Source organism: Azomonas agilis (assembly GCF_007830255.1).
In the GTDB taxonomy this organism is placed as follows: Bacteria; Pseudomonadota; Gammaproteobacteria; order Pseudomonadales; family Pseudomonadaceae; genus Azomonas; species Azomonas agilis.
The window spans coordinates 114,822-172,492 of sequence record NZ_VLKG01000007.1 but is presented as its reverse complement, the minus strand read 5'-3'; the positions used below and the strand labels follow the sequence as shown (position 1 = coordinate 172,492).

54 protein-coding genes and 1 pseudogene (2 of these 55 cut by a window edge) are annotated in these 57,671 nt (G+C 55.5%); 14 read left to right on the top strand and 41 right to left on the bottom strand.

Annotated elements, in window-relative coordinates:
- The 4 genes in view from LX59_RS10810 to LX59_RS10795 are tightly spaced (at most 19 nt apart) and all read left to right on the top strand, a layout consistent with a single transcriptional unit that may run on beyond the window.
- Positions 1-1,099, top strand: the 3' portion of a protein-coding gene (locus tag LX59_RS10810) for an LLM class flavin-dependent oxidoreductase (protein WP_144571875.1). Its footprint begins 308 nt before the window's first position; the window shows 1,099 of its 1,407 coding nt (coding positions 309-1,407); its start codon lies beyond the left edge, outside the window; the stop codon is at positions 1,097-1,099.
- Between the two features lie 19 nt (positions 1,100-1,118).
- Positions 1,119-1,946: a MetQ/NlpA family ABC transporter substrate-binding protein gene (locus LX59_RS10805; protein ID WP_144571874.1), complete on the top strand. Its 828-nt coding sequence runs from the start codon at positions 1,119-1,121 to the stop codon at positions 1,944-1,946.
- Between the two features lie 5 nt (positions 1,947-1,951).
- Positions 1,952-3,112 carry a methionine ABC transporter ATP-binding protein gene (locus LX59_RS10800; RefSeq protein ID WP_144571873.1) on the top strand — a complete coding sequence of 387 codons (1,161 nt, stop codon included), beginning with the start codon at positions 1,952-1,954 and terminating at the stop codon, positions 3,110-3,112.
- Entirely contained in the window at positions 3,096-3,746 is a 651-nt protein-coding gene (locus LX59_RS10795; protein ID WP_144571872.1) for a methionine ABC transporter permease, read from the top strand. The genes LX59_RS10800 and LX59_RS10795 overlap by 17 nt, the downstream gene beginning before the upstream one ends.
- 42 nt (positions 3,747-3,788) lie before the next feature.
- Here the strand turns inward: LX59_RS10795 and LX59_RS10790 are convergent, their stop codons facing one another.
- The 13 genes from LX59_RS10790 to LX59_RS10730 form a co-directional block, all read right to left on the bottom strand.
- Positions 3,789-4,739, bottom strand: coding sequence for a ketopantoate reductase family protein (locus tag LX59_RS10790; RefSeq protein ID WP_144571871.1), 951 nt, complete (start codon positions 4,737-4,739; stop codon positions 3,789-3,791).
- A 47-nt stretch (positions 4,740-4,786) separates the two neighbouring features.
- A complete protein-coding gene (locus LX59_RS10785) occupies positions 4,787-5,779 on the bottom strand; it encodes a Bug family tripartite tricarboxylate transporter substrate binding protein (protein WP_144571870.1) in 993 nt (330 codons plus the stop codon).
- 16 nt (positions 5,780-5,795) lie between these two features.
- On the bottom strand, positions 5,796-6,938 hold the full coding sequence (locus LX59_RS10780) for an LLM class flavin-dependent oxidoreductase (protein ID WP_144571869.1): 1,143 nt from the start codon (positions 6,936-6,938) through the stop codon (positions 5,796-5,798).
- A 23-nt stretch (positions 6,939-6,961) separates the two neighbouring features.
- On the bottom strand, positions 6,962-7,936 hold the full coding sequence (locus LX59_RS10775) for a Bug family tripartite tricarboxylate transporter substrate binding protein (RefSeq protein WP_144571868.1): 975 nt from the start codon (positions 7,934-7,936) through the stop codon (positions 6,962-6,964).
- A gap of 9 nt (positions 7,937-7,945) precedes the next feature.
- Positions 7,946-8,686, bottom strand: coding sequence for an enoyl-CoA hydratase/isomerase family protein (locus tag LX59_RS10770; protein WP_144571867.1), 741 nt, complete (start codon positions 8,684-8,686; stop codon positions 7,946-7,948).
- 14 nt (positions 8,687-8,700) lie between these two features.
- Complete coding sequence (locus tag LX59_RS10765) at positions 8,701-9,639, bottom strand: glycine/sarcosine/betaine reductase selenoprotein B family protein (protein WP_144571866.1); 939 nt, start codon at positions 9,637-9,639, stop codon at positions 8,701-8,703.
- On the bottom strand, positions 9,639-11,009 hold the full coding sequence (locus LX59_RS10760; RefSeq protein WP_144571865.1) for a phenylacetate--CoA ligase family protein: 1,371 nt from the start codon (positions 11,007-11,009) through the stop codon (positions 9,639-9,641). Before LX59_RS10760 ends, LX59_RS10765 begins: the two co-directional genes overlap by 1 nt.
- 58 nt (positions 11,010-11,067) lie before the next feature.
- Complete coding sequence (locus LX59_RS10755; protein ID WP_144571864.1) at positions 11,068-12,027, bottom strand: Bug family tripartite tricarboxylate transporter substrate binding protein; 960 nt, start codon at positions 12,025-12,027, stop codon at positions 11,068-11,070.
- Positions 12,028-12,052: 25 nt separating this feature from the next.
- Positions 12,053-12,205, bottom strand: a complete 153-nt coding sequence (locus LX59_RS10750) for a lyase family protein (protein WP_144571863.1) — start codon at positions 12,203-12,205, stop codon at positions 12,053-12,055.
- 17 nt (positions 12,206-12,222) lie between these two features.
- Complete coding sequence (locus LX59_RS10745; protein ID WP_144571862.1) at positions 12,223-13,728, bottom strand: tripartite tricarboxylate transporter permease; 1,506 nt, start codon at positions 13,726-13,728, stop codon at positions 12,223-12,225.
- A gap of 14 nt (positions 13,729-13,742) precedes the next feature.
- Positions 13,743-14,207, bottom strand: a complete 465-nt coding sequence (locus LX59_RS10740) for a tripartite tricarboxylate transporter TctB family protein (RefSeq protein ID WP_144571861.1) — start codon at positions 14,205-14,207, stop codon at positions 13,743-13,745.
- Positions 14,208-14,343: 136 nt separating this feature from the next.
- Positions 14,344-14,637, bottom strand: coding sequence for a DUF2790 domain-containing protein (locus LX59_RS10735; RefSeq protein WP_246118737.1), 294 nt, complete (start codon positions 14,635-14,637; stop codon positions 14,344-14,346).
- A gap of 389 nt (positions 14,638-15,026) precedes the next feature.
- Positions 15,027-15,590, bottom strand: coding sequence for a hypothetical protein (locus tag LX59_RS10730; protein WP_144571860.1), 564 nt, complete (start codon positions 15,588-15,590; stop codon positions 15,027-15,029).
- Between the two features lie 139 nt (positions 15,591-15,729).
- On the opposite strand from LX59_RS10730, the pseudogene LX59_RS15955 reads away from it, so the two are divergent.
- Positions 15,730-15,999 (top strand): annotated as a pseudogene (locus LX59_RS15955) (phage integrase N-terminal SAM-like domain-containing protein); the annotation flags it as partial.
- Positions 16,000-16,185: 186 nt separating this feature from the next.
- Here LX59_RS15955 and LX59_RS10720 read toward each other — a convergent pair.
- The 6 genes from LX59_RS10720 to LX59_RS10695 form a co-directional block, all read right to left on the bottom strand.
- The gene (locus tag LX59_RS10720; protein WP_144571859.1) at positions 16,186-17,202 is read right to left on the bottom strand and encodes an ABC transporter substrate-binding protein; all 1,017 of its coding nucleotides are present in this window, start codon (positions 17,200-17,202) and stop codon (positions 16,186-16,188) included.
- A gap of 122 nt (positions 17,203-17,324) precedes the next feature.
- Positions 17,325-18,191 (bottom strand): ABC transporter permease, encoded by an 867-nt coding sequence (locus LX59_RS10715; RefSeq protein ID WP_144571858.1) that lies wholly within the window; start codon positions 18,189-18,191, stop codon positions 17,325-17,327.
- Between the two features lie 11 nt (positions 18,192-18,202).
- Complete coding sequence (locus tag LX59_RS10710) at positions 18,203-19,051, bottom strand: ABC transporter ATP-binding protein (RefSeq protein ID WP_246118736.1); 849 nt, start codon at positions 19,049-19,051, stop codon at positions 18,203-18,205.
- A gap of 2 nt (positions 19,052-19,053) precedes the next feature.
- Positions 19,054-20,088, bottom strand: coding sequence for an ABC transporter substrate-binding protein (locus LX59_RS10705; RefSeq protein ID WP_144571856.1), 1,035 nt, complete (start codon positions 20,086-20,088; stop codon positions 19,054-19,056).
- 75 nt (positions 20,089-20,163) lie between these two features.
- Entirely contained in the window at positions 20,164-21,066 is a 903-nt protein-coding gene (locus LX59_RS10700; protein ID WP_144571855.1) for a TauD/TfdA dioxygenase family protein, read from the bottom strand.
- 438 nt (positions 21,067-21,504) lie between these two features.
- Positions 21,505-21,927, bottom strand: a complete 423-nt coding sequence (locus LX59_RS10695) for a hypothetical protein (protein WP_144571854.1) — start codon at positions 21,925-21,927, stop codon at positions 21,505-21,507.
- Between the two features lie 270 nt (positions 21,928-22,197).
- Between LX59_RS10695 and LX59_RS10690 the strand changes: the two genes are divergently transcribed.
- From LX59_RS10690 to LX59_RS10650, 9 genes are all read left to right on the top strand, one after another.
- A complete protein-coding gene (locus LX59_RS10690; RefSeq protein ID WP_144571853.1) occupies positions 22,198-22,938 on the top strand; it encodes a FadR/GntR family transcriptional regulator in 741 nt (246 codons plus the stop codon).
- 156 nt (positions 22,939-23,094) lie between these two features.
- On the top strand, positions 23,095-24,006 hold the full coding sequence (kdgD, locus tag LX59_RS10685; RefSeq protein WP_144571852.1) for a 5-dehydro-4-deoxyglucarate dehydratase: 912 nt from the start codon (positions 23,095-23,097) through the stop codon (positions 24,004-24,006).
- Positions 24,007-24,153: 147 nt separating this feature from the next.
- Positions 24,154-25,536: an MFS transporter gene (locus LX59_RS10680; protein WP_144571851.1), complete on the top strand. Its 1,383-nt coding sequence runs from the start codon at positions 24,154-24,156 to the stop codon at positions 25,534-25,536.
- 320 nt (positions 25,537-25,856) lie between these two features.
- The gene (garD, locus tag LX59_RS10675) at positions 25,857-27,413 is read left to right on the top strand and encodes a galactarate dehydratase (RefSeq protein ID WP_144571850.1); all 1,557 of its coding nucleotides are present in this window, start codon (positions 25,857-25,859) and stop codon (positions 27,411-27,413) included.
- Positions 27,414-27,514: 101 nt separating this feature from the next.
- A complete protein-coding gene (locus LX59_RS10670) occupies positions 27,515-28,852 on the top strand; it encodes an OprD family porin (protein ID WP_144571849.1) in 1,338 nt (445 codons plus the stop codon).
- A 97-nt stretch (positions 28,853-28,949) separates the two neighbouring features.
- Positions 28,950-30,545, top strand: a complete 1,596-nt coding sequence (locus LX59_RS10665; protein WP_144571848.1) for an aldehyde dehydrogenase (NADP(+)) — start codon at positions 28,950-28,952, stop codon at positions 30,543-30,545.
- Positions 30,546-30,831: 286 nt separating this feature from the next.
- Positions 30,832-31,353 carry a tripartite tricarboxylate transporter TctB family protein gene (locus LX59_RS10660; protein ID WP_144571847.1) on the top strand — a complete coding sequence of 174 codons (522 nt, stop codon included), beginning with the start codon at positions 30,832-30,834 and terminating at the stop codon, positions 31,351-31,353.
- A gap of 14 nt (positions 31,354-31,367) precedes the next feature.
- Positions 31,368-32,879 carry a tripartite tricarboxylate transporter permease gene (locus LX59_RS10655; RefSeq protein ID WP_144571846.1) on the top strand — a complete coding sequence of 504 codons (1,512 nt, stop codon included), beginning with the start codon at positions 31,368-31,370 and terminating at the stop codon, positions 32,877-32,879.
- Positions 32,880-32,948: 69 nt separating this feature from the next.
- Positions 32,949-33,914: a tripartite tricarboxylate transporter substrate binding protein gene (locus LX59_RS10650; protein ID WP_144571845.1), complete on the top strand. Its 966-nt coding sequence runs from the start codon at positions 32,949-32,951 to the stop codon at positions 33,912-33,914.
- A 61-nt stretch (positions 33,915-33,975) separates the two neighbouring features.
- Here the strand turns inward: LX59_RS10650 and LX59_RS10645 are convergent, their stop codons facing one another.
- The 22 genes from LX59_RS10645 to LX59_RS10540 all read right to left on the bottom strand — a co-directional run.
- The gene (locus LX59_RS10645; protein ID WP_144571844.1) at positions 33,976-35,274 is read right to left on the bottom strand and encodes an MFS transporter; all 1,299 of its coding nucleotides are present in this window, start codon (positions 35,272-35,274) and stop codon (positions 33,976-33,978) included.
- A 131-nt stretch (positions 35,275-35,405) separates the two neighbouring features.
- Positions 35,406-36,989, bottom strand: a complete 1,584-nt coding sequence (locus tag LX59_RS10640) for a rhodanese-related sulfurtransferase (RefSeq protein WP_144571843.1) — start codon at positions 36,987-36,989, stop codon at positions 35,406-35,408.
- Positions 36,986-37,588, bottom strand: coding sequence for a cysteine dioxygenase family protein (locus LX59_RS10635; protein ID WP_170234363.1), 603 nt, complete (start codon positions 37,586-37,588; stop codon positions 36,986-36,988). The genes LX59_RS10640 and LX59_RS10635 overlap by 4 nt, the downstream gene beginning before the upstream one ends.
- 26 nt (positions 37,589-37,614) lie before the next feature.
- Positions 37,615-38,460 carry an amidohydrolase family protein gene (locus LX59_RS10630; protein ID WP_144571841.1) on the bottom strand — a complete coding sequence of 282 codons (846 nt, stop codon included), beginning with the start codon at positions 38,458-38,460 and terminating at the stop codon, positions 37,615-37,617.
- A complete protein-coding gene (ssuD, locus tag LX59_RS10625; protein ID WP_144571840.1) occupies positions 38,457-39,608 on the bottom strand; it encodes an FMNH2-dependent alkanesulfonate monooxygenase in 1,152 nt (383 codons plus the stop codon). The genes LX59_RS10630 and ssuD overlap by 4 nt, the downstream gene beginning before the upstream one ends.
- 46 nt (positions 39,609-39,654) lie before the next feature.
- Positions 39,655-40,620, bottom strand: a complete 966-nt coding sequence (locus LX59_RS10620; protein WP_144571839.1) for an aliphatic sulfonate ABC transporter substrate-binding protein — start codon at positions 40,618-40,620, stop codon at positions 39,655-39,657.
- 177 nt (positions 40,621-40,797) lie between these two features.
- Entirely contained in the window at positions 40,798-42,141 is a 1,344-nt protein-coding gene (locus tag LX59_RS10615) for a di-heme oxidoreductase family protein (RefSeq protein ID WP_144571838.1), read from the bottom strand.
- On the bottom strand, positions 42,138-43,439 hold the full coding sequence (locus tag LX59_RS10610; protein ID WP_144571837.1) for an ABC transporter substrate-binding protein: 1,302 nt from the start codon (positions 43,437-43,439) through the stop codon (positions 42,138-42,140). Before LX59_RS10610 ends, LX59_RS10615 begins: the two co-directional genes overlap by 4 nt.
- An 11-nt stretch (positions 43,440-43,450) precedes the next feature.
- Positions 43,451-45,451, bottom strand: a complete 2,001-nt coding sequence (locus LX59_RS10605; protein WP_144571836.1) for a TonB-dependent receptor plug domain-containing protein — start codon at positions 45,449-45,451, stop codon at positions 43,451-43,453.
- 210 nt (positions 45,452-45,661) lie between these two features.
- Complete coding sequence (locus tag LX59_RS10600) at positions 45,662-46,855, bottom strand: acyl-CoA dehydrogenase family protein (RefSeq protein ID WP_144571835.1); 1,194 nt, start codon at positions 46,853-46,855, stop codon at positions 45,662-45,664.
- A 127-nt stretch (positions 46,856-46,982) separates the two neighbouring features.
- The gene (locus LX59_RS10595; protein WP_144571834.1) at positions 46,983-47,846 is read right to left on the bottom strand and encodes a TauD/TfdA dioxygenase family protein; all 864 of its coding nucleotides are present in this window, start codon (positions 47,844-47,846) and stop codon (positions 46,983-46,985) included.
- A 17-nt stretch (positions 47,847-47,863) separates the two neighbouring features.
- Positions 47,864-48,874, bottom strand: coding sequence for a Bug family tripartite tricarboxylate transporter substrate binding protein (locus tag LX59_RS10590; protein ID WP_144571833.1), 1,011 nt, complete (start codon positions 48,872-48,874; stop codon positions 47,864-47,866).
- 12 nt (positions 48,875-48,886) lie between these two features.
- On the bottom strand, positions 48,887-49,888 hold the full coding sequence (locus LX59_RS10585) for a Bug family tripartite tricarboxylate transporter substrate binding protein (RefSeq protein ID WP_144571832.1): 1,002 nt from the start codon (positions 49,886-49,888) through the stop codon (positions 48,887-48,889).
- 105 nt (positions 49,889-49,993) lie between these two features.
- Positions 49,994-50,485: a thioredoxin family protein gene (locus tag LX59_RS10580; protein ID WP_144571831.1), complete on the bottom strand. Its 492-nt coding sequence runs from the start codon at positions 50,483-50,485 to the stop codon at positions 49,994-49,996.
- The gene (locus tag LX59_RS10575; protein ID WP_144571830.1) at positions 50,485-51,288 is read right to left on the bottom strand and encodes an ABC transporter permease; all 804 of its coding nucleotides are present in this window, start codon (positions 51,286-51,288) and stop codon (positions 50,485-50,487) included. Before LX59_RS10575 ends, LX59_RS10580 begins: the two co-directional genes overlap by 1 nt.
- Entirely contained in the window at positions 51,285-52,088 is an 804-nt protein-coding gene (locus LX59_RS10570; protein ID WP_144571829.1) for an ABC transporter ATP-binding protein, read from the bottom strand. The genes LX59_RS10575 and LX59_RS10570 overlap by 4 nt, the downstream gene beginning before the upstream one ends.
- Positions 52,085-53,098, bottom strand: a complete 1,014-nt coding sequence (locus LX59_RS10565) for an ABC transporter substrate-binding protein (RefSeq protein WP_144571828.1) — start codon at positions 53,096-53,098, stop codon at positions 52,085-52,087. The genes LX59_RS10570 and LX59_RS10565 overlap by 4 nt, the downstream gene beginning before the upstream one ends.
- A 12-nt stretch (positions 53,099-53,110) precedes the next feature.
- Positions 53,111-54,058 (bottom strand): ABC transporter substrate-binding protein, encoded by a 948-nt coding sequence (locus LX59_RS10560; RefSeq protein ID WP_144571827.1) that lies wholly within the window; start codon positions 54,056-54,058, stop codon positions 53,111-53,113.
- A gap of 33 nt (positions 54,059-54,091) precedes the next feature.
- On the bottom strand, positions 54,092-55,039 hold the full coding sequence (locus LX59_RS10555) for an ABC transporter substrate-binding protein (protein WP_144571826.1): 948 nt from the start codon (positions 55,037-55,039) through the stop codon (positions 54,092-54,094).
- 12 nt (positions 55,040-55,051) lie between these two features.
- Positions 55,052-55,825 (bottom strand): class II aldolase/adducin family protein, encoded by a 774-nt coding sequence (locus tag LX59_RS10550; protein ID WP_144571825.1) that lies wholly within the window; start codon positions 55,823-55,825, stop codon positions 55,052-55,054.
- 17 nt (positions 55,826-55,842) lie between these two features.
- Positions 55,843-56,805, bottom strand: a complete 963-nt coding sequence (locus LX59_RS10545; RefSeq protein WP_144571824.1) for an ABC transporter substrate-binding protein — start codon at positions 56,803-56,805, stop codon at positions 55,843-55,845.
- A gap of 173 nt (positions 56,806-56,978) precedes the next feature.
- Positions 56,979-57,671, bottom strand: the 3' portion of a protein-coding gene (locus LX59_RS10540) for an LLM class flavin-dependent oxidoreductase (protein WP_144571823.1). Its footprint extends 402 nt past the window's final position; the window shows 693 of its 1,095 coding nt (coding positions 403-1,095); its start codon lies off the right edge, out of view — the gene reads right to left on this strand; the stop codon is at positions 56,979-56,981.

Sequence of the window (57,671 nt, the reverse complement as noted above, 5' to 3'; positions counted from 1 at the left end):
TGGCCTGACCGCCAACCTCACCGAGCCGCCCTATGTGTTTGCGCGCCGCTTTTCCACCTTGGATCATCTGACTAAGGGCCGCGTGGGTTGGAATATCGTCACCGGCTACTTGGACAGCGCCGCCAAAGCCATCGGCCTTGAGCAGCAGATTGAGCACGACCGCCGCTACGACCAAGCCGAAGAATACCTCGAAGTGCTGTACAAACTCTGGGAAGGCAGTTGGGAAGAGGATGCGGTGCTGGCCGATCGGCAACGGCGCATCTATGCCCAACCAGAGAAGGTACATAAGGTTCAGCATCAGGGTGCGTTTTACACCGTAGAGGGCTATCACCTAACCACGCCCTCGCCGCAGCGCACGCCCTTGCTGTTCCAAGCCGGTAGCTCAGAACGCGGCCTAGGCTTTGCCGGGCGGCACGCCGAAGGGGTGTTTGTCGGCGGCCAAAGCCAACCCATTATCCGTGATCAGGTCAGCCGTTTGCGGCAACAGGCCATCGCCGCCGGTCGCCCTGCCGATGCAGTGAAAGTCTTTATGGGCCTTAGCGTAGTGGTCGCACCCACCGAAGCGGAAGCCCGCGATAAGCTGGCCGAATACCTGCGCTACGCTAATCCCGAAGCCGGACTGGCCCACTTTTCCAGTACCACCGGCATCGACTTTGCCCAGTACGGCTTGGACGATCCGATCCGCTACCAAAAAACCAATGCCATCGAGTCGGTGGTCAAGAGTTTCACCGCCAAAGACAGCGGCTGGACCAAACGCAAGCTGCTGGAACAACACGCCCTCGGCGGCCGCTACCCGCTGCTGGTCGGTACGCCAGTGCAAATCGCCGATGCGCTGGAACACTGGATCAGCGAAACCGACCTCGACGGCTTCAATCTTACCCGCACCGTGACCCCAGAAAGCTATGCCGACTTTATTGATCTGGTGATTCCCGAACTGCAAAACCGTGGCCGCTACAAAACCGCCTATGAAGAAGGCAGCCTGCGCCACAAAGTATTTGGCCAAGGCGCACGCCTACCGGCTCAGCATCCCGGTAGCCGCTGGCGCAACCTGAATCAGCCAGATGCACAACAAGGTTGGACTTTCCCAGCCTACCCCTAATCCCATCGAGGAAACTGCCATGCACAAATCCCCCAATGGCCCCTTAAGTGGGTGGCTGAAAACCTTAACCCTAACCGGCTTGCTGGCCTGCACCCTGAACGCACAAGCCGCCGACGACAGCAAACCCCTGAAGGTAGGCACCACCGCCGCCTTTGCGCCGCCGCTGGAAGTAGCCGTCACTGAGGCCGCCAAACAGGGGTTAAAGGTGGAGTTAATCGAATTCAGCGACTGGATTGCCCCCAATGCCACCCTCGCCCACGGCGACATTGATGCCAATTACTTCCAGCACATTCCCTTTTTGGAAAATGCCAATAAAACCGCTGGTTACGAGCTGATCCCCTTTGCCCCCGGTATTATCAACAACGTGGGTCTGTACTCGAAAAAATATAAAGAGATCAAAGACCTGCCCAAGGGAGCCAAGGTCGCCATCGCCAGCGACCCCATCAACGGCGGACGCGGCCTGCAACTGCTGGAAAAAGCCGGTCTGATCACGCTAAAACCCGGTGTCGGCTACAAGGCAACCCAAGCGGACATTTTGACCAATCCCAAAAACATCAAAATCATCGAGCTGGAAGCCGTGCAACTGGTGCGCGCGCTGGACGATGTGGACTTGGCCCAAGGCTATCCCCATTACATCCGTTTAGCCGGCACCCTCGACCCCCAATCCGCGCTGCTGTTTGATGGCTTGGATCACCCTGAATACGTGATTCAGTTTGTAACCCGTCCCGACCACAAGGACGACCCACGCCTGAAGCAGTTTGTGGAGATTTACCAAAAATCCCCCGTAGTACGCGCCGCGCTGGATAAGGCTCACGGCACCCTGTATCAACCGGGTTGGGGAGGTTAAGCATCATGTCCAAAGCGGCGGCACAGATCTTCAAGGATGAACCTCTAGCCTCTACGCCCTTTGCGTTGGGCCATGCAGAGGCTAATACCTGCACAACTCAACGCCCCGATCCGGCCTTAGCCCGAATCCATCTACAGTTTGAAGGCTTAGGCAAAACCTACCGCACCGAACAAGGCCCGGTACACGCGCTGCACGACATCAATCTGGACATTCGGCACGGGGAAATCTTCGGCATTATTGGCCACAGTGGAGCCGGTAAATCCTCCTTACTGCGCACCATCAATCGACTGGAACAGGCCACCGAGGGCCAACTCTTGATTGAGGGACAAAACATTGCTGAGTTGGATGAGCAGCAACTGGTCAAACTGCGCCGCCGCACGGGGATGATCTTCCAACACTTCAACCTGCTCTCCGCCAAAACGGTGCGCGAAAACATCGAACTGCCGCTCAAGGTGGCAGGCATCCCGCGTGGAGTACGCCGCCGCAAAGTGGATGCACTGCTGGCTTTGGTGGGGCTATACGGCAAATCAGAGACTTATCCGGCCCAATTATCCGGCGGCCAAAAACAGCGCGTGGGCATCGCTCGTGCCCTCGTCCACGATCCCGAAATCCTACTCTGCGACGAGGCCACCAGCGCCCTTGACCCGGAAACCACCCAATCCATTCTGCGTTTGTTGCAGGAAATCAATCAGCATCTGGGGCTAACCATCGTGCTGATTACCCACGAAATGAGCGTGATTCGGGATATTTGCGACCGCGTGGTGGTGCTGGATAAAGGCCGCATTGTGGAGCAAGGCCATGTGTGGGAGGTATTTGGCCGCCCCAAGCACAACACTACCCAAACCCTGCTAGCGCCCCTGCAACATAATCTGCCCGCCGATTTAGCCAAGCGCCTGACTCCACAAGCGACTTGGCCGGACGATGCCAAGGTGTTAGCCCTGTATTTTTCCGGCCAACAACGCGAGCCGGATTTAGCCGCGTTGAGCAACAGCCTAAACGGTCGAGTGCGCTTACTGGATGGTGGGATTGAGCGCATCCAAGGCCATGCGGTGGGACGCTTAGTCGTTGCAGTTGAGGCCTCGCCCTTTACCGCATCGGAACTGGTGCAACGGGTACAGGCTTGGGTCGATCGCGCTGAGGTGTTGGGTTATGTCGCTGTTGTTTGAACGCCTGTGGCAAGGGCTGTTGGATACCCTACTGATGGTGGGACTGTCCTCTGGCATCGCTTTGTTAGCCGGAATTCCCTTGGCGGTTTTTCTGGTCACCAGTGGCCGGGGCGGGCTGTTTGCAGCGCCTCGGCTCAACCAACTGGTCGGCAGCGTGGTGAATGTCTTTCGCTCCATTCCCTTTCTGATTTTGATGGTGGCCCTGATTCCCTTTACTCGGCTGATTGTGGGCACCAGCTACGGCGTTTGGGCGGCGGTCGTGCCTTTGAGCATTGCCGCCACGCCCTTCTTTGCCCGCATTGCGGAAGTCAGCCTGCGTGAAGTGGATCAAGGATTGATTGAGGCGGCTCAGGCAATGGGCTGTCAACGGCGACACATCATCTGGCATGTGCTGCTGCAGGAAGCGCTGCCCGGCATTATTGGCGGCTTTACTATTACCGTAGTCAGCATGATCAATGCCTCAGCCATGGCAGGAGCCATTGGTGCGGGCGGCTTGGGTGATTTAGCCTACCGCTACGGCTATCAGCGCTTTGACACCGAGGTGATGCTGGCCGTGATTGTGGTGCTGATCGCGCTGGTGACTCTGGTGCAATTCAGTGGCGATTGGTTGGCTAAAAGGCTGAATCATCGCTAGAACCCATTAGGGGATGCTCCCTCATCCCCTGACTGCTGCGGATTACCGCCCCGACACAAAAGGATCGCCGGGCTGCACCAGCGACAGACTACCCAGCAGGGTTCTCAACACTGGCACCGCTTCGCCATGACGCTCAGCCAAGGCAATGGGTGTGGCCAGCAGCGCATCCAGCTCTAAGCGTCGACCGGCTAAACGATCTTGCAACATTGAAGTTCGGGTATTGCCCACATCCTCCGCACGCTTGACCCGTGCTTCTGGCGTGACCTTGACCTGTACCCCCTCCTTAGCAGCAATGCGACTGATCTCCTCCATACCCGCCAGCAATACGCGGCGCACCTGCGGGTTGAACACCATATCGCTCATCCCTGCTCCAGTAATGGCACTCATGGGGTTGAAGGTGGCATTGCCCATGAGTTTGCTCCACACCTCGGCGCGAATATCCGGCGCATAGTGGGTTGGAATGCCCGCTTGCTGCCATTGCGCAACCAATGCCTCCAAAGCCGCATCTGTGCTGCCATCGGTGCGGGCCAATAAATAACGGTCACCGGGCACCCGCCGTACCTTAAGCCGCCCCACGGCTGTGCGCTCAGAAGCGTGGTACACCACCACGGCTACAATTTGCTCTTTGGGCGGAACCCCGGCGATCTGTCCCTCCTGATACGACCACCACCAGGGCACACCGTTTTGCAGGAATAGGTACTGGGTTTTGGCGTTCCCTAAAGTACCTAACTGCGGCAGGATTTCGGGCAAATCGTGGGATTTTACTGCGACGATCACCTGATCGAAGGGGCCATTGAGGGTTTCCAAGGTGGCATAACCTACCTTGGAGGCCTGCCACTGCTCGTCCCCTTCCGCTAGGATACCGCCCTCAGGAATGGCCGTGCTGCTGCGCTGAGCCACAGTGACGGCGTGACCAGCCAAGCTCAGGTGTCCGGCCACGAACAGGCCCAGACTCCCGCCGCCAATCACGGCAATGCGTTGTGGATATGACATGGGACAATCCTTCCTTAATTGATCGTATTGGCTAATACAGCGTGGCTTTATTCAATCTTGGCACCGGATTCGCGCACGACTTTGCCCCACTTGGCGCTGTCGTCGCGGATCAGTTGGGCAAAGGCTTCTGGCGTGGTGCTTTCTACGTCCAAACCTTGCTCGGCCAGCTTGGTACGGGTTTCTGGACGTTTAGCGATCTCCGCCAAAGCAGCATTCAGGCGCTGAATAATGGGCTTAGGCGTGGCTGCGGGCACCACGATGCCAAACCAAGAGCTGACCTCGAAGCCCTTCAAACCAGCCTCCTCCGCAGTAGGCACATCAGGCAGTGCCGGTGAACGGGTTTTACTGGTGATGGCCAAGCCCTTGACTTTGCCGCCTTTCACTTGAGGGGCGAGGATGGTCAGGGTATCGAAGGCTGCATTCACTTCGCCGCCCAACAAGGCGGTAATGGCCGGAGCACTGCCTTTGTAGGGCACATGCAGCAGCTCGGTTTTGGTCAGGCTGCGGTACAGCTCACCGGCCAAGTGGCAGAGAGTTCCGTTGCCGCAGGAGGAATAGCTGACCTTGCCGGGGTTGGCTTTAGCGTAGCTGGCCAAATCTGCCAAGGTTTTCACCGGCAGCGTATCGTTAACCGCCACCACATAGGGCACTGAAGCCACTACAGAAACGGGCGCAAAATCCTTAAAGGGATCGTAGCGCAGCTCTTTGCTCAAGTGCGGCAGGATGGTGAGCTGACCCGCCGGCGCTAAAGACAGGGTATAACCATCGGGATCAGCCTTAGCGGCGGCTTCGGCGGCAATGGCGGTTCCGGCACCGGGTTTGTTCTCCACTACCACCGGCTGACCTAAGGCGCTGGAAAGCTGCTCGGCGTAGAAACGGCCCACAATGTCGGAAGCCCCACCGGGTGGAAAGGCAACAATCAATTTAATGGGTTTGCTGGGGTAGTTGTCGGCCGCCTGAACAGCGGCCCAAGGCAACAGGGAAAACACACCGGCCAGCGCCAATAAACGCGCCCAGCGAGGGGAAAGACGAGGCAACATCGGTCACTCCTTAAGATTAAAGCGGCGCAAAGGCCGTCACAGGTAATTCAGCCGGTACGCGGGCACGGATACGGGGCAGCAGTTCGCGGCCATAGGCCACGGCATCTTCCAAGGGATCAAAACCGCGTAATAAGAAGGTGCTGATGCCGATGCGGTGGTAGGCCAACAGCGCATCCGCTACCTGATCGGGCGTGCCCACCAAGGCGGTGGTGTTACCGCCTACGCCGGTAGTCGCCGCTGTTCCTGCCACTGCGCCGGTCAAGCGGGCGATGCCTGTCCATAGGCAGCTGTCCAGCACTTCCCCTTGCGCGGCAAAGTCCAGCAGCCGGCGCGAACCTACATTTTGCGGCACTCCGCCCTGTACCAAGGTCAGAGGCGTGCGGCTCAGGCGTTTGGCGGCAGCTTCACGGATGCGCTCGGCACGGGCCCAGGCTTCGGCTTCGGTAGCGCCTAAAATGGGCCGAATGGACAGGCTAAAACGCAGCGCCTCAGCCCGACCCTGTACGGCGGCAGCGGCGCGCACATTGGCGATTTGCTCGGCGATGCCTGCCAGCGGTTCACCCCACATCATGAACACATCCGCATGTTTCGCCGCTACTTGTACCGCTGCCACTGAGGAACCACTGAAGAAGATGGGAAGGTGCGGCTTTTGCAGCGGTTGCACGTTGGGACGGTAGTCCCGTACCTGATAAAAACGCCCGTTAAAATCAAAGGGTGTTTTGGCCGTCCAGGCCTGTTTCATCAGGGTTAGGTATTCGTCGGTGCGGGCGTAACGCTCGTCGTGACTGAGAAAATCCCCATCCCGCTGCTGCTCGGCATCGTTGCCGCCAGTGATGATGTTCACCGCCGCCCGTCCGCCACTGAAGTGATCCAGCGTCGCCAATTGCCGCGCTGCCACTGTGGGTGCTACCACCCCCGGACGGTGGGCCACCAGCACGCCCAAACGCCGCGTTTGCTGCGTTGCATAGGCCGCGATCTGCAAACCATCGGGCGCGCCGCTGTGGTAGGCGATCAGGGCGCGATCAAAACCGGCGTGTTCCTGTGTCTGCGCAAAGGCCCCCACAAAGGCCGGATCAACCAAGGGGCCAACTGGGGATTGGCTTTCGCTGGCGGCTTGGTGGGCTAAAAAGCCAATAAACTCTAGGGGATGGGAAGACATGCTCAGCCTCCTGGCTCAATCACTCAATCGAAAGTAGTGCCAGATTCCCGCACCACTTGGCCGTATTTGTCGTAGTCGGCGCGGATTTGCTGGGTGAACTGTTCTGGCGTGCTCGGCCAAGCATCCAAGCCTTGGGCGGCCAGCTTGTCTTTCACGCTTTGGGAGGCAGCGGCCTTGGCGATTTCGGCGTTCAGGCGCTGCACGATGTCTTTCGGTGTATTAGCCACCACCACCAGACCGAACCACGAGCGCACTTCAAAGCCGGGATAGCCCAACTCAGCCACCGTGGGCACGTCCGGCAATACTGGCGAGCGCTGGGCCGAGGCAATGGCCAAGCCTTTAAGTTTTCCGCCCTTAATCTGCGGAGCCAGCACAGTCAGGGTATCGACGGCCAGATTCACGTCACCGCCCAAAACAGCAGTCACGGCGGGCGCACTGCCTTTAAAGGGCACATGCAGCAAATTCACGCCGGTTTTTAGACGCAGGTACTCGCCCGCTAAGTGAATGATGGTGCCGCTGCCACTGGAGGAATAAGAAAACTTGCCCGGAGCCGCCTTAGCTTGAGCAATCAAATCCTTGAAATCCTTAACCGGCACCTGAGCATTGGCGGCAATCACCACGCCGGTATAGGCCAGCAGGGAAATCGGCTCAAAGCTGCTAAAGGGATCGAACTTGAGGTTTTTGGCAATGTGCGGCAACACCGTAAGCTGTCCTGTGGGGACTAACGACAGGGTGTACCCATCCGGCGCGGACTTAGCTACATACTCGGCGGCAATGGCGGTGCCGGCACCGGGTTTATTCTCCACCACCACCGGCTGTTTTAGGGATTCGGACAGGGCATCGGCATAGATGCGGCCTACGGTGTCCGCCGCGCCACCCGGTGGGTAGGGCACGATCAGGGTGATGGCTTTTTCCGGCCACGCGGCCTGAGCACTTAGACTGCTGAACAACACCAGCGGAGCCAATAAACGAGCTAATTTATTTGGAATCAAAGACATAGCAGCTCCTCAGCGTCCGCTAAAGGTGGGGGTACGTTTTTCGGTGAAGGCACTGATGCCTTCGTGGAAATCTTGTGAGGCATTAATCTCCAGCACCCGCGCACGAGCGATGGCCGCTTGTTCGCTGGGGCCTTTGGGCAGCACTTGGCCGACAAAATCCTTCAGCAAGGACAGCACCAGCGGCGCATTGGCGGCCAGTTGAGCGGCTAGCTCGCGGGCGGTTTCCAACTGTTGACCCAGCGGCACTACCCGATTGACCAAGCCCACCTCATAGGCACGCTGGGCACTGAGGTTGCCACCCACCAACAGCAGCTCCATCGCCACCTTGTGCGGAATACGCGCGGCCAAGGAGCTGATCAAACCGCCGGAAAAACCCACCTTGGCCTCAGGGTAGGAAAACACCGTGTTATCCGCCGCGACGGCTAAATCGGCCATCTGCACCAGCACCAGCCCGCCGCCAATCACCAAGCCGGTCGTGACGGCAATAATCGGCTTGTTCACCGGCACACCGACACCGGGAATGGCCCGCCACAGGTCGTGAGGGATGTCGCGCAGGTTGGCTCCGGCGGTAAAGGCTTTCTCCCCCGCAGCGGCTAAGATCGCGACCCGATCTTCGGGACTGTTGGCGAAGCGCACCCATGCTTGGTGCAGTTCCTCCACGATTTCGTGGTTGATGATGTTGTATTTATCCGCTCGGTTGAGGGTGATTTCGGCGATCCCGTTTTGGGACTCATAGGTGACAAGGCTCATAGCCACTCCAAAATTTATACAGTGGCCAAACGCTGCTCACGGGCGATCAGCCGCGCGCGCTCGTTTTCGGCACGCAGGCGTTCCAGTTCCTCGGCGGGCAGGCGTTCGGCGTTGGCGTAATCCAGTTTCCAATCCGGGTCGTCGGCCCAGATCAGGGGCGATTGCAGGGTGGTGCGCGGCCCCGGCGCGGACTCCAACAAACGCAGGGCCAGCTCCAAGGTCAGGCGCTGGGATTCTGGGTCGTGGGGCTTTCCGGCGGCATTACCGAGGGGAAAATCCGAGAACAGCAGGCGCGGCACACCCACGTATTCAGGAATATCCTTGGCACAGCCCAGCACCACCGTAGCAATGCCCGCCGCTTCCAAGGTACGGGCAACTAAGCTCAGGCTTTGGTGGCAAATCGGGCAGTTGGCGACCAGCAAGGCCGCCTCCACGCCGTCCTCCTGACAGCGGCGCAGAATCTCCGGCGCATCCACCTCTAGGGTATGGCGCTGACTGCGGTTGGTGGGCGCGCCGTGAAAGCGGGCGGCTAAAGCCCCTAGTCGCCCTTCCGCCACGGCTTGGCGCAAAGCGGCCAACGGAAACCAACTGCGGCTGTCCTCCATCGAGGTATGGCGACGGTCGATGCCCACATGGGCGATGCGTAGGTCGTGCTCCTGAGTCGTATCCCCGGAGTACACCTGATAAAACTTGGCCGCTGCGTTGTAGGGCGCACCGGGGCCTTGGGGGCCTTTATCCGGCTGATAAGGCGCGGCGGTGGTAATCAGGGTGATGCGGGTTTCCGTCAGTGGCTTGGCCAAGGGGGTAAAGGGCACTTCCCGGTAATGGGCCCAGACATAGGGATTGTCGTAGCCCAGCGCCAAATAATAGGCACGGGTACGCGCCATATAGCCCACCGGCTGATCGTCCGGTGCGGCAAAGCCTAGGGCGCGGGCTTCCTCGGAGGTGCTCATCAGGCGGGCTTCCCAGCGATTTCGATCAGCTTGGTTTTGGCTCCACTGCGCGGCAGGCTGTTGAAGGGTACGATTTCCACTTGCGGACGGAAGGTCAGCAGCTCGCGGATGCGCTGTTCAATGCGTTGTCCCAAAGCGGGCCAGTCGCTGGCGGGCACGGCCTCTCCGGCCTCAATAGCCAACCGCAGCGGCGGCTCGACACGCGGTGGCGGGCCATCCAAACGGATGCGCAGCTCACCAGACACCTCGGGGCGGAATTGCCCAACCACGTTTTGAATCGCCGCCGGATACACCTTCACACCCTTGATGGCCAGCATGTCGTCGGCGCGGCCTACAATTTCCATGCGCACGCCAAAGTGGCCACAGCCGGGGCATTCGCCGACGTGGATTTTCAGAATGTCGCCGGTGGCATTGCGGAACGAGGGCGCAGCCTCGTATTCCAGCGCGGTATGGATCGCCTCACCCACGGCTCCATCTTTCAGGGCCAAGGGCAACTTGGTTTCGGGGTCGATCAGGTCGTAACGGAAGCAGTAATCCTCGGCCATGTAGTGCATGCCGTGGGCGTGCTCGCTGTCGCAGGTGATGGTGCCGTTGTGCCACGCGCCGCCGGTGGCATCGAACACCTTAGCGCCAAAGTGTTCTTTCACCCGCTGACGGAAGGTCGGCAGACTGGCCCCCGGCTCGCCGGAGCAATAAATCACCTCAATACCCAAAGCGCCTACGGGTTTGCCCAGCTCGCTCGGCGCACGCTCGATGAGCTGCGTCACCATCGATGGGGTGGCAAAGAGCACGCGTGGGCGGGTCAGTTCGATGTAGCGCAAAATCTTAGGTACACCGCCCTCCGCGCCCACCGCCACCGGACGCGCGCCGTAGGCTTCCAGCGCCTGCACATAGGTAATGCCCGCCAACCACAGCGACAGGCCAAAGGCATGGAAGGTGGTATCCCCCGGACGAATCCCAGCCGCCCGGAACATGCGGCCCAAGACTTCATAGGTGATGTTCAGGTCTTTGCGGCTGAACACATAGAAGGTCGGGTTGCCAGTGGTGCCGGAAGTGGCTGCCAAGTGGATGGCGTTTTCCGGCGCAGTGGTCAGATGCAAACCCAGTGGATGGCCATAGCGAATCAGTGAGGCATCCTGTGATTCACGGTGGCGCGTCTTGTCCATAAAAGCGGGTAAACGGCGAAAGTCCTCGAAGCTGCGAATGTCTTCCGGGGCATTAATGCCCGCTTCCTTAAAGCGCAGACGGAAGTAGTCCTCGTTGCCCCACACATAGCGAATCTGCTGTTGCAGTTTTTCCCAGCGTCTCGCGTTGAGGATGGCCAGATATTCGTCGGGGTCACGAGTCGGTACATTAAAGTCGTAAATCATAGGTCAGCTCTCAAACACAGGGGCCAAGGGGTGGCCAGTCCTTAACAATGGGGTGCGGCTATTGGGCTTTGATGTTGGCGCGGCGGATGATGTCGGCGCTGGTGTCATGGGTGGCGCGCAGGATCGACAGGGTGTCCTCCACCGACAGGCGTTGCGGGGTTAGGCCCATCAGCTTCAGCTTGTCGATGACTTCCGGTTTCGCCAGTACGCGGTCGAAGGCTTGGCGCAGGCGTTTGAGGATGTCAGGCGGCGTTTGGCTGGGGGCTACAGCGAGAAAAGCGCCGGAGAAATTCCACTGAGGAAAGCTATCCAACAGCGAAGGCACACCGGGCAGCTCTTTTTCATCGGCGGTGCCGCCAAACCAAGCCAAGCCGCGCAGATGGCCGCTTTTTACCGCGCCATTGGCTAGAGGGTCAGCAATCAAATCCACATGCCCAGAGATGGTGTCGCTCAAGGCCGGAGCCGAACCCTTGTACGGCACATGCACCAAGCTGATACCGGCCAACACTTGCAGGTATTCCAAGGCGATATGGCCGGGCGTGCCGATACCGGAACTGCTGAAGGACAGCTTGCCGGGGTTGGCTTTGGCATAGGCAATCAAGTCCGCCAAGGTTTTGATCGGCAGCTTGGGATTAATGGCGATCACCGAGCGCGATTCAGCGATATTGGCAATGGGGGTGAAATCCTTAAAAGGATCGAAGTTCACCGGCACCAGCTGCGGTGCAATCACCAGATTGCCAATGGAGGCATTAAACAGGGTGTAGCCATCAGGCGCGGACTTAGCCACGAAGGAGGCTCCCAAGGTACCGCCCGCACCGGGTTTATTTTCAATCACCAGCGGTTGACCCAGCTCAGCCCCTAAAAACTCAGACAGCACGCGGGCAATGTTGTCGTTGGTGCCGCCGGGGGCATAGGGCACCACGTAGGTGATGGGTTTTTCCGGGTAGGCCGCTTGGGCAGCCCAAGGCAGCAGGCCGAGACTCAAAGTCAGGGCCACCGATTTAACAAGAGGCGTCATAGCGCAGTTATCCGGCGACAAGGGGTTAGGCGTGGGCTTTGGCGGGGTGTTTCCCCGTAACGCGGTCCACAAAAAATCCGGCCAATCCGGTGTACGCGGCGGGGTTTAACAAAGCATCCAGACGTTCTGCCGTGAGATGGGTCTGGACTTTAGGATCAGCCAGCAGCGCTTCTTTCAATTAGGGATCGACACGGCCTAGTCCTCAGCAAAAGCGACTTTGCGGGTGGAGCGGAAATGCGGCAGCGCCAACAAGGCCAGCAGCAGTACGGCAAAGATCAGCAAAGAGGCACTGATGGGCCGGGTAAAAAAGACGGTGGGATCACCCCGCGATAGCAGCATGGCGCGGCGCAGGTTTTCTTCCATCAGGGGGCCGAGGACAAAGCCCAGCAACAGCGGCGCAGGCTCACACCGAAGCTTAATGAACAGATAACCCAGTAAGCCAAAACCCACCGCCAGCAACACATCAAACAGGCTGTTGTTGACGCTGAACACCCCAATGCAGCAGAACAGCAAAATAGCCGGATACAGGATGCGGTAAGGAATGGACAGCAAGCGCACCCAAATGCCCACCAAGGGCAGGTTCAGCAGTAGCAGTAGGATATTGCCAATCCACATACTGACAATAACCCCCCAAAACAGATCGGGACGCTCGGTCATTACCTGTGGGCCGGGCACGATGCCGTGAATCATCATCGCGCCGATCATCAGCGCCATCACCGCGTTGGAGGGCAAGCCCATCACCAGCAGCGGAATAAAGGAGGTTTGCGCCCCCGCATTATTGGCCGACTCTGGCCCCGCCACGCCTTCAATGGCCCCTTTCCCAAACTCTTCCGGATGTTTGGACAGGCGCTTTTCCAGCATGTAGGAGGCAAAGGAGCTAAGCATAGCGCCTCCACCCGGCAGCACGCCCATGATGGAGCCCAAAGCCGAGCCGCGTACCACGGGTTTCCAAGCGCGGCGATAGTCTTCGCGGGTGGGCAATACAGAACCTACGCGCTCCACGATTTGAGTACGGTGATGATCGCGCTCTAAGTTGGCAATAATCTCCCCGATCCCAAAGATACCCATGGAAATCACCACAAAGCTGATGCCTTCAGCCAACTCAGGAATACCGAAGGTGAAACGCTCATCGCCGGAGTTAACATCAACACCGACCAAACCCAGTAACAAGCCCAGAAGGGTCATGGCTATGGCCTTGAGCACATCGCCCTGTGCCAACACTACGGCGGCAATCAAGCCCAACAGCATGAGGGAGAAATATTCAGCCGGCCCAAATTTCAGAGCAAAAGCCGCTAAAGGTACGGCAGCAGCGGCCACTACCAAAGTGGAGACCGTACCGGCAAAGAATGAGCCTATGGCTGCAATTCCCAACGCGGCCCCAGCCCGCCCTTTTTTAGCCAAAGCATGTCCGTCTAAACAGGTGACAACGGATGAGGACTCACCGGGTAAATTGACCAATATGGCCGCTGTCGAGCCGCCGTATTGAGCCCCGTAATAAATCCCCGACAACATGATCAAAGCGGAAACCGGCGGTAGGCCATAGGTGACAGGCAGCAGCATGGCGATGGTGGCTACCGGCCCTAATCCCGGCAAAACCCCCACCAAAGTGCCCAACAGAACCCCTACAAAGCAGTACAGCAAATTCTGCCAAGTAACAGCGGCATCCACACCTACCGCTAAATGGGATACTAAGTCTTCCATCAGACTTCCCCCACTTATACAACGGGCAGAATGGGTAGTGTCAGACCCAGACCAAAGGAAAATACAGCGACCCCAAATGCAGCTAAGCCAACACTCAGCCCCAATAACTCAGGGAAATGTATTTCTGTGCGGGCTAAACCGCTGACCAGCGTCATCACGACGGTGGCCAATAGCAAACCCAACTCTTGGGCCAACAGCCCAAATACCACCACGCTTAGCACCACAAACAAAGCGGGACGCCAGCGAAAGCTGGCCAATAGATTATCTTCTTCCGTGACTCCTAGCTTCAGGCAGCGTACCAACACCACCAAACCCAATAAGGTCAGAGCGCCTCCCAGTATCAGTGGAAAATATCCAGGCCCCATGCGCATAGCATTACCCACGGCATAGCTAGAACCTAGAGCAATTCCACTGATACCCGCCGCCAAAAACAGCAATCCAGAAACAAAATCTGGCGTGTTGATTACCTTAATTGGCATAAAAAAAGCCCTCGACCTAACGCTTTAAGCATCGAGAGCCTACCGACATCTTAGATTAAGATCCAAAAACTATTATAAATATACTTATTACCTTATTTTGGCTATAAAAATATAAGTAAAAACTCTAACTTAAGCTTTAACCGTTGGTGCAGCCTGTCCCCATTACCAGATATTCTAAGCGATGGCGTTGGCCTTGGCTGTCCTCATACAGCATGTGCATAGGCACTACTTCGCAAGCTTCGTGGTCACCCTCAATAGAGATCACTCTTTTAATATCTAAATTCATTCCGTATTGATAGGTTTTAATCGGCAATACATCCCTGCTTTGCCCCATAGCACTATGGGATTTAACATCAATCCCAAAGGTGTCTTTAGCCTGTGCAGTTTTAATAAGACACAGCATGAAAAGAGCAAAGACTACAAACTTCATTAGATTCTCCCGAAACCAGGTAAAATTTAGCTGATCCGCTCAAAAACGCTGGATTCAGCCATTTAGAAAGGTTCGTGGAGAGAATAAACAGCCTAGGCTTAAATGAAGGTTAATATAAGAATTACAACTTTTTTTAAATAAAATTACAATTATTAACCAAATATTAACAGGCATAAAATATTACAAATATTAATTCAAATTAAAACTTAGAAAAGCCATTTAAATACAGCGATCTTATTTTACTCTTAACCTATATATAACATGATTTTTTGATTCATGCTGTGGCTGATCCCTACACACAACGGTGGATGACGATTAAGCTAACGGGCGGCCAAAAGCGTAGCTTTTGGACGTCCAGCGAACGAAGTGAGCGACAGTTGAGCGCATTGTTATGCGTCAACCTGAAGCTGCTCAACAGCTTGCATTAGCTTTGCTTGTTTGGTTTTCAATGCGTCAAGTCGATCATGAATTTCTGGAATTGCCTTGCCCGGTAGTTTTTGTTCGCCATTAGGTAGCATTACAGTGTAATGGCTGCCATTTCTCTGTGCCTCGGAAATAACAAATTTAAGAATATCTTGCTCAAATGATATTTCTTGATTTATGGCGTTGAGTCTTATGCTTAGTGATTGGAGGGTGGCGGCTTTTAGTGCGGTGCTTGCTTGTTTTTGTTGAGCGTATTGTGCTGCTACCAATGCGTTTTTGGTTTCGGATAACTCTGTTTTTTGAATCAGTACAGATTGTGTGAGCCAGTAAAAAGCAAAATATGCGATCAATGGGTTGATGAGTCCGCCTACGAAATCACCAAATGTACCCCATAGTCCAGCGTCTGTTGAAAGTTGTTGATCATTTTTAACTGCGAACCAAAGCATATATATGATGGCAGGAGTGATTGCTGCAAAAACTATAAAATACCTAGAGCGCTTCACTTCTGATTCAAGCTTTTCTAGGTTCACACTTATCTCCTGATGCATAACTATTATTAGACCCCACTAGGTGTATAACCCGCCAAGTGGGTCTGGTGGATAATCTTCCTTGCTGATTAGCAGGAGCCCTCTAAATTAAGCTTTGTAGCAGCTCCATGACTGAATAAGGATGTTATACACCATGGATAATAAGCCACGTCTGCTGGATCAGGTTCGGGAACAAATTCGGCTAAGACACTACTCGATTCGTACTGAGCGCGTCTATTGCGAATGGGTGCGACGCTTTATCAGCTTTCACCAGTATCGCCACCCTATGGAAATGGGGGCCGCTGAGATTGAAGCCTTTTTTTCGGACTTAGCCCTACACGGTCAGGTGTCCGCTTCAACACAAAATCAGGCGCTAGCCGCTCTTTTATTTCTGTACAAGCAGGTGCTGAAGCTGGATTTACCTTGGCTAGGCGAGGTTGTGCACGCCCAAAAACCGGCCCGATTGCCAGTGGTCTTAGCGGTAGAAGAGATGCAGCAGCTTTTGGCATTGATCTGTGGCTACACCTCAATGAGACCACATAGCGCACTTAGATACGCCCTACTTTACCCCAAGCTGCGGCGGTGCAGCATCCGCTCCTTAGCTGCCGGGCCGTGCGTAGGCTTCGCTAAAGAAGTAGTCCTTCCACGAACCGGCTTTGTTCTTCAGCACGCCCAGCTCGTAAAGTTTTTCCGCGTACACATAGCTGCGCTGTGGGCTGACGGTGAACTCGATCTCTGGGTCTTCCACGATTTTGCGTACAAACTCCAGCGGCAACTTGGATTGCTGTACGCGGATGTAAGTCTCAGCCGCCGCGGCTTTGTTGGCCTTGATCCAGCCCTCCGCCTCCACCAGCGCGTCGTAGAAGGCGCGGTAGGTTTTGGGGTTTTCGTCGTGGAATTTCTCGGTGGCGTACAGCAGGTTAAAGGTCGCCTTGCCGCCCAAAATATCGTAGGAGCTGATCAGCTTGCGTACCCTGGGATTTTCCAGTGCCTGATAGGAAAAGGGCGGGCTGGAGAAGTGGGTGGTAATCTCCGAACCACCAGCAATCAGCGCTGCCGTGGCTTCGGGATGGGGCAAGCTGACAGAAATTTTGTCAAAGTGCTGGAAGTCTTCCTTACCAAACAGTTTAGCGGCTTCGATTTGCAAGGTACGGGATTGGAAACCCACGCCCGCTGCGGGTACGGCAATGCGGTCTTTATCGCTCAAATCCTTGAGAGTTTTGACGTTCGGGTTGTTGGTCAGCAGGTAGTTAGGTAAAGCACCCAAAGCGGCGACGGCTTTGACGTTTTGCTTGCCCTTGGTGCGATCCCAGACCGCTAAGGCGGGTGGCACTCCAGCGGACACTACGTCCAAGGAGCCGGCCAACAATGCCTCGTTCATGGCGGTGGCACCAGAGATGCTGCGCCAGTCCACTTCGATGTTAATGCCCTGCGCTTTGCCGTGTTTTTCGATCAGTTTTTGATCGCGTACCACGTCTAAAATCAGATAGCCGATGCCAAATTGCTGGGCAATGCTGATGCGGCCTTCGGCGTTCGCATGGGGTACGACTAATGCCGAGCACAGACCCAAAGCCGCCGCGAGGGGCGCTAGGGTTTTAGGGAAATTCAGTTTCATGGGCTGTCCCAAAGAGGGCGGCCCGCTGATAAAAGATGATGGCCGCCGGGTTTACGAGAAACGCCGATCCGGCCATCCGGTCTCGACCTAGAAAGTCGTGCTAGAACACATTGAGCTCAGAATTACCGCTGCATACCCCAGCGTTTCAGGGTGTGGCGCTCAATCAGGCTGAAAATCAGGTTTTCTACCAATAAGCCAATCAGGATCACCACTACCAATCCAGCAAATACCTTGTCGGTGTACAGCTCGTTGCGGTTTTGGAAGATGTACCACCCCAAACCGCCCTTACCGGAGGAAGCGCCAAACACCAATTCCGCTGCAATCAGGGTACGCCAGGCAAAGGCCCAACCGATTTTCAGACCGGAGACGATAGAAGGCAGCGCGGCGGGAATCAGGATCAGCCATACAAAGCGCAGGCCACGCAAACCGTAGTTACGCCCGACCATGCGCTGAGTTTCGGAAACGCCCTGAAAGCCGGCGTAGGTATTCAGCGCCAACGACCACACCACCGAATGCACCAGTACAAACAGCAAGCTGGCTTCGCCCAAACCGAACCAGAGTAAGGACAAGGGTAACAGGGCAATGGCGGGCAGCGGGTTAAACATAGCGGTCAGGGTAGACAGCAGATCGCGGCCCAATTGGGTGGAGACCGCCAAGCTGGTCATGACAAAGGCCAGCACAATGCCCAGCAAGTAGCCCTTCACCAGCACATTCAGCGAAATGGCCACCTTGGACAGCAATTCGCCGCTGATGATGCCCTCCACCAAAGCATGGGAAACCTGCACAAAGCCGGGCAGCAGTAGGTCGTTATTTTGGTAGCGAGCCGCGATCTCCCAGATCACCGCCAGCACCAGCAAAATCAGGGATTTACGCAGCCATCCTTGCTGCCATAAACGCTGAGCGCGGGACAGCTCACGCTCCACCGGCAAATCCAGCAGCGGCGGTAAGCTGACCTCGTACTCGGGGCGCAGCGGGGGATTCAGTGCCATGAGGCGCCTCCTTAGGCAATACGTTTTTGCGGATGGCTGGAAACAGGGGCGGCGGGTTCGTTCTCGGCGGCGGGCACCTCCACAGCACCCTCTTCAAACAGCAGCCGATGAATACGGCGCGCGGTTTGTTGGAAGGCCGCACCCTGCTGGCTGTGCAGGTCAAAAGCGTGGCTGTTGATCTCCGCCCGCACCCGTCCCGGATGAGGTGAGAGCAGCAAAATACGATTACCCACCACCAAGGCTTCCTCAATGGAATGGGTGACAAACAGCAGAGTGAATTTCACCTCGTCCCAGAGTTGCAGCAATTCTTCCTGCATTTTGCGGCGCGTGAGGGCATCCAGCGCGGCAAAGGGCTCGTCCATGAGCAGGATTTTTGGTTGCATGGCCAGAGCGCGGGCAATAGCCACACGGGCCTTCATGCCGCCGGACAGGGTATGCGGGTAGGCATCCACAAATTTAGACAGCCCGACCTTATCCAGATAATGCAGTGCCCGTTGTTCGGCTTCGCGCTTGCCCAGCGTGCGTGAGGCCAGCAACGAGAACATCACGTTCTGCTTAACCGTCTTCCACGGCAGCAGCTGGTCAAACTCTTGGAACACCACCACCCGATCTGGGCCGGGCTCGTGCACTAATTGGCCATCCAGCACAATTTGGCCTTCACGCGGGCGAATAAAACCGGCCACCGCTTTTAACAGGGTGGATTTACCGCAACCCGATGGCCCAAGCAGCACAAAGCGGTCGCCGGGATCGACTTCAAAACTCACTTCATGGGTAGCACGGACAATGTGCTGGGTGGTTTGGTATTCCAGCGTAACTTTCTGTACCTGCAATAAGGGTTGCAAGGGAGTGCTTGTGCTCATCATCAGCTCCCGGAAGCCACCTGTGGGCTGTTAAAGAAGTAATCCTGCCAAGAAGTGGGTTTGTTTTTCAGTACCCCTACCCGATGCAGAAAGTCCGCCAGTTTGAAGGTGCCGGTGGGATTTACACTGAACTCAACCCGTGGGTCTTTAATCACCTTCAGCAGTAAGTCGCGGTCGGTTTTGGAGTCAGCGACACGGCGGTAAATATCCGCCGCGGCTTCAGGGTCTTTTTTGATGAAGGCCGAGGCTTCCGTCAAAGCCGATAGGAAAGCTTGATAGGTTTTCGGGTTTTCCTGATAGAACTTCTCGGTGGTATAGAGCACGGTTGGCGAGTTAGGGCCGAGCAGCTTGTAAGTATCCAACACCACATGCACATCGGGGTTCTTTAAGGCCTGATCCTGAAACGGCGGGTTGGAGAAGTGTCCATTCAACTCTGTGCCACCATTCAACAAAGCCGCCGTAGCTTCAGGATGGGGAATGGCAACGGTGTATTTATCGAGGCGGGCAAACTCTTTATCACCCCATTCCTGAGCGGCGGCATACTGCAAGAAGCGCGATTGAATCGACACCGTGACCGCCGGCACCGCAATGCGGTCTTTATCGCTCAGATCGGCGATGGTTTTCACCTTGGGATTGCTGCTGAGCAGGTAGTAGGGAAAGTTGCCCAAGGAAGCCACACCGCGCACGTTTTGCTTGCCCTTGGTGCGATCCCAGACGGTGAGCAAAGGGCCAATCCCAGCACCGGCAATATCAATATTGCCCGACAGCAGCGCGTCATTCACCGCCGAACCACCGGACAGGCGCGTCCAATCCACCTTAATATCCACACCAGCGGCCTTGCCGTGCTTCTCAATCAATTGCTGATCGCGAACCACGTTCAGCAGTAAGTACACCACACCAAACTGTTCGGCGATGCGTAGCTGACCTTCAGCCTGTGCCGGCGTGGGTAAAGTACCGCCAATCAAAGCCAAACTCAGGCCCAAGCCCGCCGCTACACGGCTGATACGCGGGGATAACAATGCAGAAAATACAGGCATAAGCGCCTCCAAAAGACACAAACGGGCCAGCCAGCAGCCCGTGTGAGGCTGCTGGTCATAAACAAGAACAAGGCATTAGAAAGGTGCGTCGCCCTGAATGGTGGTGCGGTGCATACGGCGTGGCAGATGGTTCGGGCAGCCGGTGGCCAGATGGATCAGGGCACGGTTATCCCAGAACAGCAGATCGTGGGGCTGCCACTGATGGCGGTAGCTGAATTCGGGGCGAATGCTGTGGGCAAACAGCTGATCCAAAATTTGACGGCTTTCGGCTTCCGGCAGATCCAGAATACGGGTGGTAAAGCTCTCGCTGACAAACAGGCCCTTGCGTCCGGTTTCCGGATGGGTACGCACTACGGGGTGAATCACTTCTTTCACTTCCGCCAACTGAGCGTTGGTCAGAGTGGGCCGCCATTCGCCTTCCAGCTTGGGCTTGTAATAGGTGGCGGTGTAGGAGTGATTGGCACGGCGGCCATCAATGGCCTGACGGGTGGCTTCGGGCAGGGTTTCGTAGGCCAATTGCTGGTCGGCAAACAGGGTATCACCGCCCTCTTCCGGTAGAATTTGCGCGTGCAGCATGGCCCCTAGGCTGGGCAGCTCAACGTAGGACAGATCGGAGTGCCAGAACTTACCCGCATCGCCCAAACCAATGGGGCGGTTATTCTCGTCCAGAATGTTGGAGATGATGAACACTTCTGGGTGGTTGGCCAGCAAGAATTGCTTGAGCACATGGATTTGCAGCTCGCCAAAACGGCGGCTAAAGGCAATGTGTTGCTCGGGGGTAATCTGCTGGTTACGGAATACCAGCACTTTGTACTGCAAAAACGCCTGATGAATACGGTTGAAGTCGTTCAGATTCAGGGTACGGGCCAGATCCAGATCCAGAATTTCTGCACCCAGCACTTCCCCGGCTAAGGGGCGGATGTCAAAGGATTGAGATGGAATTTCAGCTTCGACAGACAGGGACTCAAGCGCCGACATGGGAATACTCCAAAAACAGTCATCTTTTAAGCTTCTGGAGGCGCATGGGTACCCAAATGCTTGCCTCCTCCGCTCTTATAAGGGAGGTTCTCGCGGCTCATGGGTTGTCCGATCAGTACGCGGTTTAAATAATTTAATGGAATTAGATTTTTATCTAAAATATGTTTTTAGAATATATTTATGATGAAAGCCCCTTGCCTTAGTACAGGCACAGACCTCGAACCCCTTAGGGTTAAATAGGATTTATAGAGGGCAGAGAAGCGAAAATAAGAAAAACCCCAGATATCTCCCCAGCCATGACCTAAGAGATGCAGTATTAGGTCAAGCTAGGGGGGATCGAGATATCAGGGGGTGGCTATAGACGGCACCGATCAGGAAGTGGAAACCGCCGTACCGCAAGAAGGAGATACAGAAGGGATTCAGCCTACCCAAAAGACCTTAGTCTTCTTTATGTTCGTGCTCGCCTTTGGGTTTACGATCGGGCATCAGAGCCAGTTTGCCGTCACGCTCGCGGCAGGTACCGGAGAAGCTGCGACCTTCTGGGCCTGTGATGGAGGCGGTATCACCTGCAGACTTGCCTTCACAGGCTTTAAAGGCTTCAGGGCCGGGGCCACGACCTTCACCACCACGACCGCCTTCAGGGGTTAGAGCCAGCTTGCCTTTAACATCGCGGCAAACGCCGGAAAAACTGCGGCCTTCTGGGCCACTCATACTGGCTTTATCACCTGCTTTCTTGCCAGCACAGGCCTCAAAAGCGGCAGGCGGTGGGCCATCAGGACGGGCGCCATCTTTATCTTCAGCGGCCATAGCCAGTGGAGCGACCAAGGTAGCCAACAGAGCAAAGTGGATTGGCTTAAGCATGGAAAAATTACCCTATGAGTCATTCTGTGGTGATCTGCATCAAACCATAGCGCCAAAGTGTACGCCTGTACCTTTACCCTTCTTTACCCAATGGATACAAAATCTGACAATTCCCTCTTCTTAATTGAAGTTACGGTCTATCCCCAGACAAGGCTTTGCAGGGACTATTTACCTACCTAGAGCCAGCAAAGCCTTTATTCATACGGCCCCTATTGTTATCGTACAAGTATGTGAACTCTGAGCCCCTCAGAGCTTTTTACGGAAGTGATCATGAATCAGGAATCACCACTGGCCGGCAATCGCCGCAAAAACCGCAGCCTTACCCAAGACTTGGTCAGTGAGCTGTCACGGCAAATCACTGAAGGCCATATAAAACGGGGCGAAAAACTGCCCACTGAATCGGAAGTCATGGATCGCTATGGAGTCAGCCGCACCGTAGTCCGGGAAGCCATTTCACGTCTACAAGCCTCTGGTGTTGTGGAAACCCGGCATGGCATTGGCACCTTTGTTTTAGATACCCCCAGCACGGGTTTTCGGATTGATCCGGCCACCATCGTCACCTTGCGCGATGTGATGGCGGTGTTGGAACTGCGGATCAGCTTGGAAGTTGAGTCCGCAGGATTAGCTGCTACCCGCAGAACCGATGCTCAACTAGCGGACATGGCCGCTGCTTTAGCGCGTTTTTATAACGCCAGTCACGCCACGGATGCGGTATCGGCTGATTTTGCCTTCCATCAGCAGATTGCCATTGCCACTGGCAACCGCTATTTCATTGATATTATTGATCATTTTGGTACCAGCATCATTCCGCGTACCCGATTGGACTCTGCATACATCGCCCGCTCAGATCAGCAGGAATACCATAACCGCCTGTGCCGTGAGCACGATGACATCTATGCGGCCATCCAACGTCAGGACAGCGAAGCCGCCCGCGCGGCCATGCGTTTACATCTGACTAACAGCCGTGAACGCTTGCGCCGCCTACACGAAACCATGACCCCCACATCCTAAGACAACTGACAACATGCCTGATCTTTGAGTCCCGACTTTGGTCGACGCGATAAAAAGATCAGGCAGGGTTGCACTGGCAGAAAACAAGTCATATGATGACGTATAACACTGGTGCGATAACGGTGTTACAAACCTTCTTTCTCTAGGGTGACCCCAATGACTCCACAAGAATTAAAGTCCATCCTCTCTTCCGGCCTGCTGTCTTTCCCAGTCACTGACTTTGACGAGAACGGCGATTTCCGCCCTTCTACCTATGCCAAACGTCTGGAATGGCTGGCTCCTTACGGCGCTAGTGCCCTGTTCGCAGCCGGCGGAACGGGTGAGTTCTTCTCCCTAGAACACAAAGAGTTCTCTGACATCATTCGAGTTGCCGTTAATACCTGCAAAGGCCAAGTACCCATTCTGGCCGGTGCCGGTGGCCCCACTCGTCTGGCCATCGCCCTGGCTCAAGAAGCTGAGCGTTTAGGTGCTGCCGGCGTTCTGCTGCTGCCTCACTACCTGACCGAAACCTGCCAAGAAGGCCTGATCGCTCACGTAGAAGCCGTATGTAAGTCCATCAAAATCGGTGTCGTGGTGTACAACCGCAACGTATGCCGCCTGACTCCAGAAAGCCTGGAAATTCTGGCTGCTCGCTGCCCGAACCTGATCGGTTTCAAAGACGGTATCGGTGAAATTGAGCCGATGGTAGCTATTCACCGTCGTTTGGGTGATCGCTTCACTTATCTGGGTGGTCTGCCTACTGCTGAAGTCTATGCCGCTGCCTACAAAGCCATGGGCGTACCGGTGTACTCTTCTGCCGTGTTCAACTTCATCCCCAAAACAGCGGTTGATTTCTACAAGGCTATCGCTGCTGATGACCATGCGACTGTGGGTCGTCTGATCGACGATTTCTTCCTACCTTACTTAGAGCTGCGTAACCGTCGTGGTGGCTATGCGGTCAGCATCATCAAAGCCGGTGCCAAAATTGCAGGCTATGATGCAGGCCCTGTGCGCGCGCCTCTGGTGGATCTGCGTCCTAATGAAGTAGAAGAGCTGGCCATTCTGATGAACAAGCTGGGCCCGCAATAAGTTAAGTGGTAATACGCGTTACGAGGCAAGGTTAAGGGTGCTGTATCCCTCCTACAGCATCCAAACCTTATTGAGGGATTGTAGAGATCAGTCATAAGATCTCGCGATCCTTTTAATGATAAAAACAATAACTGGGAGTTACTCAACATGACTACGCACAGCGCTAGTCCTGGTCGCACTCGTTATGTCATCCTGTTGATGTTGTTTCTCGCAACCACCATCAACTACGCTGACCGAGCTACCATTTCTATTGCAGGCACTAGCTTACAGAAAGACCTTGGTATTGATGCTGTAACTCTGGGTTATATCTTCTCAGCCTTTGGTTGGGCTTATGTAGCAGGCCAGATTCCTGGTGGTTGGCTGCTGGATAAGTTTGGCTCTAAGAAGATTTACGCCTTTAGCATCTTTACTTGGTCGCTGTTTACCTTTTTACAGGGATTTGTCGACCAAGTACCCATTGCCTTCGCGGTTTTAGCGCTGTTTACCCTGCGCTTTATGGTGGGCTTTGCGGAAGCACCTTCCTTCCCCGGTAACGCTCGTATTGTGGCGGCATGGTTCCCCACTGCCGAACGGGGTACAGCCTCAGCGGTATTTAATTCGGCGCAATACTTTGCTACTGCACTCTTTGCACCTTTAATGGCTTGGATCGTGTCCCAGTATGGCTGGCAACACGTATTCACCACTATGGGTATTGCCGGCATGCTGTTTGCGCTGGTCTGGCTAAAAGTTATTTACTCGCCCAAAGAACATCCCTCCATCAAACCCAGCGAACTGGCTTACATTGAGCAGGGCGGCGGCTTGGTGGATATGGATAACGCACCTGCTCAGAGTAACAAACCCAAGTCTGGCCCCAAATGGGCTTACATCAAGCAATTGCTCAGCAATCGCATGTTGTTGGGTGTGTACTTTGGTCAATACTGCATTAACTGCTTAACCTACTTCTTCTTGACTTGGTTCCCGATTTACCTGGTACAAGAAAAGGGTATGTCCATCCTGAAAGCGGGCTTTATCGCCTCCTTACCGGCAATATGCGGCTTTATCGGTGGTGTTTTGGGTGGTGTGATCTCCGACGGGCTGTTACGTCGTGGGCACTCCCTCACCCTCTCGCGCAAACTGCCTATCGTGACCGGCCTGCTGCTGTCCACCTCTATGGTGGTGTGTAACTACGTTACGTCCGAGTGGATCGTGATCGCCTTTATGGCCTTGGCATTCTTCGGTAAAGGTCTGGGCGCTCTGGGCTGGGCTGTAGTGGCGGATACCTCGCCGAAGCAAATTGCTGGAATGTCCGGCGGTATCTTCAACACCTTCGGCAATATCTCCTCCATCACTACTCCAATTGTGATTGGTTACATCATCAGCGCCACCGGCTCCTTCCAATGGGCTCTGGTGTTTGTTGGAGCTAACGCTCTGCTGGCCGTATTCAGCTACCTGTTCGTAGTAGGCCGCATCCAACGCGTTGAATTAAAAGAAGTCGCTGGGGATACCTCCTCTGCTGCTGCTGCCAAACCGGCTACAGCAATCCACAGCTAAGTTCTTTCTGCAACAAGTCATCCCACATTTTTAACCTTAGTTATAGGATGTGGGATGATTTGACAAGCTGTAGTCTAACTCTAATATCACACAGGAATTTGGCATGAACACTCGGGTATTCCCTGCTCCTCTTTCAGCCTCTTTGCTGCGCTCTATTGCAGCCGCATCAGGCTACCCAGCCTATACACTGGCTACATACACTCGATAACCCAATACCCGGTTTGATTTGACTAAAACAAAGGGTCAGGGACGCTGTATTGAGCCCACCTCTGTGATTAGTCATCAGACTTTTAATAATTATTAAGCCTAGAGGTTACGTCATGGAGCTGATCCAACACCGTGATTCCCCCCGTTACATCCGCTTGCACGAGCGCGATAACGTGGGTGTTGTCGTTAACGCCCAAGGGGTAGCCGCTGGTAGTCGTTTTGACGACGGCCTAGAGGCGGTTGAAGGCATTCCGCAAAGCCATAAAGTATCCCTGTGCGATCTGCCCGAAGGCACTGAGGTGATCCGCTACGGTCAAGTGATCGGCTATGCCCTGAAAGACATTCCCAAGGGTAGCTGGGTGACTGAGCAGCACCTGCGTATGCCTTCAGCACCCACTTTGGATAATTTGCCTAAGGCTACCGCCCCCGCTCCGGAAATTACGCCCCTGGAAGGCTATACCTTTGAGGGTTTCCGTAATCCAGACGGCAGCGTCGGTACCCGTAATATTTTAGGGATCAGCACCACCGTACAATGCGTGGCGGGTGTGCTGAACCACTGCGTTACCTTGGCACGTCAACAGTTACTGCCCAAATACCCCAACGTGGATGACATTATTGCCATCAATCACAGCTACGGCTGTGGGGTCGCCATCAACGCACCCGATGCCATCATCCCGATTCGCACCCTGTTTAACCTCAGCCGCAACCCGAACTTGGGTGGTCATCCTTTAGTGATTGGCCTTGGCTGCGAAAAACTCCAACCCGAACAACTGATGCCAGGCGATGCCCTCACTGAGGGATTAGAGGAAAAAGACTGGCTGTACCGCCTGCAAGAATCCGGCGAAGGCTTTGCCGGCATTGTGAAGCAAGTGCTGGCCATGATCGAAGAGCGCCTGAAAGTCCTGAATGAGCGCAAACGCGAAACCTGCCCCGCTTCCGATTTGGTGCTAGGCATGCAGTGCGGCGGCAGTGATGCCTTCTCCGGCATTACCGCTAACCCTGCGTTAGGCTATGCCGCTGACCTGCTGGTTCGGGCTGGAGCCACGGTAATGTTCTCCGAAAACACCGAAGTACGCGACGGTATTCACCTGCTGACACCCCGTGCCTCCACGACTGAAGTGGCGGATGCTCTGATCCGCGAAATGGATTGGTACGACCGCTATCTGGATCGCGGCGTAGTGGATCGCAGTGCCAACACCACACCGGGCAACAAAAAAGGCGGCCTGAACAACATCGTTGAGAAAGCGATGGGCTCCATTGCCAAATCCGGTTCCAGCCCCATCGTGGCGGTGGTTTCTCCGGGCGAGCGCGCTAAAACCAAGGGCTTGAACTTCTGCGCCACTCCGGCCAGTGACTTTATCTGCGGCACCCTGCAATTGGCCGCCGGTATGAACCTGCACATCTTCACCACCGGACGCGGCACGCCTTACGGTTTGGCCATGGTGCCGGTGATCAAGGTCGGCACGCGCACTCAGTTGGCCGAACAATGGCCGGATCTGATTGATGTGGATGCGGGCAAAATCACCTCAGGGCAGTTGTCTTTAGAGGAAATGGGCTGGGAGATTTTCCAACTTTATCTGGATGTCGCCAGCGGCCGCAAAAAGACTTGGGCCGAATACCACAAACTGCACAACGACCTCGTGCTGTTTAACCCCGCACCTGTGACCTGATTTGCTCGCTAGGAAATGCAGCGAAATTTGTGAAAGGGCCGACGTGGCGGCCCCTTCATAGCAATAAAACAATAAAAACGTCCACGATGGAGACTTAAACAATGTCCATACCCCCTAAGGCCCGGTACGGCTTTATACCTCTACTGGGAACACTGTTGGCCTTTCCCCCCTTGGCCAGCCAAGCCGCATTTTTTGAAGACAGTAAGGCTACGTTACGGCTGAAGAACTTCTACATCAACCAAGACAGCCGCAATGAGCGCACCACCAATACCCCGCGCTCGGAAGAATGGGGCCAAGCCTTCTTCCTCGACTACAAATCCGGCTTTACTGAAGGGGTCGTCGGTTTTGGGTTAGACGTTTACGCGCAACACGCCATTCGTTTGGACAGTGGTGGACGCTCAGGCAAAGCCGGTATCGACCGGACACCGGGCACTATGTTCCCTTTAGAAAGCAACGGAAAAGCCAAACGCGATTTTGGGCGACTGGGTATCACAGGGAAAATTCGCTTTTCCAAAACAGTGGCTGAAATCGGTACTCTGATGCCGAAAATTCCGGTACTGATTTCCAACGATGGTCGCTTGATGCCACAAATGTTCCGTGGAGCTCAAGTCACCTCCAAAGAACTCACCGACATCAGCTTCATCGCCGGTAAACTGGAACAATCCATTGAGCGTAACTCCAGCGACGGCGACGGTCTGTCCATTGCGGGGGCCAACAGCGGCCCTAATGCCCGCTACAGCAACGAGTTCTACTACGGTGGCGCAGACTACAAGTTCAACAAAGATCTGTTGCTGCAATACTACTACGGTAATCTGCGCGACTTTTACAAACAGCACTTCTTCGGTCTAACCCACAAGCACCAACTACCCGTGGGCTCCCTAACTACGGATCTGCGCTATTTCTACAGTGACTCCGACGGCGAAAACTCCAGCGCCTCCGGTCGTGCTCGGGGTTATCGCAGCAGCGGTGCACCGGGTAGCAGCGGCGAGGTGGATAACAACCTATGGAGCGCCATGTTCACCTATAACCTAGGTGGGCATGCCTTCAGTGCCGGTTATCAGAAGGTTACGGGCAACAGTGACTTCCCCAGCATTAACTTGGGCTCAGGTCTGTCCCTGCACCTGATCACCAATGCCCAACTGGGTAAATTCAACAGCGCAGGGGAAGAGACCTGGGTTTTAGGCCACAGCTATGACTTTGCGGCCCTAGGTATCCCCGGCCTGAAAACCAAGCTGGTGTACTTCAGCGGTGATGATATTGATGCTGTGGGCAGTGATCGACGTGAATGGGAACGTAACTTCCGTGTGGACTATACCCTGCAAAGCGGCATGTTGAAGGGTGTTGGTCTTACTTGGATGAATGCGGCTTGGCGCGGTAACGACGCTCGCGATCGAGACGAAAACCGCTTAGTAGTGAATTACAGCATTCCTTTGCTCTAAGCTTACTCATACGATAACTTACGTTAAGTGTCTACTCAAGGTAGACGCTCATCACCTAAGGCCAGCAACACCGGCCTGCCCATTTGAGGACGACTTTATGCTTCACATTATCGGCCATCAGTACATCGGCGGTCAGCGCTCAGCTTCTGGCAACATCCGAATTCAAAGCACCGATGCCAGCACAGGACAAGCCTTGCCCTACCAGTTCAGTCAGGCTACCGAGGCTGAGGTGTCTGCCGCTGCTGAAGCCGCAGCCACAGCCTATCCTGCTTTCCGCCAACTGTCGGCAGCGCGGCGGGCTGAGTTTTTAGATGCCATTGCCAACGAAATCGACGCCCTAGGCGATGACTTCGTAGCCGTAGTGACTCAGGAAACCGCTCTGCCGGCTGCCCGTATCCAAGGCGAGCGTGGTCGTACCAGCAACCAAATGCGCCTGTTTGCCCAAGTGCTACGGCGGGGGGATTTCTACGGCGCGCGCATTGATCTGGCTCTGCCCGATCGCAAACCCATGCCGCGTGTCGATCTGCGTCAATACCGCATCGGCGTCGGCCCTGTAGCAGTATTCGGTGCCAGCAACTTCCCTCTGGCTTTCTCAACCGCTGGTGGTGACACTGCGGCTGCTCTGGCTGCCGGTTGCCCTGTAGTCTTCAAAGCCCACAGCGGCCACATGGCTACTGCTGAGTGCGTCGCCGATGCCATTATCCGTGCGGCGGAAAAAACTAACATGCCTGCCGGTGTGTTCAACATGGTGTACGGCAACGGCGTGGGTGAAGCCTTAGTCAAGCATCCTGCGATTCAAGCCGTTGGCTTTACTGGCTCCCTGAAGGGTGGACGCGCCCTCTGTGATATGGCCGCCGCCCGCCCACAGCCGATTCCGGTTTTTGCTGAAATGTCCAGCATCAACCCAGTAATTCTGCTGCCTGAAGCCTTGAAAAAACGTGGCGTGCAAATCGCTACCGAATTGGCCGGCTCTGTAACTATGGGTTGCGGCCAGTTCTGCACCAATCCCGGCCTGATCATCGGCCAACGCTCTGATGCCTTCTCTGCTTTCGTGCGCGCCTTCACCGAAGCCATGGCAGCGCAAGCGCCTCAAACCATGCTCAATGCCGGCACCTTGCGCAGCTACACCGGAGGCGTTAGCCACCTACTGGCGCATCCGGGCCCGGGCGTACGTCATCTGGCAGGCAAAGCTCAAGAAGGCAACCAAGCCCAGCCACAACTGTTCCAAGCCGATGTCAGCTTGCTGTTGGACGACGATCACCTGCTGCAAGAAGAAGTCTTTGGCCCCACGACCATCATCATTGAGGTTGAGGATGCCAAGCAACTGATGGCCGCTCTGTCGGCGTTGCAAGGTCAACTGACCGCGACGCTGATTTCTGAGCCTGCGGATCTGGAAGGCAGCGCCGCTGCCGCTCTGGTGAGTCTGCTGGAGCAAAAAGCCGGTCGACTGCTGATCAACGGCTACCCCACTGGCGTAGAAGTGTGCGACGCCATGGTACACGGCGGCCCATACCCCGCTACGTCCGATGCGCGTGGTACTTCAGTGGGTACGCTGGCCATTGATCGCTTCCTGCGTCCTGTGTGTTACCAGAACTACCCCGATGCTTTGCTGCCTGAGGCACTGAAAAACGCCAACCCTCTGGGTATTCGTCGCTTAGTCAACGGCGAGTCCAGCGACAGCGCTATCGGCTAAGCACAGCCCTTCAGTAGGCCCTTCAGTAGGCAGTGCTATCCCTCGCCGACATAGTGCTGCTGAAGCGGCTGATCGCAGCACCCTAGTTCATCGCCGCCTTACATAAGCTTTTACAGATTTGAATTAAGACTAACTTGTTAGTTGCAATTATATGATGTCTTATCTCACTATCTAGGCCAGTGGTAAAACGTTTGCTTTTGTTCGTTACTCCGGTGGATAAAAAAGACATCAATAACTCGCTTTCTTAGATGTATCAACAATAAAAAACCCGATACGGGGAATTACCATGAACGTACATAGATATCGGGATCTGATAGTGGGAGTTATTTTTCTCACAGGATCTATTGGTTATTACTTGTTATCTTTTCAGACCCCAAAATCTGAAATTCCAGGGGATATAGGCAATTATTTTATCCCTCACTTGATTGCACTGGTTTCCGGCCTACTGAGTCTGATGCTGATTGCCAGCAGTTACTTAGCCCTGCGCCAGACGGAGGCTAAACCCCAAAAGCCTGCTGAATCCGATGCTGACACCGCAAAAGAGCTGAGTGCTAAAACCCGCTACTTGCCCGTAGTAGGCACCGTAGCGTTATTGTTTGCCTATATCTACGCTCTGGAGCCTGTAGGCTTTATCTTGGCCTCTGCGACCTATTTATTCCTGCAATTTAACATCAGTGCACCTGCTGATCGGCGAGATGCCAAGGCTCAGTTTCGTTACGCCTTAACCTCCATTGTGGCCGCCATTGCCATCAACAGCTTCTTCGTCAATATCTTTGACGTGATGCTGCCTCAAGGCCTGCTGGATTAAGGGGAAAACAGATCATGATGGATGTATTTGCCCAAGCTTTTATCAACGTCATCCAGCCTGCTTCCTTGGGACTGATGTTCCTAGGAGTGGGAGTCGGCATTATTTTCGGCTCTATTCCGGGGCTTTCTGCCGCGATGGCTATTGCTCTGTTTTTGCCGATGACCTTTAGCATGGGCCCAGAAGCGGGTATGACGCTGCTGGTGTCTTTGTATATCGGAGCTATTTCCGGTGGCCTGATCTCGGCGATTTTGCTCAATATTCCGGGCACGCCGTCTTCAATTTCCACCTGTTTTGATGGCGCACCTATGGCGGCTAGAGGTGAAGCAGCTAAAGCTTTGGGACTAGGGATTGTGTTCTCGTTCCTCGGCGGATTGCTGTCCTTTATCGCCTTGATTTTTATTGCACCGCCGTTAGCGCAGCTCACCCTGAAGTTTTCCCCCATTGAATACTTCGCGGTCAGTATATTTGCCTTAACCATGATTGCAGCCCTGTCATCGGGCTCCATGATTAAGGGCTTGCTCAGTGGGATGCTGGGTTTGATGTTCTCTACCGTTGGTTTGGCTCCCATTGATGGCTCTGCCCGCTTCACCCTGAGTATTGACTCCCTCAGCTCTGGCTTTGACTTGCTGGCGGTGTTGATCGGACTCTTTGCCGTCACTGAAGTACTGCAAGGCGTAGAACGTACCCTCAGCGATGGCAATGCCAAGGTCATTGCGCTGCAAAAAATCCGTGGCTTTGGCTTTAGCATGGCAGAGTTTTTGGCCCAGAAATGGAATCTACTACGCTCCAGCCTAATTGGTATTTTCATCGGCATCCTGCCCGGTATCGGTGGTAGTACCTCGGGGATCTTGGCTTACATCGCGGCTAAAAAGCAGTCTAAACACCCCGAAAAATTCGGCACCGGCATTCCTGACGGCATCGTCGCCTCAGAAACCGCAAATAATGCAACCATCGGCGGCGCGTTGGTTCCCCTGCTGGCCTTGGGTATTCCGGGCGATGGTGTAACCGCCATGATGCTGGGCGGCTTTATGATTCACGGTTTAACCCCCGGCCCATTGCTGTTTAAAACCAACGCTGACTTTGTATACGGCATCTTCGCCGCCTGCTTAGTCGCTAACGTCATCATGTTGATGTTGGAATTCTTCGGCCTGCGTATCTACGTCAAACTGCTGAAAATCCCGAAATACCTACTGATGCCGGTCATCATCGTGCTCTGTACCGTAGGTGCCTTTTCGGTCAACAGTCAGGTATTCAACGTCTGGTGCATTCTGCTGTTCGGAGTCATCGGTTATCTGATGGTTAAAGGGGGCCTGCCCATTGCGCCGGCAATCTTGGGTTTTATCTTGGGCCCACTGGTTGAAACCAACCTGCGTCGCGGCTTGATGCTCACTGAAGGCAACTTCCTAGGGTTCTTGGAACGCCCCATTGCGCTGACATTCTTGGTCGTTGCGGTTCTGGCTCTAGTGGTTCCTTTGTTCAGTGCCTATACCCAGCATCGCCGTTCTACAGCCCTAAAACCGGCTTAAATTCCATGCCCGTCTCATTCAGGGACGGGTGTGATTTGCTGCACATATAACAAGAAGGATGAAGGCTCCATGCAAAAGAAAACCCTGCTACTCAGCTCCTTAGCACTTCTCGGATTGGCTTTTCAAAGTATGCTGACGGTACAGGCCGCAGACTACCCAACCAAAGCCATTGAATTGATTGTTCCGGTGGGAGCCGGTGGTGGTACTGACCTCAGTGCTCGTACCTTTGCCAAGCACGCGCAAAAACTGCTGGGTAAGCCCGTAGTTATTGTGAACATCAATGGTGCAGCGGGTTACAACGGTTCACGCACGGTACGCGAGGATAAATCCGACGGCTACAAGGTGCTCTATACCCATCAGGGTCTGATCACCACCTATCTAACCAAGGTGGCGCCCTACTCCTACGATGCCTTTAAACCCGGCCCCATGATTGCTGAAGATCCTTCGATGGGGCTGTTCGTATCCAGCAAGTCCAGCATTAAGACCATTCAGGATTTGATCGCTAAAACCAAAGCGGAGCCTGGTCGCCTTAAAGCCGCCACCGAGTTTGGTGGTGTCACCTATTTTATGCTGCTCAAGCTGCAACAAGAGCAAGGCATCAAGTTCAATCTGATTGATGTGGGCGGTGACTCGGCCAAGGTAACAGCACTGCTCAGCGGCTTTGTGGATCTGATGCCTCGGGTGTATTTCGGCGCTCAGGACTACATCAAGTCCGGTGACTTCGTGCTCTTAGGTCAAGCCGGCGCTACCCGCGCAAACAACGCGGCTGAGGTTCCTACCTATAAAGAGCAAGGCGTGGACTTCACCTTCCCGGCCTATAAGTGGTCACTGTTCTTCAGCGAGAACACGCCACAAGAAGTGATCAACCGCTGGGACGAAGTGGCCCGCACCGTAACGGCTAGTCCTGCTTTCCAAAAAGATATGCAGAAGTTAGGTATTTTACCTGCGTACCACACGCCAGAGCAGGCGAAAGCGGCCTACGCTGAAATCCAAACCCTGTTCACTGAGCTGTCTGCTGAAGACGCTAAGAAGTAAGGGATAATGTTGGGGCTCCTGTCTAAATCTTGGCAGGAGCCTCAAGATTCCATCGCACCCGTTAAGCTAATTTCCCCTGAGTCGCGATCGGCTCTTCTCGCACGGTCGTCGCCTCCTCAAAGCGCTTCACCTCGCGCAAATCCACAAAGTGACGCATCCAGACACCCACCACGCCTAGGGTACACAAGCTGCCCAATACTGCTGCGGGTACAACGCCCACTAAAGCAGCGCTGCTGCCGGCGCGGAACTCGCCCAGCTCGTTGGAAGAACCAATAAACAGCATATTCACCGCATTGACGCGGCCTCGCATATCGTCTGGGGTGGAGAACTGCACCAGCGAAGAACGGATGTACATGCTGACCATATCCGCCGCCCCCGCCACCAACAGGGCAAACCAAGACACCCAGAACAGCGTCGATAAGGAAAACACCAAGTTCGCCACGCCGAACACGGCCACCGAAGCAAATAGCACCCGCCCCACATTTTTATTGAAGGGATACAGGCTTAAATACAGCCCCATGCCCACCTCACCGATGGCCATCGCACTGCGTAAAGCACCTAATCCGGTGGGGCCGACGTTAAGAATCTCCTGCGCGTAGATCGGCAACAAAGCCACTACACCGCCCAGCAATACCGCAAATAGATCCAACGAAATACTGCCTAATACGATGGGACGTGAGCGAATAAACTCAATCCCAGCGGTAAAACGTATCCAAGGCGAAGTGCTAACCGGCCCCGCAGGAGCCTCTGCAGGCCGTACCGGAACCCACGCCAAGAGCACAAAGCCCAATGCAAAGCCCAGCATGCACAGCCCATAGGTCAGTACACCGCCGCCCCACGCATAGAGGGCACCGCCCAATAAAGGCCCGGTAATGGTGGCTCCCCGCACCAGCATGCTATTAGCCGCAATGGCGGCGGCTAAACGCTCACGGGGCACTACTTGAGGCAACAAACTGGATTGAGCCGGCCCAGTAAAAGCTCGGGCGCAACCAAACACAGCTAGCACCGCGTAAATAACCTCAATGGAGGGGGTACTTTGCAACGATAGGATCAGCAAAGCGGCACTGCACGCACCCTCGACCAGCCAACTGAGGGCCAAGATCAGTTTGCGGTCGTAGCGATCCAGTAAATCCCCCGCCGGTAACAGCAGCAACAGCATAGGGATAAACTGCGCCAGCCCCACAAAGGCCAAGGACAGTGGGTCGCGGGTCATGTCATAGACTTGCCACGCCACCACCACTGCCTGGATTTGCAGGGCACAGACACTCATCAAACGTGCTGCAATAAAGGGTAGAAAGCCGGGATAACGGTAGATACTTATAGGGGACTCATCAGGTTTAGCGTTCACAGCAATGCTCACGGACGTTCACAGAGTTATGACGAAACCATTACATACCGTGACAAAATAACGCAACATAATATTTCTAAATCGCTAAACCTGTTCTAGCACCACACCCTATCAAAAGTTATAAGCAAATCATTCTTCGGAGGTCATATCACCCTAAAGCCGTGGGTTCCGTCGCGGCCTAGTTGGGCGATCAATCCAAACTCCCAATCTAAATAGGCTTGCATGGCCTCGCGGGGGTTATCAGTGCCCTCGTAAGGACGGCGATAACGGTCGGTACGCGGCACCGCTAAAGCGGTTTCGCCCTGTTCTACCGGCAAGCCCGCTTTCAGCCAAGCGCTCGTGCCGCCAGCCAACACGAAGATGGGTTTTCCGGTCAGCTCGCGCACTTCTTCCACCGCATAACGGGCCAACAGGCTGCTGCCGCAGGTCAGCACATAGCGCTCGGCGGGAGGAATGACTTCCAAAGCGGCGGCCAATTGCGCCCCCAATACCCACCAAGCACCGGGAATATGCTGTTTAACGTAATTGGCGCTGGTAGTGAAATCCAATACTTGGGTGTTGCCTTCAGCCAACCAGCCTTGCAAGGTACTGAGGCTGATATCAATGCTGGAAGGCGCTAGAGGCACTGGAATCGACCAAGGGCCCTGCTCGGTTAACTGAGCTGAGCTAAGGCCATCCAGAACCCAAACCTCCCAACCCATCTGAGCCAGCCAGGAAGCGCTCATATTGGCGCGCACGCCCTCAGTATCAGCCAACACAATGCGGGCACCGCGCACGCTGGCTACATGGTCGGTTTCCTGTACCAACTGGCCACCGGGCACCGAGCGCGCACCGGGCAGATGACCGGCTTCGTATTCTTCAGGCGTGCGCACGTCAAACAGGTAGGTGGTGCGCTTGGGTTCAGCTTGCCATTGGCTGAGCTGCTCCAAGGTGGCGCGTCCCACTCCGGCTTTATCCGCCACCGCACGGGCCGACTGAGCGGCGATCTGTTGTTGCTCCGCCGTCACCTCGGTAAAACGGCGCGACTGACCTTGCTCCAGCTTTTGGCCAGCCAACGTCCAACCGATGGTGCCATTACGCAGTGCGGCCACGGGGTTAGGAATGCCCGCATTCACCAGCGATTGAGTACCGATGATGCTGCGCGTCCGACCGGCACAGTTGACGATGACTTGGGTTTTTGGGTTCGGCGCTAAGGCTCTAACCCGTAACACCAATTCCGCGCCCGGTACGCTGATGCCACTGGGAATGCTCATGGTTTGGTATTCGTCGAAACGGCGGGCATCCAATACCACCACATCGGCTTTGGCATCTAGCAGGGCTTTGACTTCCTCGGCAGCTAGAGAGGGCGTGTGGCGCTCACTTTCCACCAGCTCACCAAAGGCTTTGCTGGGCACATTCACGTCGATAAACAGCTCACCCCCGGCGTTACGCCAACCCTCTAAGCCGCCTTCCAACAGAGCTACATCTGTATAGCCCAGTTGCAACAAACGTTCAGCGGCACGCTGGGCTAGACCTTCACCGTTGTCGTACACCGTAATGGCGGTATCTCGGCGTGGGATGCGCGCATAAACCTCAATATCCAAGCGTGATAGGGAAATATTGACGGCAAACAGCGGATGGCTTTCGGCAAAGGGCGCTTCTTCGCGTACATCCACCAGAGCCACTTCTTCTTTGGCCAAGAGGGCTTTTTTGATTTCAGCAAAGCTACGGCTGGGCAGACGGCTCATGCGCTCACCTCGCGGGACAGATCCCAAATGTTGGGCAGTACGTCATTGGAATAGCCGGAGATAAACTGTTTTTCAGTGCCATCGAGCTGGAATACCGCTCGCTTCACCGCCCCAATGTTGCCGCCGTACACATGGATGCTGATGGACACCTGATCTGGGTAGGCGTTGGCCACCTGATGAATATCACCGATGGTGGGGGAAACTGCTTCCACCTGTCCCGGCTCCAGCGTGGCGGGAGCGCCTTCGGCTTGCAGACCTTTCGGAGTTAGGGCGAAGTTTTGCGCCAGCTCTTTGCCGCGTAGCATGCCAATCATGCCCCAGACCCGGTGGTCATGAACCGGCGTGCACTGACCCGGCCCCCATACAAAGGCCACCACCGAAAAGCGCGACTGAGCATCGGCATGCAGCAGGTATTGCTGATAGTGCTCAGGATGGGGTTGGGCAAAGGCTTCGGGCAACCAGTCATCCTGTTTGACCAGCTCATGCAGCAGAGGCTTTCCGGCCTTTAATACCGCTGCTTCATCGCCGGGATGCTGTTCAATCACAGAAGACAGTCCACGGACAAAATCCCGCAGACGTTCAAGGCGCGGAGTGCTCATCATCAATCCTCAATAGATTCAGATCGCTACAGCCCAAACAGGCGGGCCGCGTTACCGTATAACACTTTGTCCAGTACCAACTCGTTAAAGCCCAAGGCTAAAAAATCTTCGATCGACTGGCGGATCGGACGGAAGGTATAGGACGAACCAAACAGCAGTTGATCGGCCAAAAAGCCATTGGCAGCGCTGACAAAGGCTTCACTGCCCGGCAAAAATAAATACATATCCGGCACCAGAGAGATGTTTTCGTAGCGGAAAGCCACGCCCAACGCCTCCTGCACCTGCGGCCAATAACCGTGATAGACAACAATCCGCAACTGTGGAAAAGCCCGCGCCACTGCTGCCAAGCGTCTGGGATCGTTAAAGCTCGGATCAGGCGTGGTGGGGCCAGACATCAAAAACAGCGGAATCTTGCGCGCCTGCAAATGCTCGTACAGTGGGAAATACAGCGGATCATCCGGATGACGGGCGGGCTCGGCAAAACCGGGCTCCAGATCAATACCTGATAATCCCAACTGATCAATGGCGCGATCAGCCTCAGCAATCGCGCCGTCGAGGCCTTGCAATACCGGCTCAACGCTGCCAATCCCAAGCAACTCCTGTTGGCCATGCACAATCTGATGGATCTGATCATTGGGCAGATGCTGGCTCGGTGTGTGCCGCCCCACCACCACGGCTTTGCTGAGGCCGGCTTCCCGCACCTCAGCCAAAAAACCTTCTGGGGTTAGGGAGCGGGCAAAGTGCTGATCATCACCCCGCGTCCCCACCCGTCGATTCAGCCAGCGAGCGGTGGCGTACTCCGCTGTGCCTGGAGTCGCGCCAAAAAAGTCGTGCAGATAGGCCGGACGACAGCGCAGGTCAATGACCTTCATGCGGCAGCTCCTGCGGCCTTGTCTTCTTCGTGGGTAGCACGCACGTCAAAGGCTCCGCCAGTCAATACCTGATCGGCCAAGGTGATGGGCTTTTTACCCGGCAACAGTGGGAACACCAATTCGGCAAAGCGCACCGCCTCTTCCAGATGCGGATAACCGGAGAGCACAAAGCTGTCCACGCCCAAATCAGCATATTCTTTCAAACGTGCGGCTACGGTTTCAGGGTCGCCCACCAGAGCGGTTCCGGCCCCGCCGCGCACCAGACCAACACCGGCCCACAGGTTGGGGCTGACTTCCAGCTTATCGCGCTGGCCACCGTGCAGGGCGGTCATGCGGCGTTGGCCTTCCGAATCCATACTGGCGTAGTTGGCTTGAGCCTTGGCAATGGTGTCATCGTCCAGATGGCTGATCAGGCGATCCGCTGCGGCCCACGCCTCTTCGTTGGTTTCGCGCACGATCACATGCAGACGCACGCCAAAGCGCACCGTGCGCCCGTACTTAGCCGCGCGTTGGCGTACATCGGCGATTTTTTCCGCCACCGCCGCTGGGGGCTCGCCCCAGGTCAAATAGGCATCCACATGCTTGGCCGCCAATTCGTGGGCCACTGGGGAAGAACCGCCGAAATACAGCGGCGGATAAGGACTTTGCACGGCGGGAAGGTAATTTTTTGCCCCTTCCACGTGCACGTATTCCCCTTTGAAATCCACCGGCTCGCCTTTAAACAGGGAGCGCCAGACGGTTAAAAACTCATCGGCCAGTTCATAGCGCTGATCGTGGTCTAAAAACACACCTTCGGCAGCAAACTCAGTGGCATCTCCACCGGGAACCACGTTCAGCAGCAAGCGGCCTTTTAACGCCTGATCCAAGGTAGCCGCTTGACGCGCCACGGCAGTGGGGCCGCTGATGGTGGTACGCAGAGCCACCAATAATTTAATCCGCTGCGTCACCGGCACTAAACTGGCGGCGGTGATCCAAGGATCTAAGCAACTGCTGCCAGTGGGAATCAGCAGGCCGTCGTAGCCCAAGTTTTCCGCAGTCACCGCAATTTGGCGCATGTATTCGTTGGTCGCGGGTCGCCCCGAAGAGGATTTTCCGAGGTAGCGCGTGTCGCCTGAGGTGGGCAGGAACCAAAAAATATCCAGACTCATGGTGGACTTCTCCCAAATCAACTACTTAAAAACAATGAGGAAATAACTACTTGGATGGCTTCCAAAGCTGTACGTCATGGGCATCGACTTTTTTTGGTAGCAACCCTTCGGCAAAGAAGGCATCGGCGATCTTTTGTTGCTCGTTCAGGCTGTCCGGTTTCACTACCCGCACTTGATAGCTGCGGCGGCTGTTGGCTTGCTCGACGATGGCCGGATCTAAGTTGCCCCACAGAGGAGACAGAATGTGCGCTGCTTCTTTGGGATGGGCGCGCAACCAATCACCCGCTTTAACTAAGGCTTGGAATACAGTTTCCAGTACCTTGGGATAAGCTTTGGCATACGCAGTGCTGCTGAGGTAATAGCGCTGATAATCGGCTAAATGATGACCTTCGCTCAGGCTACGGGTAGCCAATTGGCGCTCGGCACTGCTGAGGAAGGGCTCCCAAGTCACCCAGGCATCGACTTTGCGGTTTTCAAAGGCGGCACGGCCATCTGCTGGAGTGAGGTAAGCCGGTTGAATATCAGAAAATTTCAGGCCCGCCTTAGTCAAGGCGGCGATTAATAAGTAATGACTGCCAGCGGCTTTAGTCACCGCTACTTTTTTACCCTTCAGATCCGCCAGCGTTTTAAGCGCGGAATCCTTATGTACCAAAATACCCTGTGCTTTGGGCGATGGCGCTTCCTGAGCAAAATAGGTGAGCTTAGCGCCTGCCGCCTGCGCAAATATCGGTACGGTATCGGCCACATCCGCTGACAGATCCACATTGCCCACGTTTAAGGCTTCTAACAGTGGCTGACCGCTGGCGAATTCGTGCCAACTGACTTTAATTCCCTGTTTAGCCAGTTCTTGCTCCAGTGTGCCCTGAGTTTTTAACAGACTGATCAGCGTGGAGGATTTTTGATAGCCAATGCGCAAGCTTTCTTCAGCTTGGACGCTGTTTAAGCTGGATAAGCCCAAACCGGCCAAGAATACAGCCAGCACAGGCCAAAAGCGGGTACCAGAACGGGACATAAAAAGACTCTCGTATAACCGGAATGAGCCGTGCCCGTTACTCCAAAAGGCAACCGGACTACGGTAGGTGTCAAAAGCAGTCCGGTGATCCGGTAAGATCAATCTAAATGATCTAACTAGAGTTTTATAAATATCTTTTTATTATTTACATAGTTGATTTTGGCAGCTCCAATTGCCTTACAGGGAGCGTAAAAAAGCCAGTAATGCCTCTCGATGTTCTGGAGGTAATTGCACAAAAGCCTCCCGTGCCGACTGTGCCTCTCCTCCATGCCAGAGAATGGCTTCCGTCAAACTTCGGGCACGGCCATCGTGCAGATATTGCTCCGTAGCGTTGATCTGCGCCGCCAAACCCAATCCCCACAGCGGTGCAGTTCGCCACTGCTGCGCGCTGGCTTGGTAGTCAGGACGACCGTCGGATAGCCCTTCGCCCATATCGTGCAATAGTAGGTCGGTATAGGCGGGAACAGCTAAGTTGCGCAAACGGGGATAAGGGGCTTGTGCTCCCGTATGGAGCTGAGGACGATGACAGCTCGCGCAGCCTAGGGCATTAAATAACTGCTCACCCTGTTGCACTTGGGGATGCTCAGGGTGACGCCGCTCAGGTACCGCCAAATGCGCCAGATAAAAGCTCAGGTCATCCAACTGCTGATCGCTCAGTTCCGGCTCCCCGCCGGAAACGGCTTGCTGACAAGCGGTTTGTACTGAAGTACAAGGCCGTTCCGAGTGCAGGCTGGAGGTAATGCCCATATCCCCAATAAAAGCTGCGGCAATCTGTTCGCGCAAGGTAGAGGTATTGGCCTTAAAGCCAAAGCGCCCCACCTTGGGCGCTTGTGCTTTGGAACTCCATACCTGATTCACCCGCCCTGCTCCCCCTTGGCTAGCAGACTGAGCGGCTAAGTCCTGTAAGTATTGGTCAGACACCGCATCCAGCAGACCCAACCCAAATACCGCCGGGCCTACCCGTGCTGAGGTGAGTATCCCTTCTGCCGATCCATAGGCCATGTCTTGCCATTTGATTTCGGGACGACGCAACGCAACCTGTTCACCATCAGGGAACTGAAACGCTTCTTCATGCCATACCAGGGTCGCGCGCCCCTCTCCCGCAACACCGGGGATACCCTCCTCATTGAGCTGATCCCCATAGGCTGGATGGGGTAAGGGGCCACCGTGGGCGTTTTCCCCCGGAATGGAAAGGCGCACCAGCATGGCACGCATCCGTTGTTCAGACTCAGGAGCTAACCCACGACTGTTCACCGGATGGCATGAAGTACAGGCCGGACGGTTATACAGAGGGCCGAGACCGTCCACATCGGCATCCATAACCGAAGGCGCAATCACCCATACTTGCCGAAACAGACTGCGACCTCGGTTAAAAGACTCCAGCTCATCGGGGGTTAAGCCGAGGAGCGGGTTGCTAAACACTTGCCTCCCTGTGGCGGGCCCCCAGATAGATTGCGCAGATTGCGCCAAAACCCAAGCCGAGCTACACAGCAGCACTAAAGCCAGTACCAAAGACCTCATGCCTTGGCCTCCAAATGCTGGCGCGCCTGTTGCAAACGCTGCTGCATTTGGCTGGCCCATTGGCCTTCCAATGGGTGGGCGGTGGGCGGTTGGCTACCTTCTAAGCGCTGGAACTGACTCAACAGCGCAGGTTCCAGTGCGGCTTCAGGGATTAGCGGCTGGCACAGCAAGGCGCGGACTGCATGCAAGCGCTTTCCTTGCTGGGATTCTTGCTGATGCACCAAAGCCCAGAGTTGTTTCAGTTCCGAGTGGGGCTGCACCAGCGTCTGCTCAAACAAGGCTGTGACCAACCCCAAACGCGACTGGCCTTGTGTGGGATTGTAGCTCCAGCCGGTACGTGCCGCCGCTTGGAAGGGGTTGAAGTAATCAGCGGGGAGTTGGGCATAAACCTCAGGGCGTACCGGCAGCTTGTGTACATCAGGATGCTCCAGCAATTGCTGTCCCAGATTGGACAGCAGAAAAGCCACAAAAGCCTGAGCCCCTTCCTGATTGGGCGCGCTGCGGGTAATGGCGACATGGGCCGGGTTTAAACCGCCGTGCTCAGGATAAGCAAATTTAAGGGGCGCGCCACCTGCAATAGCTCCGGTCACAAAGAAGTCGATGGATAAACCGATGGCCGCTCGCTTGGCCACCACCTCGTCGGTGATAAAGGTTGAGCCACGCTGAATCAGGTAGGACAGTCCCGCCAACTCACTCCAAAAAGCCCACCCCTGTTCCCAACCATAGGCTTGCAAGGGAATATCCGCCAATACAGCAGCAAAACCCACCTGACTGGGCACAGGCAACGCAATGCGTTCCGCCAATTTGGGAGTTAGAAGATCCTGCCAATCCTTGGGCGGCTGTACGCCCAATTCATTTAGGGTCGCAGGATCAAAGGCAAATCCATAGCCCGCCAACTCAGTGGCAAGATAGCTATTATCCTCAGCCACCAGCGGCAGATGCCCCAGAGCACGAGTTACCGGAATCGAACTCACATCAATAGGCTGCCAAGCCTTAAGCTGACGCAAGCGCTCAAAAGTGCGCGGGGAAGCGGCCCAATACAGATCCACGCCACCCTGATCCGGTTGGGATAAATGCTCCAAAGCATCCTGTGGCCTACGCCATACAATATTCAGACGATACTGAGGAAAAGCCCGCTCAAAAGCCGCCTCAAACAACGACATGACTGGCTCCGGGTAGCTGGTCATCACCCGCACTTCTTGGGGAGTATTGGCCCAGATTCGAGAGGTTAAAGCACAGACCCCTAAGCCCGCAGCGCTCTGTAATAAACGCCGCCGTGATGATTGAAATACCGACATGGCACTATCCCTTAAAATGACAGATTGGCTTGCAATACCAAAGTGCGCCCTGCTTCCGGGTAGCCTTCGCTGTAGGCGTACTCCTTGTCCGTCAGGTTTTGCAGACTGGCATCTAGCTGTAATCCGTTGCCAAAGTTATAGCCGCCCTTGAGGTTAAACACGGCAAATCCAGAGGCTTTTTGGGAGCCATCGGTGGCGGTGTAACGATCTGAGCTCACATCAGCGCTACCCACCCAACTCCAAGGCCCAAACTGGCGGCCTAGACTGAAAAAGGCTTTGTGCTTAGGCGTATCGGTCAAGCGAATACCGCCCCCGGAACGGTTTTGACGGTTCAGGTATAGGTAGTTAGTGTTCAGATCCCATTCACCGAGCTTGCCATCCAAGGCCAGCTCCACACCATTCATGCGGGCTTCACTGACGTTTTGCATTTGAGAACAGGGCGGATTGGAACACACCGAGTTAGCCAAGCGCACCGATTGCAGCAGATCCTTCACATGGCTGCGGAACAGGGCCGCATTCAGATTGAGCTGATCGGTTAACGCCCGCTGCACACCCACTTCAAAATGGGTAGCGTGTTCAATCTTCAGGCTGGGATTGGGTAAGGCGCTGCCAAAGCGGTAGGAATAGCGGTCTTTGATGGTGGGAAAGCGGCTTTTACGAGCGATGGTGAAGCGCCATTGGGTCGCCTCATCGGATTTAAAAAACAGACCCAACTGACCATTGTTGGCGTACTTACGGCCGGTATCTTCGTCAATAATGCCTTTAGCCGCTGTATAGGTTTCGGCCTCTTTAGAGTCGCGGCGATCATGGGACGCACCCAGCACCAAGGTCAGGCGGTCCGTTAGAGCGTGGTTGCCCTCAATGGCAAAGGATTGGGTCTGATCCTCAAAACGCTGCCAAGGCTCTCCAGCATCGTGCTCGTGGTGTACATCGCGCTTAAAGTGGTAGGCAAAGCGCAGTTGAGTGGCGGGAGTTAGCGTCCACTCATCTTCTAAACTGAGGCCGGTCATGTAGTCGCTGTAGTAATTGCGGAAGGATGAGCCCCGTCTTTGGGTATTGTAATTACCATTGTCGTAGGCATAGAGATCGTTTTCATAGATATCGTGGTACAGACGCACCTTGACTCTATGATCGGCCAGCGTAGTGGCCGTATTGATGTAGGTACTGGTTTTATCCCACTTTGGCCAGCGCCAATAACGCTGGGAACTGCTGCGATGCCCCGCATAGGGCGGGTTGCCTTTTTCGCCGTCCTGCTTCACAAAGCCGATGGCGTATTCATCGGTTTCATTGGGGGTTAGGCCCAGTTTAAAGCTGTACTTTTTATCTTGGCGGTCTGAGTTTTCGCGCCGCCCTCCATTCTCTAAAGGCTCACGGGAGAAATCTCCGGGCAAACGGTAGTAATCCTCGTCCAAATAGGAGAAGCCCGCCTGCATGTACCAGCTTCCCTGATTGGTACCGAAGTTGGCGTAACGCCAATTAGCGTTATTTTCCAAACGGTCGGTAAAGCTCATGGCTGCCCCTAGTTCGCCCTCAAACTCCTTTTGCGGGCGGCGGGTAATTAGGTTAATGGCCCCACCGAGGGTATTGGGGCCATAAGTCATGGAACTAAAGCCTTTGGATACCTCAACCCGCGCCAGATCAAAGGTGGTAAAGCGTCCTAAATCAGCATAGCCATCATAGGGTACATAAACAGGGATGCCGTCGATAAACACGGGAACCTGACGTAGGTCGAATCCGCGCACATAAACCATTTGCTCGTTGCGGGCCCCCACTTTGCTGAGGCTCACACCGGGCAACAGGTTCAGGGCTTCGCCTAGGGTTTCACGGTCGTGGCGGCGCATCTCGGTACTACTAACACCGACGCTGGTATTCAGATTGTTGCCGTCCTCCGTTCCCACAATGGATATCTGGCCAAGATCAAATACGCTGTCATTATTGGCTAAGGCAGGATCGGTAAATAGTAAACAAAGGCTGCCCGCTAACATCAGGCGATGGCAGGGTGGAAAGGACATGAGCTTGGCTCCAAGTATTAATATATATAAATACATAATACAAAGGAACAAGCAAAGATTCGCACTTGATAAATGATGATTTTTGTTGTAATTGCGCCAAACGTACGAAATATTTTGAATTAATTATTTATATACTACAGTAAATAAAATTACTTATTTGTACTATGTACGCTTTGCAGCAGGCCGTTTAAACGGCCTGCTAACCCTATCTCAAGAATAAGCCGTGGGAGTAGGTACCACGCCCGACAACAACCAGCGCCCAATATCCCGCACCTTATAGTCCACCGGATCATGCAGGGTGTGGGTGCGCGCATTGCGCCAAAAACGATCGAAGCCAAACTGAGCCTGAGCCGCCCGCGCGCCCATTAAGTCAAACATTTGGCTGCTGGCCTCCAAACCGGCTTGATGGGCTAACACCTTGGCCTCAGCAGCGGCTATAGCAACCGCGCCTCGCTCCTCTGCGCTTAATGCCGATCCTTTGGCAAAGGCGGCCTCAAACTGGGCGATGGCTTCATCAATCAGCAATTGGGCCGGTTTAAGTTGCAGCCAGAGCTTGGCAAAGCGCTGTTGGATGTAAGGATCATCCACCGCACTGGGCACCCCTGAAGCAAACCAAGGCTTGGCTTGTTGCTGTAAAAATTGCTTGCTGGTATTCAGAGCGGCTCGGCCTAGGCTGGCAAACAAAATCGCCATTACCAACTGCACCATGCAGGTACGCAAGGTAGCAAAAGGCGCATGTACGTAACCGGGAGGCGTGAGCACCTCGTCCGCCTCAATGCGCAGGTTATGAAAATGCGCCGTACCGCTATCGGTTTGCCGCTGGCCAATGCCGTCCCAATCATCACGAATCAGGATGCCTTCCCGACTCGTAGGCACATTGGCTACCAGCAAGCTTTGGGTCGGTTCGTGCCAGCCGGAGATAATCAGCCGATCTGACCCCAAAGCCCCGGAACAAAAGGCTTTATCCCCGCTGAGCAGGTAGCTGCCGTCCGCTTGCTCGGTGACGATGGCGCGATGATCCAAGGGGTTAAGGGTATTGCCCCAAAATTGGTTTAAACGCAGGCTCTCGCCCAACAGCCGCTGTTGTTGTTCTTCAGTACCCCAAAACTGAACGCTGGCATGCTGCATATGGTGGAAGGCATAGATGTGGGCCAGTGCGCTGTCGGCTTCGGCCAGAATAGCGACGGTGTGTAGAATCTCCGTCCAGCTCGTTCCCGGCCCACCGAAGCGCTTGGGAATACTCAGGCTGAGCAGACCCGAATCACGGATCAATTGGCGTTCCAACGCCGCATGTCCTCCTTGACGGTCCCGCTCTACAGCGGTTTGAGCGAGGGTTTCTGCCAGTTGCTGGGCTCTGTCCAAAACAGAGGGGGTGTCGACTGCGACAGAACGCAGGATAGTCATGAACAGGTCTTCCGTTAGTACGAGCAAGGGGCCAAAACGTCTGGCGTTTGGTAGACCTGCTCCATACGAAAACGCCTTACCCGATGGTTAGCCTCAGGTTATGGCTGCACAAAAATAGCGCTGAGGATTAAAAGGTGACGCGATGCATCCGGCGCACAGCGGGCTGATAATCCGCGACAGCGGCATGTACGGTGGTCAGGTTGTCCCAAATGGCTACCGTGCCCAGCTCCCAACGCAAACGGGCTTGAAACTCGTGGCGCTCAAAACGGGCGAATAACAACTTCAGCAAATCATCGCTGTCTTGGCGCGATAAGCCTTCCAAAGAGGCGGTGTATTTGGGATTGGCAAAGATGAATTTACGCCCCGTGACCGGATGGGTTTGCACCAGCGCATGGCGGCGCGGTGGCTGCTCACTGAGGATTTGCTGATAGCGGCGATCCCCGTCCGGCTGCGCCCGCAATACCGCGCCCCAACCACTTTTTTCAATGCTGTGAATGGCGGTTAAGCGCTCCAAATCCTTGGCTAAACCACCGGGTAAACTCTCAAATACCGCATGTCCCGACGACCATAGGGTATCGCCGCCACTGGGGGGCAACACCTGCGCATGCAGCACTGCACCCGCCGGAGGGCTGGCCAAATAGCTAACGTCCGAATGCCATTGCTCGGTGGTGTAACGCGGGCCATCGGGACGAGATTCAATGACCTCCACCAGATCATGTTCGGCACTGCGCGGGAAATAGGCCTTGGCCTTCTCCGGCTGACCGAACACACGGGCCACTTCCACCTGTTGCGCAGGCGTTAGCTGCTGATCCCGAAAAAACAACACCTGATAGTGGGCTAAGGCCAAGCTCAGCTCAGCCGCCGTGGTTTCGTCCAAAGCGGCGGAAAGATCCAGATTACGGATTACCGCGCCAATGTGCGGACTGTAAGGCTCGATCTGCAAACGCAAAAATTCAGGGTATTGGCTGTGGGCAAAGGCTGCTTGTGACATGGATGGATCTCCTAGGGTTAGAGTGGATTGTTGTTCAGGGCCTGTTGAAAGCGCTGGCGGCTCTCAAGCTCCTGTTTAAAGCGGGCGCTGGCTTCCGCTCCCGTCTGGAAAATCACCCGATTGCCATTGCCCTGTGCCACCTTTAGAAAAGCTTCAGTGCGCGCTGCTTTGGCGGTAGCTTCCCGCAACCGCGCCACAACCTCTGCGGGCGTACCCGCTGGGGCCACCAAGCCGTTCCAAATGCTGAAGTCCGGCCCCTCAATACCTAACTCGATGCTGGTAGGAATGTTGGGCAACTCCGGTAAACGCTGTTTGCCGATCACCAACAGCGGAATCAGGGTTCCGGCGGCGTAGTGACCGCTGGCGGTGGCGTAATCCGTGCCCCCCGCCTCTACATGGCCCGCTGCTAAATCAGCGACTTGAGGCGCGGTGCCTTTGTAGGGCACTTTGGTCAGGTTCAAACGAGTGCGGTAATGCTGGGCTAACAAGTCCACAAACAGCTCAGACACCGTGCCATTGCCGGTGGTAGCCAGCGTGACGGGCTTGGCCTTGCTGTCACGGGTGCGGGCTAAAAAATCCTCAAAGGTCTTGATGCCGCTGGATTGATGAGCCCAGAGGATGATCGCCGACTCCACAAAAATACCGATGGGCGTGAAATCTTTGATGGGGTCAAAGTTGGCCATTTCTGGGGCTGCTACCACATTGCCGATAAAGGAAATGGAGTTAGGAGCCAACAGGGTGTAACCATCAGGCGCACTGCGGGCCACAAACTGAGTGGCGATGGAGCCGGTAGCACCGGGTTTATTCTCCACCACCACCGGCTGGCCGAGCTGAGCGGAAAGCTCAGCAGCAATCACCCGGCCAAAGGTATCGGTCGGGCCACCGGCAGGCCAAGGCACCACGTATTTAATCGGCTTAGTCGGCCAAGGCTCAGCGGCTTGTACAGCCACTGAGGTCAGTCCCGTCAGCAATGCGCCCATCAGGGCAGCCATCCAAGTCGCCATTCGGGACAGTCGAGATAAGAACATAGATCCCATCCCCTACTGGCGGTTGCTGTCTTGGAAACGGGTACGGCTGTCAAACTCTTCTTTCAAACGCGCACTGGCTTCCTCACCCGTTTGGAAGATCACCCGATTACCCTGCCCCTCAGCAATTTTACGGAAGGCTTCGCTATGGGCGGCTTGCTCCGTGGCTTTACGCAGTTTTTCTACAATGGGCGCAGGTGTTCCGGCAGGCGCAAACAGGCCGTTCCAGATGGTGAAGTCAGGCTCTTTAATGCCTAATTCGTAATTGGTGGGCACATTAGGCAATTCCGGCAGGCGATGCTTACCAATGACCAGCAAGGGAACCAGCGTGCCCTTGGTGTAATGTCCGCTGGCAATCGGGTAATCCGCCGTGCCGATGTTGACGTGCCCAGCCACCAAATCCGCTACCTGCGGTGCAGTACCCTGATAGGGCACCTTGAGCAAATTCAGTTTGAAGTGGCGCGCTAGTTGCTCCACCGATTGCTCAGAGACGGAACCGCTGCCGGTAGTACCAAAAGAAATCGGCTCTTTGCCTGCATCCCGCGCGCGCTTGAGCAGCTCGTCAAAGGTTTTGATGCCGGTAGATACCTGAGCCCAGAGCACCACAGAAGACTCGACAAACAAGCCGATGGGAATGAAGTCCTTCAAAGGATCAAAATTAGCGGTTTTGGGACTGGCCACCACGTTGCCGATAAAGGCTGTAGTGTTAGGTGCCAGCAAGGTATAGCCATCGGGAGCGCTGCGGGCTACGGTCTGAGCGCCAATGGCTCCGGTAGCACCGGGCTTGTTCTCCACTACCACCGGCTGGCCGAGAATGTTTGACAATTCAGCGGCAATGGTGCGCCCAAAGGTGTCGGTCGGGCCGCCCGGTGGCCAAGGCACCACGTACTTAATGGGTTTAGTCGGCCAAGCCTCAGCCGTTTGTGCCTGAGCACTGGGCAAGATAAAAGTCGTGCTAAGAACACTGGCGACCAATACCGGAAACAGGCGGGCGCTCAGCCGTTTAGAAATACTCATGTGCTGCAAAATCCATCCATACAGCGGGAAGCCGGAGCGTGTGGCGTGCCGGTAAACCTGCCCAAAATAATAGGTGCCCGATGGTTAACCTCGGGTAGCTAGAAATTAATGCTGATGAGCCGCACTGGCCTGAGCACGAAAGGGATGCTGTTCGTACTCCACGTGCTGTACATACCGACCCAAACGGATCAAATCCTCTGCACTGAGTACGCCCTGATAACGGGTCTCTAACTGACCCTGAGCGTCAAAAAACACAAAAGCCGGTGTCCCCACCACACCCAGCGTTTTAGCCCATTCAGCGGCAGTGCGCTGCTGACCGTCCGGCGTTTGCAGCGGTCTCAGATCATCCAACAGCACGGGCGCGCTGCGGTAATAGGGCTGATAAGCCGCTTCAACCGCCGCCTGCCCAAACACCTGATCGCGCATGTGCTGGCACTGGAGGCAATCCGTCAATTCAAAGGCCACCACCAAGCGTTTACCTTGGCTGACCGCCTGTTGCTGAAGGGCGGCTAAATCCGCTGTGTGCTCACTAAACAGGGCGGCTGAAACCGGCACCGCGCACAGAATTAATCCCAGAGATAACAGAATCTGCTTCATCAGCGGCGCACCCAAAACAACAGACGCTGGCGCACCGCTTCCAGCAAGGACATGCTGAGGAAGGTGATCAATCCCGTGTAGAGAATTCCAGCCACCATGCGCGGATAATCGGCAAAATCGGCGTAATACTGCACAAAGCGGCCTAATCCCGCGTTAGCTCCAAACAGCTCCGCTACGGTGAGCAGGATAAAGGCAAACCCTAGCCCCACGCCCATACCAGAAAACAGATGCGGTAAGGCTGCCGGTAACAGCACCAACCGCCAATAACGCCAGCCGCGTAAACCCAAGGCCCGCGCATTATCCCGATAGCGTCGATCCAGCGCATGGGCTCCCGCTACCGCGCTTTGGAAGATCGGCCAAAAAGCTCCGATGAACACCACAAAGATCGCCGAGACCAAAAAGCTGGGCAAAATCGCAATCGCATAGGGGATGTACACCGTGGGCGGTACAGGAGCGACCACGCGGGCAAAGGGTAACCAGATGCGCCCCGCTCGCTCCTTAGAACCGACCCAAAGCCCCAAAACTGTACCCAACAGCAGCGCCAAGGCAAAACCGGGCAGCAAAATCCCCAAGGAGGACAGAGTGCCTTGCCATAACTCCGGCCAAGAATCGTGCAGCGCTTGGAAAGTCACCCAAGGCGAGGGAATCAGCGGATTCACACCCAAGGGCAGGTACTGGCTGAGCAATTGCCAAACCAGCAGCAGAACGGGCCACAGCAACCAAGCTTCATAATGCTGAGGCCAGAAAAAGGCGTTTGTTTTGGCGGGTGCGGTCAGCGGTGTGCTGAGACTGGTATCGGTCATGGGCTAGGCTCCAGTTGGGACTGGCTGTTCAGGCCGCGCAGAATCTCCACCGCCAGCCGATCGTTAATCTGTTCCCGCAAAGCATGGAATTCTGGGCTGTCCAACAAACGCTGGCGACTGCGCGGGCGCTCCAAAGGCACGCTAAGATCAGCAATCACCCGACCGGGATTGGAGCCTAAAATCACCACTCGATCGCCCAAATACAGGGCTTCGTCTACATCATGGGTGACAAACAGCACCGTCTTGGCCGGTTTAGAGGCTTGCCAAACCCGAGCCAGTAAATCCTGTAGATGGGCGCGGTTGACCGGATCGAGTGCGCCAAAGGGCTCATCCAGCAGTAATAGCGGCGACCCCAAGGCAAAGGCCCGCGCCAAAGCTCCGCGCTGTTGCATGCCGCCGGAGATTTCAAAGGGGTAGTTTTTGCTCGCCGCGCCCAAGCCCACCTGAACCAAAAAACCATCGGCTTGGCGGCGCACTTCAGCGCGTGACAACTGGGGCTGGGTTTGGCTCAGGGCCAAACTGACGTTCTCGCGCAGGGTCAACCAGGGGAATAAGGTGTAATCCTGAAACACCACCCCGCATTGCGGCGAGGGTTCGGTGATGGGCTGGCCGCGCCACAACAAATGGCCGCTGCTGGGTGACTGTAATCCGGCCACCAAGCGCAGCAAGCTGGATTTACCCGAGCCGCTGGCCCCCAAAATGGATACCAGTTGCCCTTCGGGAATCTCCAGATTCAGGCGCTCTAAAATGGGTTGTGCGCCATAGTTCAAACTCAGCTCATGCAGGTGGAGGCCGCTCATAGCACGTCCTTGCGCTGGTATTCGGTTTGTAATTTTTTCCAGAACGGATCGTTGGGGTTTTCGCTGGCTAGTTGATCCAGCACTTGGGCGTAGATATTCACGTCTACGGATTGGCGAATATCCCCACCGGCGGTGACGAAACCGCTGGCCTGCATGCCCTCCCAAAAGGACTGTACGCCTTTGAGGTTGGGATCGCTGCTTTGATCTAAATGCGGTTGGTAATAGGCGGCAGCCAGCAGCTCCCGATCTAATTTTACGTATTTGGCGAGGGCATCCAGCGTGGCTTCGCGCTGCTCGCTGGCGAACTTCTCCGCCCGCAGAATGGCGCGCAGGAATTTGGCCCACACTTGGGGCTCTGCCGCCAACTTCTGGCTGGTAACGACCAAGCGGCAGCAAGTGTGTCCCGGCTCCAATTCGCTGGAGCGGATCACCACTTTTAAGCCTTGGGCCTCGGCGCGCAAATCATGGGGCCCCCACACCACGCCTACATCCACTTGGCCGGATTTCACCGCCTCAATCACGGCAGGTGGGCTTTTCAGTTCGAACAGTTCTACGTCTTTTTTCCAATCCAGTCCGCTGCGGTGCAAGGCATTACGCACCACCGCATCGCCGGTAGCCATGCGTACAGTGGCGACTTTTAAGCCTTTGAGGTCGTTGATTTGACGGATTTTTTCCGCCTGCTCTGGTTTAGCAATCAGCGAGGCATCCTCACCGGCAATGCCGCCGATGATTTTCAGCGGCGTGCCCTTGGCGATGTGCACCAAGGGGCCGGTCGTACCAAACGCACCGATGTCGATTTTGTCGGCGATGATGGCGTTCAGGCCGTCCGCTGAGTTGACGAACTCCAGCATCTGCACCTCCAGCCCTTCTTGGGCGAAGAAATTTTGCTCCTTGGCGATGAAGAATTTAGCGTGGCCGGTGCTGGGCAGATAACCGAGGCGCAAAGCATCGGCGGCCTGTGCGTTGAAGCTGAGTCCCAGTGCGAGGGTGGCGAGGGCAAGCAGTCTCATGGCGGCGCTTCCTTAGGGCTGAAAGGCGGAGTTAAAGGAAGTGTCGATGACTTCACTGACCTTGAACGCCTTGGGCAGCGCGCCGGTTTCGGTCAAAAAGTCCGCCGTGCCTTGGTAGTCCTTAGCCGCCGATTCATCCACTGGGCCGACCGTCATATTGGCGTGGCCAATCCAGTGCCGAGACACGGCTTGATCGAGGTTGGCTTTTTTGGCCCAGAGATCGGCGTAGGCTTCTTTATTGGCCTCGACCCAAGCGCGGGCTTTTTGCAGACGGCCTAGAAAGTCGCTGATGGCCGCTCGTTTAGGCTCCAAGGATTTGGCATTGGCGGCAATGCTGGACAGCCCCGGCATCAGGTTGCGGGCGGTCAAAATCGGGCGCGCACCGGAGAACAGAATCTGCTGCGAAATGTAGGGCTCCCACACCGGAAAGGCATCAATGCTGCCTTGGGGTAATGCGGCAGCGGCATCAATCGGCATCAGTTTGACGAACTGCACGTAGTCGCGAGGCAGTCCGGCTTTTTCCAAGGCGCGCAGGGTCAACTGCTGGCTCCAAGCACCGGGCCAATAGGCGACTTTTTTGCCCTTTAAGTCCTCAATGCTTTTGGCGGGTGAGTCTTTGGGCACTAACAGGGCAATGGTGTCTGGGTTCTGACGCGAAACGCCGATCAGCTTCACCGCCGCGCCTTTAGCCGCCAGAAAAATAAACCCAGAATCGCCCAGAAAGCCTAAATCTAAGGCTCCGGCTTCCAAACCTTCCGCAACTGGGGCGGCGGATTGAAAGTGCTTCCAGTCCACCTGATAGGGCGCACCTTCCAACACGCCGGAAGCTTCCACCGAGGCGCGCACGTTGTAGTAATTTTGATCGCCGATGCGTAGCACCACCGGCTCTGCGGCCTGAATCAGAGGCGCGGCAAATAACAAACTGGTCAAACCAAGGCGCAAAACACGCGAGAAACTCATGAAAGCTCCAGTGCATTAATAAGGGGAGAACGCTTAGGGGCGCTCAATCTGAAAACTGGGATCAAAGGTGCTGCTGACGTCCAAGGGCTGAGCCAATAAGCCGTGGGCCTGATAAAAATCGGCGGTGCTTTGTTGCTGGCGGATCAAGGCCGGATCATCCACTTGCTGCCAATGCAAAGCACGGCGCTCAAAGGACAGCCGCGCGGCCTGTTCCGGGAAGCCGATAATCTGGGCCAAGGTTTTGGCGTAGCTGTCCAGATGCTGATAGGCCCACTTTTGAGCGGCGCTCAGGCGGTACAGATAATCTTGAATGGCTTGGCGCTTGGCTGGATCTTCCAGCGCTGAGCGGGTGGCGGCGATAAAACTATTGCCGGCCCACAAGCCACGCCCGTTGACCAACACGCGCCCTTGCTGGCTGGTTTCCACCAAGGCCGTGTAAGGCTCCCAAGTTGACCAAACGTCCACCGAGCCGTTATTCAAAGCAGTTTTGGCATCCACCGGGCCAAGGAAACGAAACTCCACGTCCTGCTCGGTCAAACCGGCTTGCTCTAAAGCCTTTAAGGCCACCAGATGACCGATGGAACCGCGTCCGGTGGCAATGCGTTTGCCTTTCAAATCCGCTGCATTTTTTAACGGGCTTTCCGACACCACCAACAGCGCGGTGCCGTAGGGATCGGATTTATTCACCGCAATGGCTTTTAAGGGCGCACCCGCTGCTAGGGCAAACAGCAGTGGCGCGTCCCCAATGATGCCGATGTCCACCGCCCCTGCGTTTAGGGCTTCGGCCAAGGGTGCGGCAGCAGGAAACTCGGCCCAATGAATCTTGTAGGGCAGCTCCTCCTTGAGTGCCCCCGCCGCTTCCAATTGCGCCCGCATGTTGCCCTTTTGGTCAGCCACCCGCAGGGTAATGGGCTCCGCTGCACTTGCAAAACCACTGTGCAACAGCGCCACTAAAGCCAGCCAGCCAAATTGAGCCTTCATGCGGGCCTCCGATTAGTGGGCGTAGCTGGGGTCGAGGCGCTCTAAACGGCGCACCGCCGCATCCCAATGCAGCTTGGGACGCTCGCTGGCCACAGCCTTTTCGAAGCCTCGGGCGGCTTTCTCGGCCACTGCATCGGAGAGGATGATCAGCTCTGCACCACCGGCTTGGGCGGCGATTTGGGCAGCGCTGGCCCGTTCGAGGAAGAACAGGTTATAGAAGGCTTCTTCAATGGTGCGACCGGAAGTCAGCAGGCCGTGGTTGCGCAACACCAACGCATCCTTATCGCCGATATCGGCAATCAGGCGCTGTTGTTCGTCCAGCTCTAGGGCAATGCCTTCGTAATCGTGGTAAGCCAAGCGTTTGTAGAAGCGTGCGGCGTGTTGGGAGATAGCCAGCAGCCCTTCTTTCTGCGCAGAAACCGCAATCCCAGCGGTGGTGTGGGTGTGCAGCACGGCATGAGTATGTTCACGGGCACGGTGGATGGCGCTGTGAATCACAAATCCCGCCGGGTTGATGCCTAAACCGCTGGGGTCGTCCACTAGGTCTCCGTTAATGTCCACCTTCACCAAGCTGGAGGCGGTGATTTCGTCAAAGGTCAGGCCATAGGGATTGATCAGAAAATGCCGATCCGGGCCGGGCACACGGATGGAGAAATGGGTGTAGATGTGATCGGTCCAGCCTTCTAAGGCGGCCAAACGGTAGGCGGCGGCTAACTTGACTCGGGCTTCCCATTCTTCCGGGGTCACGCGGTCTTTAACGGGCTGGATTTGGGTAAGGGCGTTCACGGGCAACTCCTTGCGTCTTAGCGTGCAGCTTGAGGATTAGTGGCGGGCAAATACTGGTTAAACGAAGGGTCAAACAGGGTGCGGGCCTGATAGCCTTTGACCAGATTAATGCTGTGGAAAAAATCGACGGTTTGTTGAGCTTCGCTGATGTTTTGATCGCTGATGGGCTCAAGGCGAATAGCGGCGCGGGCAAACCAACGGCGGGCGACTTCGGCATCAGCTTTGGTCAACTCCACCCACGCCTTGGCATAACGCTCACTGTTACCCGGCTGCTGGGCCCATTCGCGGGCTTTGTACAGGCGCTGGAGAAAATCCCCCAACAGGGCATGCTTAGTAGCAATGGCCTTATCCGTAGCCACTAAAAAACTCTGGGCGGGGATCAGTCCCTTGGCGGTAGCCAGCACCCGTGCGCCGCTCAGCTCCTGCTGTGTGACATAGGGCTCCCAGGTGGCGATCACATCCACCGATCCGCCTTCCAAGGCATGGGACGCATCCAGCGCGCCCAGATAGCGTAAGTCCAGTTCTGAAGGGGCAATGCCTTCCTTAGCTAAGGCGGTGAACAGCAGTTGCTGACTCCAAGAGCCTTTCCAGATGGCGGCACTTTTACCGCGCAGATCGGAGAGTTTTTGGATCGGCGAATCCTTGCGCACTAAAATAGCCACACCGTCCAAATCCTGACGGCTGATGCCAATTACCTTAATCGGCGCGCCCAAAGCGCCTAAAAACAGCGGCGGCGCATCGCCCAAAAAGCCAATGTCTAAGCTGCCCACGTTCAGGGCTTCGGCTACGGGGGAGCCGGCGGTAAATTGCTTCCATTCCAGAGTGTAGGGCAGTCCTTCCAGAACCCCCGCCGCCTCCATCACAGTGCGGTTATTAAAGCTCTGATCGCCGACAATCAGGGTTTGTGCTGACGCAGTGCCGCCAAACGCCAAAGCGATACCGAGCAGGCTAGCCGCCAGCCAGCCGTTGAATGGATTCATGACCTAAACCTGATGAGAAAAACAGAAAGGGGCGAAGGAAGCGCTGAGGGCTGTGCTCGAATCAAGGCAGGTGTTCACGTAGCGTCTCCTTCGTAAGAAAAAAGGACGCTCCGTTGGTACGGTCGCGCAGGCGTGGCTGAAGAGGAATGGCAAAAACAGAGGTAGCAGATCAATCAGGCGCGGCGTTGCTCAGTTTCGGCATCGCGGGCAGCGACTTTAGCCCGGATCAGTGGTAGCAGCTCTTGGCCGTATTCGGCGGCATCGTTTAAAGGATCAAAGCCACGCACCAGCAGGTAGCGAATGCCCAGATCGTAGTAATCCAGCAGCGCATCGGCGACTTGCTCCGGCGTGCCCACTAAGGCGGTAGAGTTGTGGCCACCCCCCACCAGCTTAGCAATGCCCGTCCACAGGCGTTTGTCTACACGCTCGCCCAAAGCTACGGTGTCGCGCAGGCGCTGTGCGCCAATGCTTTCGGGCTTTAGGGATACTTCCAGATCCCCCTCTTGCTCCTGACGCTCGCGGGCGCTGTGCAGAATCTGCTCGGCCTTGGCCCAAGCTTCTTCTTCAGTGCGGCCTAAAATCGGGCGCAAGGAAACGCTAAATTCAATAGAACGTCCCTGTTTCGCCGCTTCCGTGCGGACTTGTTCCACTAACTCACGGGTTTTATCTAAAGACTCGCCCCACAGCATGTACACATCAGCGTGCTTGGCCGCGACGCGAATCGCCGCCTCCGAAGCACCGCTGAAAAACACCGGCAAATGGGGTTTTTGCTCACTTTTAATCGCGGAAAAGGCATTTTCTACTTGGTAATACTGGCCTTTGTAGTTAAAGGGTTTTTCCGAAGTCCATTCCTGTTTCAGTACATC

Excerpts from the sequence above, each read along its gene's own strand:
- LX59_RS10805 (WP_144571874.1), top strand. The coding sequence starts at position 1,119 with ATGCACAAATCCCCCAATGGCCCCTTAAGTGGGTGGCTGAAAACCTTA.
- LX59_RS10800 (WP_144571873.1), top strand. The coding sequence starts at position 1,952 with ATGTCCAAAGCGGCGGCACAGATCTTCAAGGATGAACCTCTAGCCTCT.
- LX59_RS10795 (WP_144571872.1), top strand. The coding sequence starts at position 3,096 with ATGTCGCTGTTGTTTGAACGCCTGTGGCAAGGGCTGTTGGATACCCTA.
- LX59_RS10790 (WP_144571871.1), bottom strand. The coding sequence starts at position 4,739 with ATGTCATATCCACAACGCATTGCCGTGATTGGCGGCGGGAGTCTGGGC.
- LX59_RS10785 (WP_144571870.1), bottom strand. The coding sequence starts at position 5,779 with ATGTTGCCTCGTCTTTCCCCTCGCTGGGCGCGTTTATTGGCGCTGGCC.
- LX59_RS10780 (WP_144571869.1), bottom strand. The coding sequence starts at position 6,938 with ATGTCTTCCCATCCCCTAGAGTTTATTGGCTTTTTAGCCCACCAAGCC.
- LX59_RS10775 (WP_144571868.1), bottom strand. The coding sequence starts at position 7,936 with ATGTCTTTGATTCCAAATAAATTAGCTCGTTTATTGGCTCCGCTGGTG.
- LX59_RS10770 (WP_144571867.1), bottom strand. The coding sequence starts at position 8,686 with ATGAGCCTTGTCACCTATGAGTCCCAAAACGGGATCGCCGAAATCACC.
- LX59_RS10765 (WP_144571866.1), bottom strand. The coding sequence starts at position 9,639 with ATGAGCACCTCCGAGGAAGCCCGCGCCCTAGGCTTTGCCGCACCGGAC.
- LX59_RS10760 (WP_144571865.1), bottom strand. The coding sequence starts at position 11,009 with ATGATTTACGACTTTAATGTACCGACTCGTGACCCCGACGAATATCTG.
- LX59_RS10755 (WP_144571864.1), bottom strand. The coding sequence starts at position 12,027 with ATGACGCCTCTTGTTAAATCGGTGGCCCTGACTTTGAGTCTCGGCCTG.
- LX59_RS10745 (WP_144571862.1), bottom strand. The coding sequence starts at position 13,728 with ATGGAAGACTTAGTATCCCATTTAGCGGTAGGTGTGGATGCCGCTGTT.
- LX59_RS10740 (WP_144571861.1), bottom strand. The coding sequence starts at position 14,207 with ATGCCAATTAAGGTAATCAACACGCCAGATTTTGTTTCTGGATTGCTG.
- LX59_RS10735 (WP_246118737.1), bottom strand. The coding sequence starts at position 14,637 with ATGAAGTTTGTAGTCTTTGCTCTTTTCATGCTGTGTCTTATTAAAACT.
- LX59_RS10720 (WP_144571859.1), bottom strand. The coding sequence starts at position 17,202 with ATGAAACTGAATTTCCCTAAAACCCTAGCGCCCCTCGCGGCGGCTTTG.
- LX59_RS10715 (WP_144571858.1), bottom strand. The coding sequence starts at position 18,191 with ATGGCACTGAATCCCCCGCTGCGCCCCGAGTACGAGGTCAGCTTACCG.
- LX59_RS10710 (WP_246118736.1), bottom strand. The coding sequence starts at position 19,051 with ATGAGCACAAGCACTCCCTTGCAACCCTTATTGCAGGTACAGAAAGTT.
- LX59_RS10705 (WP_144571856.1), bottom strand. The coding sequence starts at position 20,088 with ATGCCTGTATTTTCTGCATTGTTATCCCCGCGTATCAGCCGTGTAGCG.
- LX59_RS10700 (WP_144571855.1), bottom strand. The coding sequence starts at position 21,066 with ATGTCGGCGCTTGAGTCCCTGTCTGTCGAAGCTGAAATTCCATCTCAA.
- LX59_RS10695 (WP_144571854.1), bottom strand. The coding sequence starts at position 21,927 with ATGCTTAAGCCAATCCACTTTGCTCTGTTGGCTACCTTGGTCGCTCCA.
- LX59_RS10690 (WP_144571853.1), top strand. The coding sequence starts at position 22,198 with ATGAATCAGGAATCACCACTGGCCGGCAATCGCCGCAAAAACCGCAGC.
- kdgD (WP_144571852.1), top strand. The coding sequence starts at position 23,095 with ATGACTCCACAAGAATTAAAGTCCATCCTCTCTTCCGGCCTGCTGTCT.
- LX59_RS10680 (WP_144571851.1), top strand. The coding sequence starts at position 24,154 with ATGACTACGCACAGCGCTAGTCCTGGTCGCACTCGTTATGTCATCCTG.
- garD (WP_144571850.1), top strand. The coding sequence starts at position 25,857 with ATGGAGCTGATCCAACACCGTGATTCCCCCCGTTACATCCGCTTGCAC.
- LX59_RS10670 (WP_144571849.1), top strand. The coding sequence starts at position 27,515 with ATGTCCATACCCCCTAAGGCCCGGTACGGCTTTATACCTCTACTGGGA.
- LX59_RS10665 (WP_144571848.1), top strand. The coding sequence starts at position 28,950 with ATGCTTCACATTATCGGCCATCAGTACATCGGCGGTCAGCGCTCAGCT.
- LX59_RS10660 (WP_144571847.1), top strand. The coding sequence starts at position 30,832 with ATGAACGTACATAGATATCGGGATCTGATAGTGGGAGTTATTTTTCTC.
- LX59_RS10655 (WP_144571846.1), top strand. The coding sequence starts at position 31,368 with ATGATGGATGTATTTGCCCAAGCTTTTATCAACGTCATCCAGCCTGCT.
- LX59_RS10650 (WP_144571845.1), top strand. The coding sequence starts at position 32,949 with ATGCAAAAGAAAACCCTGCTACTCAGCTCCTTAGCACTTCTCGGATTG.
- LX59_RS10640 (WP_144571843.1), bottom strand. The coding sequence starts at position 36,989 with ATGAGCCGTCTGCCCAGCCGTAGCTTTGCTGAAATCAAAAAAGCCCTC.
- LX59_RS10635 (WP_170234363.1), bottom strand. The coding sequence starts at position 37,588 with ATGAGCACTCCGCGCCTTGAACGTCTGCGGGATTTTGTCCGTGGACTG.
- LX59_RS10630 (WP_144571841.1), bottom strand. The coding sequence starts at position 38,460 with ATGAAGGTCATTGACCTGCGCTGTCGTCCGGCCTATCTGCACGACTTT.
- ssuD (WP_144571840.1), bottom strand. The coding sequence starts at position 39,608 with ATGAGTCTGGATATTTTTTGGTTCCTGCCCACCTCAGGCGACACGCGC.
- LX59_RS10620 (WP_144571839.1), bottom strand. The coding sequence starts at position 40,620 with ATGTCCCGTTCTGGTACCCGCTTTTGGCCTGTGCTGGCTGTATTCTTG.
- LX59_RS10615 (WP_144571838.1), bottom strand. The coding sequence starts at position 42,141 with ATGAGGTCTTTGGTACTGGCTTTAGTGCTGCTGTGTAGCTCGGCTTGG.
- LX59_RS10610 (WP_144571837.1), bottom strand. The coding sequence starts at position 43,439 with ATGTCGGTATTTCAATCATCACGGCGGCGTTTATTACAGAGCGCTGCG.
- LX59_RS10605 (WP_144571836.1), bottom strand. The coding sequence starts at position 45,451 with ATGTCCTTTCCACCCTGCCATCGCCTGATGTTAGCGGGCAGCCTTTGT.
- LX59_RS10600 (WP_144571835.1), bottom strand. The coding sequence starts at position 46,855 with ATGACTATCCTGCGTTCTGTCGCAGTCGACACCCCCTCTGTTTTGGAC.
- LX59_RS10595 (WP_144571834.1), bottom strand. The coding sequence starts at position 47,846 with ATGTCACAAGCAGCCTTTGCCCACAGCCAATACCCTGAATTTTTGCGT.
- LX59_RS10590 (WP_144571833.1), bottom strand. The coding sequence starts at position 48,874 with ATGTTCTTATCTCGACTGTCCCGAATGGCGACTTGGATGGCTGCCCTG.
- LX59_RS10585 (WP_144571832.1), bottom strand. The coding sequence starts at position 49,888 with ATGAGTATTTCTAAACGGCTGAGCGCCCGCCTGTTTCCGGTATTGGTC.
- LX59_RS10580 (WP_144571831.1), bottom strand. The coding sequence starts at position 50,485 with ATGAAGCAGATTCTGTTATCTCTGGGATTAATTCTGTGCGCGGTGCCG.
- LX59_RS10575 (WP_144571830.1), bottom strand. The coding sequence starts at position 51,288 with ATGACCGATACCAGTCTCAGCACACCGCTGACCGCACCCGCCAAAACA.
- LX59_RS10570 (WP_144571829.1), bottom strand. The coding sequence starts at position 52,088 with ATGAGCGGCCTCCACCTGCATGAGCTGAGTTTGAACTATGGCGCACAA.
- LX59_RS10565 (WP_144571828.1), bottom strand. The coding sequence starts at position 53,098 with ATGAGACTGCTTGCCCTCGCCACCCTCGCACTGGGACTCAGCTTCAAC.
- LX59_RS10560 (WP_144571827.1), bottom strand. The coding sequence starts at position 54,058 with ATGAGTTTCTCGCGTGTTTTGCGCCTTGGTTTGACCAGTTTGTTATTT.
- LX59_RS10555 (WP_144571826.1), bottom strand. The coding sequence starts at position 55,039 with ATGAAGGCTCAATTTGGCTGGCTGGCTTTAGTGGCGCTGTTGCACAGT.
- LX59_RS10545 (WP_144571824.1), bottom strand. The coding sequence starts at position 56,805 with ATGAATCCATTCAACGGCTGGCTGGCGGCTAGCCTGCTCGGTATCGCT.